This is a genomic window from Rhodococcus sp. NS-SX18 (genome assembly GCF_057367935.1).
Genome location: NZ_CM170633.1, coordinates 1532750 through 1589604 on the forward strand (window position 1 = coordinate 1532750; position 56855 = coordinate 1589604).

Consider the following 56855-nt stretch of genomic DNA (forward strand, 5'->3'; position numbering starts at 1 on the left):
CGCCCGGCCCGTCGGGGCGAGATGACGGGCGAATCCCGCCAGTACCGCGCCACGAGTGGAGGGCGCCAGGAAAGTCATCACGTTGCCCGCGCAGACGATGACGTCGAAATCCGCCGCGACACCGCGGGCCGGCAGATCCAGTTCGGCGAGGTCGCCGACGAGCCAGGTGGGGCCGGGATGGTCCTGTTCCGCAGCGGCGATCAGGATCGGATCGACGTCGACGCCGACCACCGCGTGACCGGCTCGGTGCAGATAGCCACCGATCCGTCCCGGGCCGCAGCCTGCGTCGAGGACTCGCCCGCCGCGGTCGAGCATGGCATCGACCAGTCGGGCTTCGCCGGCGATGTCCTTACCCTCGGCCGCCATCTTCCGGAACCGCTCGACGTACCAGGTGGAATGCGCGGGGTCGGCCGCGGTGATCTCTTCCCACTGGCTGGGGATGCGATCGCTCATCGTCGTTCCTCCTCGATTCGGCCGTGCGGCGGGCCGCGGTCCCCAGCGGCGCGGGTCGCAGTCACCGTATGCGGTCACCTTAGGCACCCGGGGTGCCGGGCTGTCGAGCGCACCTGCGGGCGTCCCGGCCGCGCAGGCCCGTCCGATGCCTGGTCTCCCGGTTGACATCCATGTGTCCGAAGGCGAACGTGCAGTGGACGAGTCCGGCGGCGCGGCGCGGGTGCGCGAGCCCGGCTCACCTGTCCTCCCCACAGAGGAGTGCGATGTGAAGTCCGACTCCGGGCCCGGCGAGCCTCGCCGATATCGCAGGGGCCGCACCCACCGCGTGGAGAACGTCGTGATGAGCGCCCTGGTGCGGGCCGGCATCGTTCCGCATTCGTACCTGCTGACCACCCGAGGCCGTCGCACCGGCCGCACGCGCGCCAACCCTGTCACTGTCGTCGAGCATGCAGACCGGCGCTGGCTGGTGGCGCCCTACGGTGTGGTGCCGTGGGTGCTCAACGCGCGCGCTGCCGGCCGCGTGGGCCTGACCCGCCGCTTCCGCACCCGCCACTACACGGTCCGGGAGGTGCCGGCGCACGAGGCCGCGCCGGTCCTGCGGAAGTACGTCGGCGTCGCGTCCGCCACCCGGGACTACTTCCGGGCCGGCAAGGATGCCTCGACGGAGGAATTCGAGGCGGAGGCCGACCGCCACCCGGTGTTCGAACTCACCCCCGATCGCACGCCCGGGAACTGAGTGCTCGGGTGCGGTGCGGCGGGTAGACGAGTCGGTCGGCGAGAAATCCGACGGGAACTCGGACTCCGCCCCCGGGCCTGTTATTCGTTCGTGACCGAATGTTGCCGTTCGGTGATCTGAGTGACGGTGGGAACGTCACCCGAAGGGGGAATGCTCGTGCACGGCAGGCTCACGAGCATCAGCAGCAACGGTCGGGTGAGGGCCGTGCGGTGCGCACGAGGTTGGGACGTGACCATGGCGAGCACACCGGCATCCCCCGAGATCTCCGGCGAACGGGCCGCGTCGCTCGTCGAGAGCCCGAAAGTCGGGTGGATCCTGCTCACGCTCTTCGGCGTCGGTGGGGGACTGGTAGCGGCGTCCATCGCCGGATCGCTTCTGATCGGGCTCTCGGTGGTGGTGCTCGTCGGCGGTCTGGCCGCGGTGCTCGTCGCCGCCGTCTGATCCCGGTCCCGGCTGGGGAAGGCCGGGACCGGTCCCTGGCCCGCCTTTGCGGAGCAGGACGGGCGTGCGACGCTGGGCTCATGGTGTTCGTCCTCGCCGACCCCACCCGGCCCGCGGTTCCCGAGACCGTCGGTTTGCAGGTGACGCCCTTCTACGCGCCGGTGCGCCGGCTCGACTCGGGCGCGCTGGCGGCGGTGGAGGTCCAGTTGCGTGGCCCCGCGGGAGGACCGCTCGCCACTGCAGAGTCGCTGCGGGCGGCGGCACGGACGATGAGCGAGAAGCGGCACCTCGACTGCCTCAAGTGGTCCGTCGCGCAGTCGAGACCGATCCGGAACGTTCCCGCGCTGGTGGCGATGGACCTCGAATCGGTCGAGACCCTGGACGTCCCCGACGCGGAAGGTTTGCGGCGCGACGTCGTGGTGATCACCGAGGAGTCCTTGATCGCCAATCCGTCGCGGACGTTGCGTGCGGTGGCCGACGCCCGTCGCAGCGGCAAGGTCGTCGCGGTCGACGACGTCGGGTCGCGTCCGCAGTCCCTGGCCCTGCTGCCGCTCGTCGAACCGGACGTGATCGTCCTGGCCCCGCGGCTGTCGGCTCGTCGCGCGGACGACGCCACGGCCCGTGCCGCGCACGCCGTGGCCGCGCAGGTCGAACGGACCGGTGCGCTCGTGATCGCGGACGGCGTCGACTCGGAACCGTGCCGGCGACGGGCCCTTGCGCTCGGGGCCACCTACGGGCTCGGGGCGCTCTATCCCGCAGTCGACGCCCCGGAACAGCTCGCGGAAGAGAAGGTCGATCCCTTCCCGTCCACCCCCGTCCGCAGCGACCTCGCCGCGGAGGCGAGCACACCCTTCGCGATCGCCACGGAAGGGCGCCGGCCTGTGCACAGCCTCAAGCGCCTCCTGGTCGCGATGAGCACCAGTCTCGAGCAGCAGGCCGGGGCCGCGGGGGCGGAGACCATCGTGCTCGGCACGTTCCAGTACGCGCGGAACTTCAGTGAGCGCACCCGTGCCCGCTGGCAGTACATGGCGGAGCGGATCGCGTACGCCGGCGTGTACGGCGTGGGCCTCGGCCCCTGTGCGGAGGCGGGCATCCACCACGCGTCGCTCGACCCGGACGACCCCCTGGTCGAGGAGTGGAACGTCGTCGTCCTCGGCCCGTACTTCGCGTGCGTCCTGTCGGCCGTGGACCTGCATCGGGGCACCGACGACCTCGATCGCGAGTTCGACTACGTCGTCTCGTACGACCGCGGCACCGTGGTGCGATGTGCCCGTTCGATCCTGGACCGGTTCACCTCGGCGTAGGACGGCTCGGCGCGGGATCGACGAGGACCCCCGGGTTCAGAATGCCCGCCGGGTCGAGAACGGACTTGGCCGCCTGCAGGACCGCGGCGAACGGGTCGGGACGTTGGCGGTCGTACCAGGGCCGGTGATCCCGGCCGATCGCGTGGTGGTGGGTGATCGTGCCGCCGGCGGTCAGCAGCGCCTCCGACACGGCGGCCTTGATGTCGTCCCACTGCGCCACCGTGCTGCCCCACCGGCCCGCGGCGTAGATGCCGAAGTAGGGGGCGGGGCCGTCCGGGTACACGTGGCTGAACCTGCATGCGACCACCCCCGTCGCGCCCGCCCGCCGCAGTGCCTCCTTCGCGGCGTCGTGCACCGCCTCCCGCAGGGTGTCGAATACGTCCCAGGTACAGGAGGTTTCGAAGGTCTCGACGATCATCGACCGGGCGGCCAGGGCGTCGCGCAGGTACGGCATGCGCAGGAACGACGACCGCCACCGCCCCGCGGCGTCCGTGTCGGTCCCGTCCCCGGACGAATGCCGCGGCGGTTCCGGCAGCGTGCCGCCGTGCTCGCGGCACAGTTCGACTGCGCGGTCCGACCACGCGTCCACGGGGTGATCGGCGGACTCGAAGGCGAGCAGGAGGACACCGCCGGGGGACGCCGTGCCCGCGTTGACGAACGCCTCGACGGGGTCCAGCAGCCGGCAGTTGGCGGGCTGCAGCCCCGACTGGGCGACGGCGCGCGTCGCGGCCACCGCCGCGCCGTAGTCGGCGAAGTGCACCGAGGCGTCGGCTCGCCACCGGGGGCGAGGCTGCAGCCGCATCCAGGCCTCGGTCACGATTCCGAGCGTCCCCTCGGAGCCGAGGAACAGGCGATCCGGTGACGGACCCGCTCCCGAGCCGGGCAGGCGCCGCGACTCGCACGGGCCCGCGGGGGTGACGATCCGCATCGACTCGACCAGATCGTCGATGTGGGTGTACCCGGTCGCGAAGTGACCTCCCGAACGCGTCGCCAGCCAGCCACCCAGGGTGGAGAACTCGAAGGACTGCGGGAAGTGGCGCAGCGTCAGACCGGACGGGCGCAGGCCGTCCTCGAGCGCCGGGCCCAGGGTGCCCGCCCCGATGCGGGCCGCCCGGCTCGTGGGGTCGATCTCCCGAACCCCCTCGAGGCCGGTGAGATCCAGGCTCACCACACCGGCGAAGTCGCCGTCCAGTCGCGGCTCGACACCGCCGACGACGGAGCTGCCGCCGCCGAACGGGATCACCGCGACGCGCGCCCGGGCACACCAGTCCAGCACGTCCACGATCTCGGTTTCGCTGCTCGGTCGCACGACGAGGTCGGGCGGATGGCGCAGGTCGCCGAGCAGGTTCCGGACCACGTCCCGGAACGCGCGGCCGTGGGTATGGGCAGCCCGGTCCACCGGGTCGGAGGAACACAGCGGTGCAAGGGAATCGGGCGCGGCGATGCGCGCGGGCGGCAGTCCGAGCGACCGGACGTCGGGTGGTGGGTGGTCCGTCAGGTCGGCGCCGGGCAACAGGGCCGAGGCACGTGCGATCAGCTCCTGCAGTTCCGCGCCGCGTACCGCGTCCTCGACGGTGCCCCAGCCCCACCACGAACGCGTCCGCGTCATGACGCCCGCATCGCGGTACGCGGTCTCACGACGTGGCCTCGGGCGCCGACAGCACGAGGTCGGCGGTGGTGGTGAAGCCCACGGGTCCGCGCGGAGCCCGTCCGGAACGTTCCAGCATCAGATGCGCGGCCCGGCCGGCCAGGCGCAGCGTCGCGATCTGATTGCCGAAGAACGGGCCGGTCGCGCGGGTCCACTCGACCGGCACCGGGGGCACCTCCGACACCCGACCGAGCACGAAGCGCACAGCCCGTTCCATCGCCCGGCTCCACGAGATGCGGAACACCACCCGGACCGCGGCGGGCACATAGTTGTGCAAGGGCGAGCAGGTCAGCTGGTACACCCGGGTCGACATCGGATCCGGGAACCACGCCTGCGCGACGTAGGCGTGGTGCACGTCGCCCGAGAGCACGCAGATCGTGGCGGGCGGACGGCCGGACGGTCCGGTGCAACGGCCCCGGCCGATATCCGCGAAGAGCCGGCCGAGCCGGTCGAACGAGTCGCGGAAGGCCGCCCAGTGTTCGAGGTCCGCGCCGCGGCGGACGATCTCCGCCCAGCGGGCGACCCGTTTTCCGCGCACTCCCGCGGCGAGCCGTTCGTCCCAGGACTCGAGGTCGTGCAGCGCCCGCGGCAGCAGCCACGGCAGTGACGTCCCGACGAGCAGGTGGTCGTAGTCGCCCTGCGTCTGCCGCTCGATCCAGGAGAACTCCGGCTCCGAGACCATCTCGCGACGGCCACCGGCCAGGATCCGGCCGCAGCGCGAGTCGATCACCAGCAACCGGACGTTTCCGAGGTCGCGCCGGAAGGACCACTGGGTGCCCTTCGCGCCGTCGGCCTCCTCGTCCGCGGCCGACGCGAACTCCCGCAGCAGCGGCTCGGCATCCCCGTCGCACTTGCGGACGCGCTGGTACAGCTCGTTGCCCGCGAGTTCGGCGGGGTCGAGGTTGCCGAGGTGCTGGTACACCCAGTACGACGCGAGCGCGCCGACGATGCGTTCCTCCCACCACGAGGTGGCTTCGACCTGGTCGCGCCAGGACTGCGAGGTGTTCCAGTCGTCGTGCACGTCGTGGTCGTCGAAGATCATCGAGGTGGGGACGGTGGACAGCAGCCAGCGCACGTGGGGATCGGACCACGACTCGGCGTAGAGCCAGGTGTACTCCTCGTAGTTGCGGACCTGCGGGCCGGGAGGCTCGTCCAGGTCGTGGTGCTCGCGGAGCCGCGCGAGGGTCTGCTCGGACAGTTCGTCGGCGTAGACCTGGTCGCCGAGGAGCAGCAGCGCGTCGGGCCAGCGGTCCGGTGCCCGGGTCGTCATGCGCTGCGCGTACGCGTCGAGCGCGTCGGCGCCGAGCTTGTCGTCGTTCTCGGTGGCGGCCGTGGTGGCGAACCGGCACGAACCGAAGATCAGTTCGAGGGGGCGGCCGGTGCCGAGGGTGCGGACGACGGACGCCGGGAAGTCGGGAGGCGGCCAGACCGGATGTCCGTCGAGGCGGACCTCGTACGGAGTGGTCGAGCCGGGCTCGAGGTCGTCGATCACCACCAGTGCGTAGTGATGACCGGCAACGGTCCAGGTGTGCTCCCGGTGGCCGAGGATCTCGACGGTGCACGGTCCGGACGTCTCGACCCACACGGTGGCGTCGTGACGACCGACGTGCCGCAGGACCGGACCCAGGACGAGTTCTGTCATGGCGCCACCTACATCGGAATTCGGCTCGGCGTTACAGCCATGCGCACGAGCCTACTGGTGCATGGGTCTGCGCGGTCCGGCTCGGCCGATTCGTCGTGGGGGGTGGTGCCGGGTGCCGATGCGGAGGATCGTGTGGGATGCCGGGTGACCGGCGGACGAGAGCACCGCAAGGGGAACGGAGCGAAGCAGTTGAGTACTCAGCGCAGGTCCGAGGACCCACTGGAGAACATCGACGAGGATACGAAGCGTCGGGCGTCGGAGCAGGCGGAGGAGATGCAGCGCCGGTACGAGCCGGGCGCGCGCCCCACGGTGACGCTGCCCGGAACCGGGGGAACGGTGTCGGGCACGGCGTTCGCCGACCTCGTCGAGTCGGGGACCGACGAGGTCGACGAGGAGGGCGACACCGCCTCCGGTCGTTGAGCCCGCGCCGCGGGCGCCGAGCCCGGTCACGTCCGGGCGAGCAGGGCGTCCAGTGCCGCGTAACTCTGGCCGAGACCCTCGGCCATGCCGGAGTTCAGCATGCCGTCGCGTTCCTCGGAGGTGTGGAACTGCGAGACGGTGACCACGCGGGTGCGGCCGTCGTCGAGGTCTTCGAACGTCGCGGTGTCGATGGCGACGTACGCCGGCATGCCGTCCCACTCGAAGGACTGGACGATGCGGTCCTTGGGGGTGATCTCCCGGAATCGTCCTTCGAATCCGTGGGTTTCGCCGTCGCTGTGCTCGACGAACCGCCAGTGTCCACCCCGTTCGAACTCGAAGCGTTCGACGTCGAGGCGGTTGCCCCGGCCCCACCATTGGGCGAGTAGCTCGGGGTCGGTGTAGGCGGCCCAGACGCGGTCGCGGTCGGCGTCGAAGACGCGCTCGACCCGGATCTCCCGCTCGTGAGGAGTCGTGACGGTAAGCGGGGCAGAGGGATTCGTGGTTGTCATGACTTTCCTTTCGTTCGGTCGAGGAACTCCGCAAGGCGGTCCATGCGGCCCTCGATCATCTGCTGGTGGTCGCGGATCCAGTCCGCTTCGTGCTCGAGCCGGTTGGTGCCGAGCCGGCAGTGGCGCACGCGGCCCTTCTTCTCGGTGACGACGAGACCTGCCTCCTCGAGAAGCCGGACGTGTTTGGTGATCCCGGTCGGTGTCATCCGGTACCGGGCGGCCAGGTCGCTGATCGAGGCCGGTCCGGCGCGCAGGTCCTGGAGGATCCCGCGCCGGGTCGGGTCCGACAGCGCCGCGAACGTGGCATCGAGACTCGAATACTGAACCATCAGGTTCAGTGTTGCAGGGCGGCGGAGCCCTGTCAACGGTCCCGGCGGGCCGATACTGTGCAGTTCATGCCGAAGTCCTTCGCGTTCACAACCGAACTGGACCACCACGTCCGGGACGTGCACGCGGTCCTGACCGACGAGCGGTACTGGCTCGACCGGGTGGCGGACCGGGCGAGCGCCACCGCGATCGTCGAGGAACCGCACGGTCCGGGCAGCGTGCGGGTGACTGTCACGGACCGGTCCGAACCGTCGGAGCTGCCATCGATCGTGCGCGGCATGCTCCGCGGGCCGCTGATCGTCGAGCGCACCGACGAATGGGGTCCGCTGGTCGACGACGTGGCCGAGGGGCTGCTGTCCGGAGGAGCCACCGGCCTGCCCGTCGCCCTCGAAGGACGATCCCGGCTGCGGACGAGCCGGACCGGTGGGACGTACGTCGACGTGCAGGGGCAGGTCGTCGTCCGGATCCCGCTCCTCGGCGGCCGGATCGAGTCGATGGTGCACGGGATGGTCCGGCAGATCGTCGAGCACGATCGGATCGCGATCGCGGCGTGGCTGTCGCGCTGACCTGCCCCGACCCGTCCGGCAGCGCGTGACGCGCAGCCGCCGCGGCGAGCGCTGTCGGCGGGGTGTGATAAGCCGGTGCAGGACCGGAACACATCGAGCGACGAGGGGACCCGCGTGCTGACGCTGCACCGCGCCGAGCGCGCCGACACCCTGGCCGCCGCGCTCGCCCAACTGCTCGTCGTGCCGCTCCCCGACCCGTTCGCCCGCGAGATCGTCGCCGTCCCCGCCAAGGGGGTCGAGCGGTGGTTGACGCAGCGACTGTCGACGGTGCTCGGTGGCACCTGCGGTGACGGTGTCGCCGCCAACATCGACCACCCGTCGCCGGCACGGCTGGTGGACGAGGCGCTGGCCGCCGCCACCGGCCGGACGGCGGCGGACGACCCGTGGCACCCCGACCGGATGCTGTGGACGCTGCTCGACGTCGTCGACGACTGCCTCGACGAGCCGTGGTGCACCGTCCTCGCCCGGCATCTCGGCCGCGACGGCGTCGATCACCGCACCGGCCGTCGCTACGCCACCGCCGCCCACCTGGCCGGCCTGTTCCGCAGCTACGCGACGCAACGCCCGGAGATGCTCGTCGACTGGGCCGCCGGCCGCGACACGGACGGCACCGGCCACGGGCTCGCCGAACACCTCCTGTGGCAGGCCCAGCTGTGGCGGCGGCTGCGCGCGCGCCTCGGTGACGACAGCCCGGCGGAGCGGCTCACCGCCGCCTGCACGCGACTGCGCGCCGAGCCGGAGCTCGTGGACTGGCCGGCACGGCTGTCGCTGTTCGGCCTCACCCGGCTCACCGCGGCCCAGTGCGCGGTGCTGTCCGCGGTCGCCGCGAACCGCGATGTGCACCTGTGGATTCCGCATCCGAGTCCGGCCATGTGGGAGGGACAGGCGACCGCGGCGCCGGTTCGTCGTCGCGCCGACGACCGCAGTGCCCTCGCCGTGCAGCACCCCCTCTTGGCGAGCCTGGCCCGGGACGTGCGCGAACTACGCGCGCACCTGGCCGGTCCCGGAGTCGCCGACGTGCACCACCCCGGCGGGACCGGCCCGGACACGCTCCTGGGCCGCCTGCAGGACGACCTCCGAGCCGACCGCCCCCCGGCCCCTTCCGCGGCCGCCGACGGCACGATTCGCATCCACGCCTGTCACGGTCCGGCGCGGCAGGTGGAGGTGCTGCGCGAGTGCCTGCTGCACCTGTTCGCGGACGATCCGAGTCTCGAACCCCGCGACGTGCTCGTCATGTGCCCGGACGTGGAGACCTACGCGCCGCTCGTGCAGGCCGCGTTCGGCCAGGGCGCCGCCGCCCGGCTCGACACCTCCGGGCACCCGGGACACCGGCTGCGGGTGCGCCTCGCCGACCGCGGCCTGCGCCGCACCAACCCGGTGCTGGCGGTCGTGGCGACGCTCGTGGGTCTCGCCGACGCGCGGGTGACCGCCAGCGAGGTCCTCGACCTCGCCGGCGCCGCGCCGGTGCGCCGGCGGTTCGGCTTCGTCGACGACGACCTCGAACGGCTGCAGGAATGGACCGCCGCCGCCGGGGCCAGATGGGGCATCGGCAGAGGACAGCGAAACACTTTCGGCCTCGGGGACTTCCCGCAGAACACGTTCGGCACGGCCCTGGACCGGATCCTCCTCGGCGCGGCCGCCGACGAGTCGCAGAGCGAGTGGCTCGGACTCACGCTCCCGCTCGACGACGTCGAGAGCAACGACATCGACCTGACGGGACGGTTCGCCGAGTACATCGACCGGCTCACGGTGGCACTGCACGGCCTGCGCGGTCCCCAGCCGGCCGCGCAGTGGGCCGACGCCCTCACCCGCGCACTGGATCTGCTGACCGATGTCGATCCCGCCGACGCCTGGCAGCTCGCCCAGGCCCACCGGGAACTCGCGGCCGCCGTCGAGCACGCCGGGCCGGCGCCGCTGCGGCTGGCCGATGTGCGGGCCATGCTGACGGCCCGGCTCGCGGCCCGCCCGACGCGCGCGAACTTCCGGACCGGCGAGCTGACCGTGTGCACGATGGTGCCGATGCGGTCGGTGCCGCACCGGGTCGTGGTCCTGCTCGGCCTCGACGACGACAACTTCCCCCGCTCCGCGCACATCGACGGTGACGACGTGCTGGCAGTGAATCCGTGCCTGGGGGAACGTGATCCGCGCAGCGAGGATCGACAGTTGCTGCTCGACGCCGTCATGTCGGCGGGGGAGACGCTGCTGCTGTTCTACACCGGTGCGGACCCGGTCACCGGTGCCCGCCGCCCCCCGGCGATCCCGCTCAGCGAACTGCGCGACGTGGTCGAGACGATGGTCGGTCCCGACGGCATGGCCGACGTCCTCACCCGGCATCCGTTGCAGCCGTTCGATCCGCGTAACTTCCGGCCCGATCGCCCGCTGAGCTTCGACCGGGCCGCACTCGCGGGAGCGCGTGCCGCGCAGCATCCGGCGAAGCAGCGTCCCGGCGTGCTGCAGCGGCCGCTCGCGCCCGCCGCACGCACCGACGTCGACCTCGCCGACCTCGTCGCGTTCGTCACCCACCCCACCCAGGCGTTCCTGCGGCAGCGCCTCGGGGTGCGGGTGCCCGACCGCGACGAGGACATCGCCGACGCCCTCGATGTCGGCCTCGACCCGCTCGCCCGGTGGGATCTCGGCGACCGCATGCTCGAGGCGCTGCTCGCGGGCACGGACCCCGCGGACTTCCGGGCCGCCGAATGGCGGCGCGGCACCCTGCCGCCGTACCGGCTCGGTGAACTCGCGCTCGACGACGTCGCCGCCACCGTGGACACCCTGGTGGCGGTGTGCCGGCCGATCTACACCGGACCGGCCGACACCGTCGACGTGAACGTCGACCTCGGCGACGGCCGGCGCCTGACCGGTACGGTCGGCGGCGTCCACGGCGCCGTCGTCGCCCGCAGCACCTTCTCCCGCCTGGCGCCGAAACACCGCCTCATCGCCTGGGTGCACCTGCTCGCCGTCGCCGCGTCGGACCGGCCGGGACAGTGGCAGGCGATCACCACCGGCCGGGGGCGGTTCCGCAGCACCCCGGCCTGGCGGTCCACGATCAACGCCCCGGCCGACGCCGTGGAGCAGCTCGCCCGGCTCGTGGACCTGCGCGACCGCGGGTTGCACGAACCGCTGCCGATCGCCACCGCCGCCGCCGCGGAGTACGCCGAGCGCCGCCACCGCGGCGACTCCGTCGAGATGGGACTCGACGCCGCCGCCCAGGAGTTCGGCTCCACCTACGGCGAACGCACCGACCGCCACCTCACCTACCTGCACGGCCCCGGGGTGGCGCTGCGGGACCTGACGGCCGTCGCCGCCCGCGACGACGAGCAGACGTGGCACGGCGAGCCGACCCGTTTCGGCGCTCTCGCGCGCCGCCTCTGGGAGCCCTTGCTGTCCAACGAGATCCAGGGGCGCCCGTGACCCGAACCGTGTCCGAGTTCGACCTGCTGGGAACGCTCCCCACGGGCACCACCGTGCTCGAGGCCAGCGCGGGAACCGGCAAGACCTACGCCCTCGTCGGCCTGGCCACCCGGTTCGTCGCCGAGGGCACAGCGGAGTTGTCGCAGCTGCTGCTGGTGACGTTCAGCCGCGCCGCTACGCAGGAACTGCGCGAACGCACCCGGGACCGGTTCGCCGCCGCCGCGCGGGCGCTGGCCGACCCGGACTCCGCCCGCCGCCATCCCGACGAGCTGATCCGGCACCTCGCCGACGGCGACGTGACCACGCACCGGCGCCGGCTGCTGCGCGCCCTGTCCGACTTCGATGCCGCCACCATCGCCACCACGCACGGATTCTGCCAGCGCATGCTCGACGAGCTCGGCATCGCCGGCGAACGCGATTCCGCCGCGGTACTCGTCGAGGACGTCGAAGACCTGACCGCCGAGGTCGTCGCAGACCTGTACCTGCGCCGGTACGGCCGCGCGGACGCGGCACCGATCTCGCACGCGGAGGCCGCGGAAGCCGCGCGTGCCGCAATCTTCGACCCGCAGGCCACGCTCGCCCCCGAGGGTGCCGACGGCACGCCCGCGGGTGAACGCGTCGAGTTCGCCCGGGCCGTGCGGGCCGAAGTCGACCGCCGCAAACGCCTCGCGGGTCTGCGGGACTACGACGACCAGCTCTCGCTGCTGCACGCGGTGCTGACCGATCCCGAGCACGGCGAGGCCGCGTGCCACCGCATCGGCTCCCGGTTCCGGGTCGTGCTCGTCGACGAATTCCAGGACACCGACCCGTTGCAGTGGGAGATCCTGCGCAGCGCCTTCCACCGCCGCACGACCCTCGTCCTCGTCGGCGACCCGAAACAGGCCATCTACGCGTTCCGCGGCGCCGAGGTGCTCAGTTACCTCGGCGCAATGGAGTTCGCCGACGAGCACCAGGAACTGGTCCGCAACTGGCGCAGCGACGGGAACCTGCTCGCGGCCCTCGATCACCTGTACGGCGGTGCGGCCCTGGGGGACCCGCGGATCGTCGCGCATCGGGTCGAGGCTGCGCAGCCGCCGTCCCGGATCGCCGGCGCAGTGCCGCTGCGGCTGCGGCACCTGCCGCGTGCCGGGGCCGGCCCGTGCGGCGCCTCCGGTTTCCCGAAGGCCCCGGCGTTGCAGGCACGGGTGGCACGCGACGTCGCGGCCGACATCGCGGCGCTGCTCGGGGGTGAGGTCACGGTCGACCTCGGCGTCGGCCGGCGATCCGTCGAACCCGGCGACGTCGCAGTCCTGGTCCGGACCAACGCGCAGGTCGCCCTCGTGCACCGTGCCCTCACCGGCGCCGGGATCCCGGCCGTGCTCGCGGGAGGAACCAGCGTCTTCGCGACCCCCGCCGCGCAGGAATGGCTGCGGGTGCTGCAGGCGCTCGAGCAGCCGCACCGCCCCGACCGGGTACGTCTGGCCGCCCTGACCTCCCTGATGGGGCACACCGCCGTGGATGTCGACACCCGGGGCGACGAGCTCGTGGCCGCGCTCGGCACCCTGCTGCGCGAGCTGGACCTCGTGTTCGAGCGATCCGGCTTCGCCGCCCTCTTCGAGCGCCTCGCCGCGTCCTGCGCCCTCGAGCCGCGGCTGCTGGGCTGGCCGGGCGGTGAACGGGAACTGACCGATCTGCGGCACCTGGCGCAGCTGCTCGACGAGACCGCGGCGGCCGGGGCGCTCGGTGTCACCGCCCTGACCCGCTGGCTGACCGAACGGATCGCCGAGGCGGGCACGGCCCGCGCCGACCGCAGCCGCCGGCTCGACAGCGACGCCGCCGCGGTACAGGTGCTGACCGTCCACGCCAGCAAGGGACTCGAATTTCCCGTGGTCTACGTGCCGTTCGCGTGGGAGTCGGGCGTGCGGCCGAAACCCGACCGGCTCCTGCTCCACGACGACTCCGGGCGCCGGATCCTCGACGTCGGCGGGGAGGGCAGCCCCGGGTACGGCGACCGTCGCCGGCGCCACGACGACGAGGTGGCCGGGGAGGAACTGCGGCTGCTGTACGTCGCGCTGACCCGCGCACGCTGTCACCTGGTGCTGTGGTGGGCGCCCGGGTACGGCACCCCCGGCGCCCCGCTGCACCGCCTGCTGTTCGGCCGGGCACCCGGCACGTCCGACATCGCTCCCAAGGCACGCGTGCCCGAGGACCCGATCGTGGCGCAGCAACTCGACGCGTGGGCCGACCGCGCTGCCGGATCGGTGTCCGTCGAGGCCGTCGGATCGGCGCCGATCCCCACCGTCACGTGGGTGCGTCCGCGTGAGACCGTCGTGGACCTCGAGGCGGCACGCTTCGACCGCGAGCTCGACGACGCCTGGCGGCGCACCTCGTACACCGCCCTCACCGCCGCCGCCCACGACGAACCCCAGGTGCGTGCGGAGACGGAGCAGCCGGTGCCCGTCGACGAACCGGAGGAACCGCCGCTGCTGCCGGCCGACGTGCCGAGTGACGGCATCGTGTCCCCGATGAACGCCCTGCCCGGCGGGGCGGTGTTCGGCACACTCGTGCACGCGGTGCTCGAAGTCGTCGACACCGCTGCCGCCGACCTCGGCGCGGAACTGCTGCGCTGTTGCCGCGACACCGTCGCCGAACAGTTCTCCGACGTCGACCCCGAGGAGCTGGCGACGGCACTGCTGCCGGTCCTGCGTACCCCGCTCGGCGGGGACGCGGGCACTCTCGCCGACATCGCCCCGGCCGACCGCCTCGCCGAACTCGACTTCGAGCTGCCCCTCGCCGGTGGGGACGATCCGGTCGCCACCACCGTCACCCTCGACGGTGTCGCCCGGTTGCTGCGTGCGCACCTGCCCGCCGACGACCCGTTCGTCTCCTACGCCGATCTCGTCGCAACTCTCGAGCCCACCCCGCTGCGCGGCTATCTCACCGGCAGCATCGATTCGGTGCTGCGGATCCACGGCACCGAGCCGCGGTTCGTGATCGTCGACTACAAGACGAACCGCCTCGGACCGGAGGAACTCACCACCGCCCACTACACCCGGGACCGGATGGCGCAGGAGATGCTGCGCGCCCACTATCCGATGCAGGCGCTGCTGTACGCCGCCGCCCTGCACCGGTACCTGCGGTGGCGGCTGCCCGGCTACGACCCGGCCGTGCATCTCGGCGGCGTGCAGTACCTGTTCGTGCGCGGCATGGTCGGTCCGGAGACCCCGGCGGGCTGCGGCGTGTTCGACTGGACGCCGCCGCCCGCTCTCGTCGTCGCACTGTCCGATCTGTTGGCAGGCAAGGAGATTCCGTGACCGACGCCCAGGTGGCCCAGCGCGGCAAGGGTGCTCTGCGGGCCTTCAACGAGGCCGGGGTGCTCGCGGCCGCCGACGTGCACGTCGCGCTGCGGCTCGCTCAGCTGGCGGGGGAGACCGCCGAGGAGGTACACCTCGCCACCGCGCTGGCCGTGCGCGCCGTGCGCGCCGGTTCGGTGTGCCTGGACCTGACCCGGCTGCGGGAGATCACCGTCGACGAGTCCGCCGAGGTGGATCTCGCGGCGCTGCCGTGGCCGGACGACGACGCCGTCGTCGCCGGCCTGCGGCGCAGCCCACTCGTCGTCGGCGGCGACCGCGGCCCGCTGCGTCCGCTGTGCCTGGTCGAGACCGCCGACGGTCCGCTGCTGTACCTCGACCGCTATTTCCGTCAGGAGGAAACGGTCCGGCGGATCCTCGACGCCCGTGGGCTCGGTCATCCCGTCGTCGACGAGGCGGCGCTCGAGCGGGGACTGCGCGAGCTGTTCCGCGACCAGCACGATCCCGGTCGCCCGTCCGCCGCCCCGGACCGGCAGCGCATCGCCGCGGCGCTGGCCGCCACCGGGTGGACTACGGTCATCGCGGGTGGGCCGGGCACCGGCAAGACCCACACCGTCGCCCGGATACTCGCGCTGCTGACCGCGCTGCACGGCCCCGCCCTGCGGATCGGGTTGGCCGCGCCCACCGGCAAGGCCGCGGCCCGGCTGCAGGAATCCGTCCGCGAGCAGGCCGGGCCGCTGGGGCTGCGCGCCGATCTGTCCGCGATGACCCTGCACCGCATGCTCGGTTGGCAGCGCGGCCGCACCAGGTACCGCTACCACGCCGGCAACCACCTGCCCTACGACGTCGTGGTCGTCGACGAGACGTCGATGGTGTCGCTGACCATGATGTGCCGGCTGCTCGAGGCCGTCCGTTCCGGGACCCGGCTGATCCTGGTGGGCGATCCGGACCAGCTGACGTCGGTCGATGCCGGCGCCGTCCTGGCCGACCTCGTCGCCCGTCCCGTGACCGCGGCGGGAAACCCGGTCCTCGGGCGCGTCGTCGGACCCGACCTCGACGCCGGCGACGACCCCGCCGAGGCGTCGCTCTCACCGGGGGAGCGGAACCGGCTGCGCGGCGGCGTGATCCGGCTCAGCCGCGGCCGGCGGTTCGGCGGCGACATCGCGCACCTGGCCGTCGCCGTGCGGGAAGGTGACGCCGACGCGGTCATGCGGATCCTCGACGGCGGTGGCGCCGAGGTGTCCTTCCACGCCCCGGACGACCTCGGGGCCCTGCGCCGCGACGTCGTCTCCACCGCCGCGACGGTCACCGCCGCCGCCGTCGCGGGCGACGACGTGACCGCCCTCGAGAAGTTCGAGACGCACCGCCTGCTGTGCGCACACCGCGAGGGTCCCTACGGTGTGCAGTGGTGGGCGCGCCGGGCGATGGAGTGGATCGCCGCCGACACCGGCCGGCGGCTCGACACCGAGCGCTGGTATCCGGGTCAGCCGCTGCTCGTCACCGCCAATGATCACGAGACGCGCATCTACAACGGCGACACGGGCGTCGTGGTCGTCGACGCGGACGGTGAACCCGTTGCGGCGTTCGCCCGCGGCAAGGAACCGTTCCGGCTCCACCCCAGTCGGCTGTCGGCCGTGCAGACCGTGTACGCCATGACGATCCACCGCAGCCAGGGCAGCCAGTACGGCACGGTCTCGGTGATCCTGCCCCCGCCCGAATCCTCGTTGCTGACCCGCGAATTGCTGTACACCGCGATCACGCGGGCGCGTGGTCACGTGCGCCTGATCGGCACCGAGGAGGCGGTCCGTGCCGGGGTCGAGCGGCGGGTGCTGCGAGCCAGCGGACTGCGCCGGCAGCCGCGCGCCTGACCCCCGCACGGCGTGGCCGAATGTCACATCGGTTCGATCGGATCGAAGCGATGTGACATCGGGTCGACGGGTGCGCGGTGGCCGACGAGGTGCCGGACGACGTACCCGGCGTCCGCGCCGGCCCCGCCGACGAGCATCGACCGGAACGACGACTGGAAGCACAGCCCGGTGAAGTACAGGCCGGGGACGGTGGTCACCACCCCGCGCTCCTCGAGCGGCCAGCCGTCCGGGCCGAGCGCAGGCAGGTCGATCCAGTCGTAGACCTGCCGGAAGCCGGTGCACCACAACACGTTCGTCACATCGAGGACGCGCCCGCCGGCGAGGACCAGACGCCCGTCGACGACCCCGGTGACCCGTTCGGTGATGCGTTCGACGCCGAGCTCCGCGAGATCCTCCCGCTTGACCCGCAGCAGGGGTGCGCCGTGCCGGCGTTCGTGCTCCCGCACCTTCCGGCCGAGGGGGGTGCGTACGGAGAGCACGTGGCCCCACACGAACCACAGGACCGGGAACAGCACCCGCATCCGGCGGCTCTCGATCCGCACCGGGAGCTGCCCGGTGTCGCGGCCGCACAGGATCGTCGGATGGGACGTCGCCACCTCGTATGCGAGGTCGCCGCCGGAGTGGGAGGCGCCCACCACGAGCACCGGGCCGTCGGTCAGCTGCGTCGGATTGCGGTACTCGCTCGAGTGCAGCTGCACGATCCGTGGGTCCAGTTCGGCTGCGAACTCCGGGATGCTCGGGGTGCGGCCGAACGTGCCGGTCGCGACGACGACGTTGCCGGCCTCGATCCGCGTGTCCCCGCAGTCGAGGAGGAAGCGGTCGCCGTCGCGCGACAACCGCCGCACCCGGGTGCCGCCCGCCACGGGCAGATCGAACCGCGCGGCGTACGCCTCGAGGTAGTCGGCGACGTCGTCCTTCGTCGGGAACCGGTGCGGATCGCCGGGGAACGGCATGCCGGGCAGGCCGTCGTATCCGGCGGGACTGTACAGGCGCAGCGAATCCCAGTGGCTGCGCCAGTTGTCGCCGATCCGACGGTTCGCGTCGACGATCAAAAAGGGGCGGCCGTGCCGGGCGAGGTGGTAGCCGACGGACAGACCCGCCTGGCCTGCGCCGATCACGACGGTGTCGATCTGTCGGGGTGCGCTGTCGGTGGTCATCGGAAACTCCGGGGCTCGAGGGGGCTGTGCGGACGACGCTAGGCGCCGGCGCCGCCGGCCGCGTCGGGCGAAGTGTGTAGCCGGCCGCGCATCCGGATGGGTAGTTCTGTGCAGCTCAGAGCAGGTGGTGCTCGTACGCGTAGGCCGTCGCGGCCGCCCGGGACTGCACGTCGAGCTTGGTGAAGATGTTGCTCAGGTGCCGCGCCACGGTCTTCTCGCTCAGCACCAGATCCCGGGCCACGGCCCGGTTGGTCTTCCCCGTCGCGACCGCCCGCAGCACCTCGACCTCGCGCGGGGTCAGCCGGCCCCGCCCGACCGGCCGCGCCGGAATTCGTGCGAGGTCCCGCAGGTCCGGCTCGGCGTGCAGGTCCCGGAACGTCGCCGCCGCGGCCTCGTACTCGAGCCGCGCCGTCTCGGCGTCACCGAGCGCGTCACAGCAGCGGCCCTGCAGCACCCGCACCCGAGCGCATTCGTAGGGCGCCTCGAACTCGCGCCAGAGTCCGCACGAGCGGCGCAGCCGCTCGAGTGCGGCACGCGGTGCCCCCTCGGCGAGCAGGACGGCGCCGGTGACCTGCTCGGCCATCGCGCTCAACGCCGGAGCGGCCTGGTCGCGGGCCAGCGCCGCGAGTTCGTCGGCGCTGCGGCGCGCGGCCGCGACGTCGCCGACGGTGAGAGCGATCTCCACGTGACCGGCGAGCATCCGCGGGCGGTGGAGGGGTGAGGATTCGCCGAGCGCCCGCCGGATCCCGGCGAGCGCCGCGTCGGTGTCACCCTGGCGCAGACGCAACAGCGCCATACCCGGCTGGATCTCGCGGCCCAGCCGGCCGGCATGGCGGTAGGCCTCCTCGGCCTCGTCGAACTCGCCGCGCAACCGGTGCAGTTCACCCTGCTCGTACCGGGCCATGCCGACGGCCGGTTGCCCCGGCGGGTCCGACAGCCGCCGGAACGCGAGCCGGGCCAGCTCCATGGCCTCCGCCCAGGCGCCCTCGAGTTGCAGGATCTCCGCGCGGTGCACGAGACACTGTCCACGGAAGGGGACGAGGCCGGGCTGGGCGTCGCACCAGCGGCCGAGTGCCCGCGTCCATTCCCGGGCCCGTTGCAGCTGGTAGGTACCCTGGCAGGCCTCGATCGCCGCGCAGTACACCAGACCGGCGACGACCGGGGAGACCTCGTCGAGGGTCACGCCGACCATCACCTCGTCCAGCGCGGCGAGACCGCCGGTGACATCGCCGAGCAGGATGCGGCACTGCCCGAGGCCGAGGGTGCCCAACGCGACGAGGTCGGCGTCGCAGCAGGACCGGCCGATCTCCTGGGCGGCGGTGAATGCGGGCAGCGCGTCGGCCGGACGATTCGCATGCATGTCCTGCACCGCCGCCGGCAGCATCAGGAACCCGCGCGTTGCGCAGTCCGGGCGGCCGGGCTCGGTCAGGTGCTGCGCGCGGGCGAGCCAACCGCCGGCGCGCGCCACTTCGCCACGGTTCATCAGCAGGAAGCAGAGCCAGAACGCGCTGCGTCCGGCGCGTTCGGGGTCGTCGGCCTCGACGTGCGCCCGGAACGCCCGTTCGTACAGCGTCACGCAGTCGTCGTCCCGGCCGACGAGGTACGCGGACCGGGCGAACAGATCGAGATCGTCGGCGGTGAGGGGCTCGTGCGCGTCGGCGGCGCGGAACCTGTCGAACGCCCGCGTCCAGTCGCGCGCGTGGAACGCTGCCCGCGCGTGGCCGAGCACCGTCGTCGGGCCCATCCTCGCTCCCTGCGGCGACCGAGCGTGCACCGAGTGGTTGCCTGCGATCCTACGCCCACCGGCCCCCGATTCCGGGTGCGCAGCGAGAGATCAGTCCGGCAGGCGGGGCCGGGTACGGACCGGTGCCAGGCCGGAGACGAGGACGACGGCGGTGATCGTGCCGGCGGCCATGATCGCGGCGAGGACGACGATCTGGAAGCGTCCTGCCTCGAGCGGCGAGACACCGCCGAAGATCGCGCCGACGAAGGCGCCCGGCAGCGTCACCAGCCCGGTGGTCTTGGTCTGGTCGGTCGACGGGATCAACGCCGAGTGGACGGCGAGGCGCGTGAGCTCGCGGGTGGACTGCCGCGGCGTCGCACCGAGCGCCAGCCAGCCCTCGACGGTGTCCCAGTTGTCCCCGGTCAGCTCTGTGAAGCGACGCCCGGTGAGGGTCGCGACGGTCATCGCGTTGCCGACGACGATGCCGCCGATGGCCAGCACGTACCGAGGGGAGAACTCGATGGTGCCGGTGACGAAGACGATCGTGAGGGTCACGGCGATCCCGAGTGCCATCGCACCGGACACCAGGGCCACGTGCTGCGGGCTCCAGCCGATCCGGCGCGAGGCGGTCAGAGCGGCCACCGTGAACATGACGAGCAGGGCGGCACCCACCCAGATCGGATTCGTGATCACCCCGGACAGGACCACGCTGATCAGGGCCAGCTGCACGGCGCCCCGCAGCACCGCGAGCGCCGGCGCGAAGTGGTGCGGGGCGCGGTAGCCCCACAGCACCGCGGTCGTCACCCCGACGAGCAGTGCCAGCCCCACGAGGGTCGGTGCCAGCTCGGACGACCAGGTCACCCTGCGGAGCGTATCCGCCCGGGGCGGGAGGTGACCGAATGTGACATGCGTTCGATCGAATCGAACCGATGTGACATTCGGCCCACCGCCAGCGGGTTCAGCGGATCAGATTCCCGAGGTCCACGGGGATCTGCGCGCCGGTGATGTACTTCGCCTCGTCGGAGCACACCCACGCGACGACGGCAGCGACGTCCTCGGGCTGCAGGATCTCGTAGGGCAGGGAGTTCATGTAGATCGGGCCGAGGGTGCTCGCGTACTTCGCGATGAGCGGATGCAGGTCGTCGACCTTCATGCCGGTCTCCACACCGGCCGGGTGCACGGTGTTGACCCGGATCCGGTGCTCGCCCAATTCGTTCGCCATCGTCTTCGCCAGGCCGGTGATGCCGTGCTTGGTGGCGACGTAGTGACCCGTGAAGGGGGTGCCCTTCAGGCCCGAGACGGAGCTGGTGAAGACGACCGCTCCGCCCTCGCCCTGCTCGATCAGATGGGGCACGGCCGCTTTCGCGGTGTGGAACACGCCGGTGAGGTTGACGTCGACGGTCTCCCGCCACTGCGCGAGGGTGATCTCCCAGGACAGTGCGCCCGAGCAGATGCCGGCGTTCGCGACCACCACGTCGAGGCGGCCGAGCTGCTCGACGCCGTCGGCCAGGGCCCGCGACAGTGCGTCGAAGTCCCGCACGTCCGCGGTCGTGGCGACGATGCGACGGCCCGTCTTCTCGACCAGACGCACCGTCTCCGCGAGATCCTCTTCCGTCGCGCCCGGGTAGGCGGTCGAGGCGAAGTCGGTGCACGCGTCGATCGCGATGATGTCGGCGCCCTCGCTGGCGAACTGCACGGCTTCGGCGCGGCCCTGACCGCGCGCCGCGCCGGTGACGAAGGCGACCTTCTTCTCGAAACGGCCGGCGGTCTCCATGTTTGCCTCCTCGGTGTCGGACGCGGATTCTCCCGGCTCGAAACGGGGACGGTACCGCGGTTTCCGCTCACCGGGACTGCGACCCGGGAAGGCGCACGGTGCCGCGCGCCCGAGCGGGCGCGGCGTTCGGTTACCCACTGGTAACAGAGCGAATGTTCTGTTACGGTCCCGCTGTGCCCCGTCCCCGCATCCACGACCTCGACGAGGTTCTCGACGTCACCGAGAACCTGGTGGTGGCCGGGGGTGCGAGCGCCGTGACGCTGCGCGCGGTCGCCGCGGCCACCGGGATGTCGAACGGGGCTCTGTACCACGCCTTCGGCTCACGTGGTGGTCTGGTCGGCCGGGCCTGGTTGCGCGCGGCCCACCGCTTCCTCGACCTGCAGCGCGCGGCGGTCGACGAGGTTCTCGGCTCCGCGTCGACGCCGGACCGGGGGATCGACGCCGTCGTCGCCGCCGCCGATGCCCCTGCGGCGTTCGCCGCCCGGTTCCCCGAGTCCTCATGTCTCCTGCTCACCGTCCGGCGCGAGGAGTTGCTCGGGTCCGACCCGCCGGCGGACGTCGCCGCGGAGCTGAGCCGGCTCGATTCGATTCTGGTCGCGCTGCTCGTCCGCCTGTCCCGGGCGTTGTGGGGCCGCGGCGACGCGCGTGCGGTCGCGGTCGTCGAGGACTGTGTCGTCGGTCTGCCCACCGGTCTGCTGCTCCGGCGCCGGCGTGTGCCCGACGCGGCCATGCGCCGCCGTCTCGAGGCCGCGGTCCGCGCGGTTCTCGCCCTCGATCCTCCGCCCGCGCCACCCGGGCGCGGCGGCCACACGAAAGGCCCGCGATGACCGCCACTCTGACCTACCGGGACAAGATCGCCGTCCTCGACCTCGGCGACGACGAGAATCGGTTCTCTCCCGACTGGCTCGACACCGTCGATCGGCTCCTCGACGAAGTGCAGCAGAACGCGCACGCACTCGTCACCACGGCGACGGGGAGGTTCTACTCGAACGGCCTGGACCTCGAATGGCTGACAGCGCACGGTGATCGGGCGCAGTGGTACGTCGGCCGGGTGCAGGCGCTCTTCGGCCGCATCCTCACCTTCCCGCTGCCGACGGTCGCCGCTGTGGTCGGGCACGCGTTCGGGGCGGGCGCCATGCTCGCCGTCGCGCACGACTACCGGGTGATGCGCGCCGACCGGGGCTACTACTGCTTCCCCGAAGTCGACATCCACATCCCGTTCACGCCGGGCATGGCCGCGCTGATCCAGGCCAAGCTGACCCCGCAGACCGCGGTCACGGCGATGACCACCGGTCACCGGTACGGCGGCCTCGAGGCCGAGGCCGCCGGCCTGGTCGACCGCACGGCCGGCGCGGGCGGCGTCCTGGACGCCGCCGTCGAACTCGTCACCCCGCTCGCGGGCAAGGACCCCGGCACCCTCGGCGCCATCAAGTCCACCATGTACGCGGCCGTGGTCGACGTGCTCGCCCAGGGCCGGGCGTGACCGGTCACGAACGTCCGTGATCGGACGGAATCGGTTGACGCGGAGCGGAATCCGGTCCCGGTAGCAGTGCGCGCACCGCGTCGACGGTGTCCGCCTCGGCGGCGGTCTTGTCGGGGCGGTAGCGCAGCACGCGGGCGAAGCGCAGCGCCACCCCGCCGGGGTAGCGGGGGCTGACCTGAACGCCGTCGAGTTCGATCTCCACGACCAGCTCCGGGCGCAGGTACACCGTGTGCGCGTCGCGGCTGCGTTCGTGCCGCGGGAACTCTTCGGTCTGCCATTGCAGCAGGGCGTCGGTCAGTCCCTTGAACGTCTTGCCCACCATGATCGGCTCGCCGCCGTCCGGATCCCGCGCGCCCAGATGGAGATTGGACAGGTAGCCGGTGCGACGGCCGTAACCCCATTCGGCGCCCAGCACCACCAGGTCCAGGGTGTGCTCCGGCTTGACCTTCTGCCAGGCGCGGCCGCGCCGGCCCGCCGCGTAGGGGGCGGTGAGATCCTTGACGACGACACCCTCGTGCCCGGCGGCGAGGGCCGCGTCGAACTGGGCATCCGCGGTGGCGTCGTCCGGCCGCAACACGCCCGGGATCCGGTGGTCCGGCGCGACCCGCTGCAGAGCGTCGAGGCGGTCGGCGAGCGGCGCGTCGAGCAGGTCGGTGCCGTCGAGGTGCAGGCAGTCGAAGAAGTACGGGTGCAATAACAGCTCGTGTGCGGATTCGGCGCCGAAGCGGCTCATCGTCTCCTGGAACGGCCGGGGCCGGCCCGCAGGGTCGAGTGCCAGGGTCTCGCCGTCGAGCACGACCGACGTGCAGGGCAGTGTGCCGACCAGCTCCACGAGTTCGGGGACGCTGCGGGTGATCTCCCGCAGCGTGCGGGTGAACACCCGCACCGTCTCACCCTGGCGGTGCACCTGGATGCGGGCGCCGTCGAGCTTGTACTCGACGCTGACCTCACCGCCGAACTCGTCGTATGCGCCGGCGAGGGACTGGGCCGGGGCGGCGAGCATCGGCCGGATCGGCCGGCCCACCTCCAGCCGGAAGGCGGCGAGCGCGTCCGCGCCGCCGCCGAGGCCGGCCGCAGCGGTCGCGGGCAGCCGGCCGGAGAGCATGAACGCCCGGCGCACGGTCTCTGCCGGCAGACCGGCCGCGGCGGCTACCGCGTCGGTCATCACCCCGTCGAGCGCACCCTGCCGCAGATCCCCGGTCAGCAGCCGCACCAGGAAATCCTGTTCCTCGGCGGTGGCCGCGCCGAGCAGGCCGGCGAGCAGTTCGCGTCGCCGCCCCGTCGAGCCGGCCCCGGACAGACCGGCGAGCTCGGTGAAGGCCCGGTCCACGTCGGAGACGGTCAGCGACGGCTCCTCGGACGGGTCGATGCGGGACCCGGCGAGGGTGCGCCAGCCCACGCCGATCCGGCCCTGACGGGGCTCACCCGCCAGCCACGACACCACGGGCTCGACCTCCCCGGGGTCGAGGACGGCGAGGAGGGTGCGCAGTTCCTCCACCTTGGCCCGCCGCGACCGGGTGGCGCCGACGGCCTGCGAGGTGGCGACGATCGTCGAGAAGAGCACGTTCCGACCGTACCGACCACCGCCGCTTCCGGCGCGGTTTCACCGCCGGTTCCGGCGCGGTTTCACTGCCGGTTCCGGCGCGGTTTCACTGCCGGTTCCGGCGCGGTTTCACCGGGTCAGTCGCCGACGCGTTCGCCGGTCTCCGGATGGAACAGGTGCACCGTGCCCTCCCGCTTGCGCAGCCGGATCGTGTCCGCCAGCCGGGCGGGGGTGCGGGTGAGCGAGCGCGCGACGAGGGGGGTGTTGCTGCGCGCGACGCGGGTGTACACGTACGACTCGCTGCCGAGCTCTTCGACGAGTTCGACGATGGTCTCGACGCCGTCACCCTCGGTGATCTCGAGCTGTTCGGGCCGGATCCCGACGGTGACGGTCTCGAGGCCGGCGCGGTGCAGCGAGGCGATGCGGTCGCGTTCGACCTCGACGACGGTGCTGCCGATCTGCACGCCGCCGTCGACGATCCGCGCGTCGAGCAGGTTCATCGCGGGCGAGCCGATGAACCCGGCGACGAATGCGTTGGCGGGCCGGTCGTACAGCTCGGTGGGGGAGGAGAACTGCTGCAGCTTGCCGCCGCGCAGCACCGCCACCCGGTCGCCCATGGTCATCGCCTCGACCTGATCGTGCGTGACGTACACGGTGGTGGTGCCGAGTCGCCTTTGCAGCGCGGCGATCTGGGTGCGGGTCTGCACGCGCAGCTTGGCGTCGAGGTTGGACAGCGGCTCGTCCATGCAGAACACCTGCGGTTCGCGGACGATCGCGCGGCCCATCGCGACGCGCTGGCGCTGGCCGCCGGAGAGCTTGGCGGGTTTGCGGTCCAGGTAGTCGGTGAGGTCGAGCAGCTTCGCCGCCTGTTCGACCTTGCGGCGCCGCTCGTCGGCGCCGACGCCGCGCATCTTCAGCGCGAAGCCCATGTTCTCGGCGACGGTCTTGTTCGGGTAGAGGGCGTAGTTCTGGAAGACCATCGCGATGTCACGATCCTTCGACGGCACGCCGACCATGTCGCGACCGCCGATGCTGATCGAGCCTTCGTCGATGTCCTCGAGACCGGCGAGCATCCGCAGGGCGGTGCTCTTGCCGGAGCCGGACGGCCCGACCAGGACGACGAATTCTCCGTCCTGGATGTCCAGGTTCAGGGAGTCGACGGCGAGGGTGTCGGAGTTCTCGTAGATGCACGACGCGTTGCGGTAGGTGATCTCGGCCATGACGGTTCCTTCGGAAAGTGTGTGGGGGAGTTACTTGATCGCGCCGAACGACAGGCCGCGCACGAGCTTGTTCTGGGCGAGCCAGCCGGCGAGGACGACAGGCAGCGCCGCCATCGTGGCGGCCGCGGACAGGCGGGCCCAGTACAGGCCTTCGCCGGTGATGAAGCCGACGAGGAACACGGGAATGGTCTGCGCCTGCACCGCCGTGAGGTTGACGGCGAAGAAGAACTCGTTCCAGGAGAAGATGACGCAGATCAGGGCGGTGGCGGCGATGCCGGGGGAGACGAGCGGCAGGATCACCTCCCGCACCGAGGTCCACAGGTTCGCGCCGTCCATGCTCGCGGCCTCGAGCAGCTCGCCCGGCACCTCGAGGAAGAACGAGCGCATCATCCACACCGCGATCGGCAGGTTCATCGCGGTGTAGAGGATGATCAAGGCCCAAATATTGTCGAGCAGACCGATGTTCGCGACGATCACGTACAGCGGGATGATCGCGGCGACGATCGGCAGCATCTTCGTGCTGATGAAGAAGAACAGCGCGTCCTTGGTCTTGCGTACCGGCCGCAGCGACAGGGCGAACGCGGCGGGCACGCCGAGCAGCAGGACGAGGATCGTCGACACGCCGGTGGCGAAGGCCGAGTTGAGCAGGCTGACACCGACGCCGGTGTCGAACACCGCGCGGAACTGGTCGAGGGTGGGCGTGAAGAAGAACTTCGGGGGATCCGAGTAGGCGTCGGCCTCCTGTTTGAAGGCGGTGAGCACCATCCAGAACACCGGGAAGAAGAATCCCAGGGCGGCGATCCAGGCGACGACACCCCACGGATTGGCCTTGCGGTGTTTGCGTTTCCGGGCTCGGGCCGGGACGGTCTCCGGTGTGGGAGCCTGCTGTGCGGTGGGGGCGGTGGTGCTCATCAGGCGGCCTCCTCCTTGCCGGTGAACGATGTGAAGATCAGCCGCAGTGCGACGGTGGCCACGACGATGGTGGCGACGACGACCACCACGCCCATGGCGGCGGCCTGGCCGATGTCGAAGCCGAGGAACGCACGCTGATAGATGTAGAAGGGCAGGTTGGAGCTCGCGGTGCCCGGTCCGCCCTGGGTCATCATGTAGATGGCGTCGAACGTGTTGACCAGGTGGATCGCGCCGAGCACGGCGCCGAGTTCGATGAACCGCCGCAGGTGTGGCAGCGTCAGCTCGCGGAACAGGGCGAAGGCGCCGGCCCCGTCGACCCGCCCGGCCTCGAGGATGTCCCGCGGCATCGACTGCAGCCCGGCCAGGATGAGCAGCATCATGAACGGGGTCCACTGCCACACCAGGTTCGCCATCACCGCGGCGAGTGGGTAGCGGCTGACCCAGTCGATCTGCCCCACGCCGAACGGGGAGAGCACGAAGTTGACGATGCCGAACACCGGATCGAACATCGCGGTCTTCCAGATCAGTGCGCCGGCGACGGGGGTGACGAGAAACGGGGTGATGAGCAGGGTGCGGACGATGCCGCGGCCGAGGAAGACCCGGTCGAGCAGCAGCGCGAGCAGCAGGCCCAGCACGACGGAGATCAGCACCGTGCCGACGATGAGGATCACCGTGTTGACCGCCACTTCGCGGAACTGACTGTCGCGGAAGACGTCCGCGTAGTTCTGCAGGCCCACGAAGCTGCGCGAGCCCGGCCGCACCAGGTTCCACGACTGCGTCGAGTAGTAGAGCGTGAACACGAACGGGATCTGGGTGACCACGATCATGAAGATCAGGGCCGGCAGCAGGGGTCCGCGTCGGCGCCAGCCCTCTGCGCGGGAGACCGCGTCGCTCTTGGCGTCGCGCACCCGGCGGATGCGCTCCGCGTCGTCGGCGGTGGAGGCGCCGACCGCCAGGGTTGTCATCGCTGATCCTCTCGGTAGGTGGCGCCGACCACGTCGGCGTATTCCTGCGCCTGTTCCAGTGCCTCGGTGACGGTCTTCTGGCCCGCGATCGCGGCGCTGATCTGCTGGCTCACCCGGGTTCCGAGGTCCTGGAACTCGGGGATGGCCAGGAACTGGACACCGGTGTAGGGCACCGGTTCGACCGTCGGGGCCTCCGGCGTCGCGCTCTCGATGGACTCGAGGGTGAGCGGACCGTATGCAGCTGCGGCCTCACGGTATTCGGGGATCTCGTAGGTCGACAGCCGGCTGCCGGGCGGTACCCGCTCCCAGCCGAGGGTCTCACCGACGGTGCGCAGGTACTCCTTGCTGGTCATCCACGCGACGAACCGCCACGCGGAGTCCGCATTGTCGCTGCCGACGGGGATGCCGAGCGACCAGCTGTAGAGCCAGCCCGCGTCGTCCTTGACCCGGATCGGTGCCGGGGCGTAGCCGATCTTTCCGACGACGTTGCTCGACGCCGGGTCCTCGAGGGTGGAGACCGCCGAGGTGGAGTCGTACCACATCGCGACCCGGCCCTGCGCGAGTTGCGTCGCGCATTCGCTGAAACCGCTTGTGGCGGCTCCGGGCTGACCGTGCTCGCGGACCAGGTCGACGTAGAACTGCACCGCCTCCACGACCTCGGGGCTGGTGAGCTGCGCGTTCCAGTTCTCGTCGTACCACCGGCCGCCGAAGGTGTTGATCACGGTGTTCAGCGGGGCGAGCACCTCACCCCAGCCGGGCTTGCCGCGCAGGCAGATCCCGGCGGTGTCGGGGGTGTCGAGCCGTGCGGCCGCGGCCGCGACCTCGTCCCAGGTGGGGGTCGGGGACAGGACGATCCCGGCCTGCTCGAAGAGGTCCTTGCGGTACATCAGGAAGGACGACTCGCCGTAGAACGGCACCGAGTACATGTCGCCCTCGTAGGACAGCGATTCGCGCAGGGTGGGAATGAAGTCGTCCTCGTCGTAGCCCTCCGTCCGGCGGGCGTACTCGGAGAGGTCGGTCAGCCACCCGTTCGCCGCCCACTGTGGCGTCTCGTAGTTGCTGATCATCACCACGTCGAATTCGCCGCCGCCCATGGCGGTGGAGGCCGTGATCTTCGCGCGGGCCTGGTTCTCCGAGAGGGTGACGAACCGCAGGTCGATATCCGGGTTCTCGGCCTCGAACTGTGCGGCGAGTTGCTGGGCGTCCTGCATCTGCGAGTTCGACACCATCGCGATGGTGACGGTCTGGTCGGAGGCGCCGATCGAGCCGGCGCCGGCGCAGCCGCTGAGGGTGAGGCTGAGCGCCCCGGCCCCGGCCGCAAGGATGCGGGTGGTTCTTCTGGATCTGTTCACCGATCGTCGCCTCTTCTCCGGTCTCTCCGGTGGTGTCATCGGTCGAGTAGCCAACGTGCGCACTCGATGTCGCATGCGAGCATGGTGGCCAGGCCGCCGCGCAGCGCCCCCAGTGCGGCCTGGTGTTTGGCGGCCCCGCCGGTGACGAGGACCGCACCCGGGCAGGCGCGGATGTCGTCGAGCGAGACCGACACGGCGCGACGGTCGAGATCCCCGCCCACGGCCGTGCCGTCGGCGTGGAAGAACCGTCCCGCGATCTCTCCGACCGCGCCGAGGTCGGTGAGGGTGTCGAGCATGGCGGTGTCGAGATAACTGCCCTCGAACAGGGTGGTCGACGTGGACACCGCGCCCACGCCGAACATCATCATGTCGGCGTGGCGGCCGACGTCGAGGGCGCGGGAGATCATGGAGTCGGCACGCAGGGACGCGACCGTCGCGGGGTCGGCGTACAGGGGGACCGGGAGCCGGACCATCCTGGCCTGCAACTGCTCCGCGCAACGCCCGAGCACGTACTCGGCGCCGGTCTGGTAGTCGGACGTGGTGACGGAGCCGTCGAGCTGGACGATCGTCGCGCACGTGGCCCCGCCCGGCGGCAGCGCCTGCGCGACGGCCACGGTCTCCGGTCCCCAGGTGAACCCGAGGGTGTCGGTCGCGCGGATCCGCCGGCTGATCAGGGCTGCGGCGGCCCGTCCGACCCCCGCGAAGCTGGCGGCCTCGTCGAGCGGGCCGGCCGTGTCCACCCCGTCGCCGACGACGACGGCCTCGAGCAGACCGAAACGCTCCTCGAGGGCGCGTTCCTCGTCGGCGTGCAGGTCGTCGCGCAGGTTGGCCGGCACGTTCACCTCGATGCGCACCAGGCCCTGGGCCCGGGCCCGGGCGACGAGCCGTCCCGCGGTCGGCCGGGAGACGCCCAGGCGCGTCGCGACCTCGGCCTGGGTGAGGCCGTCGAGGTAGTACAGCGTCGCCGCGCGCAGCGCCAGGCGCAGATCCTCCGGTGCCGCGGTGGCCGCGGGCGGGTTCGGGACGGTCACGTCATCTCCTGGGTGGGAGGACTCGGGTGGGGAGCCGGTGGTTCGTAGAGCGTGAGCAAATGCTCATGGGTGCGTTCATCTGCTCAGTACGCTAGCATCGGCAGTGTGACCCACACAACACCCCCGTCGATCCCGGATCGCATGCGCGCCGCCGTCCTGGTCGAACCCGGACGGATCGAGATGCGCGAGCGGCCGGTCCCCGAACCCGCACCCGGCGACGTGCTCGTCCGGGTCACCTCGGTCGGCGTGTGCGGATCGGACACGCACTACTACCGCGAGGGCCGCATCGGTGAATTCGTCGTCGAGGCGCCGCTCGTCCTCGGCCACGAGGCCTCCGGCACGATCGCCGCGGTCGGCGCCGGCGTCCCCGCGGACCGGATCGGGCAGCGCGTGTCGATCGAGCCGCAGCGACCCGACCCGAACACCGACGAAACCCGGCACGGGCGCTACAACCTCTGCCCGCACATGCGGTTCTACGCCACCCCGCCCGTCGACGGCGCCTTCTGCGACTACGTCACCATCGGGGCGGAATTCGCCCATCCCGTCCCCGACGCCGTCTCCGACGACGCGGCCGCCCTCTGCGAGCCGCTGTCCGTGGGCATCGCCGCCGTCCGCAAGGCGGGCGTCACCGCCGGATCCCGGGTACTGATTACCGGCGCCGGCCCCATCGGCATCGTCACCGCGCAGGTCGCCCGCGCCTTCGGCGCCACCGACATCGTCGTCACCGATCTCGACGCGGACCGCCGCGCGCTGGCCCGGAAGTTCGGGGCGACCGACGCCCTCGACCCTCGTACCGACGACGTCACCGACCTGCACGTCGACGCCTACATCGACGCCTCCGGCGCCCCCGCCGCGGTCGCCGGCGCGATGCGGGCAGTGCGGCCCGCCGGCACCGTCGTCCTCGTCGGCTCCGGCGCCGACACGATGGACCTGCCGGTCCAGCTGATCCAGAACCGTGAGCTGGTTCTCACCGGCGTCTTCCGGTACGCCCACACCTGGCCGACGGCCGTCGCCCTCGCCGCCGCCGGCCGCGTCGACCTCGACGCGATGGTCACCGCCCGCTTTCCGCTCGAGCGGGCAGCCGAAGCACTCGAATCCGACCGGACACCCGGCAACATCAAGACCGTCGTGCGGGTACACCCCGGCGACGACACGTAAGGAGCCCCGAAGTGGACCTGGGGGAGAACACCCTGACCGCCCTGCCCGTCCCCGGCCCGACGTACTCGCGGCGCGACATCGGTGTCGGCATCGTGCATTTCGGGGTCGGTGGTTTCCATCGTGCCCATCAGGCGATGTACGTCGACCGGCTGCTCGAACGCGGCGCCCGCAACTGGGGCATCTGCGGTGTCGGCGTCATGCCCGGCGACCGCCGCATGCGCCACGCCCTCGCGGCCCAGGACGGCCTCTACACCCTGATCCTGCGCCACGCCGACGGCAAGTGGGAACCGCGGGTGATCGGCTCGATCGTCGACTACCGTTACGCACCCGAGGATCCCGAGGCGGTGATCGAGCTGATCGCAGCGCCCACCACCCGCATCGTCTCGCTCACCGTCACCGAGGGCGGCTACAACATCCGCCACGACACCGGCGAGTTCGACGTCGACGACCCCGCCGTCCGCCGCGACGTCGAGCACCCCGACGCCCCCGCCACCGTCTTCGGGCTCGTCACCGCCGCCCTCGGGCGCCGACGCGAACGCGGGCTGCCGTCGCCGACGATCATGTCCTGCGACAACATCGAGGGCAACGGCACCGTCGCGCGGCGGGCCTTCACGACCTTCGCCGCGCTCGTCGACCCCGGTCTCGCCGACTGGATGCGCGAGCACACCCGGTTCCCCAACTCGATGGTCGACCGCATCACCCCGGTCACGACCGGCGACATCGCCCCCGAACTCGACGCCCGCTTCGGCGTCCGCGATCGCTGGCCCGTCGTCGCCGAGCCGTTCACCTCCTGGGTGCTCGAGGACGACTTCTCCTGCGGCCGGCCGGCATTCGACGAGGCGGGGGTGCAACTCGTCGACGACGTCGCCCCGTACGAACTGATGAAACTGCGCCTGCTCAACGCGAGTCACCAGGCGCTCGCGTACTTCGCGCACCTGTGCGGCTACCGCTACGTGCACGAGGCCGCGCAGGACCCGTTGTTCGCGGAGTTCCTGCTCGAGTACATGGACGCCGAGGCCACCCCCACCTTGCGGCCGGTGCCCGGCATCGATCTCGCGCAGTACAAGCGCACCTTGATCGAGCGCTTCGCCAACCCCGAGATCCGCGACACCGTCGCCCGGCTGTGCGCCGAATCCTCCGACCGCATCCCGAAATGGCTGCTGCCCGTGGCGCGGGAGAACCTCGCCACGGGCGGATCGGTGCGCCTGGCCGCCGCCGTCGTGGCCAGCTGGGCCCGCTACGCCGAGGGCACCGACGAGGCCGGCGAACCCATCGAGGTCGTCGACCGACTCGCCGGCACCCTCGGCCCCCTCGCCCGCAGCCAACGCGAGAACCCGACCGCATTCCTCGAAAACCGCTCCGTCTTCGGCGATCTCGTCGACGAGTCGCGGTTCGTGGACGCCTACCGATGGGCGCTCGACTCCCTGCACCGCGACGGTGCCCGCGCCACGCTCGAAGCCCTCCGCAGCAAGGTCGGATCGTGAACGGGCACGTCCTCGTCGTCGGCGAGGCCCTGATCGACATCGTCCGGCGCGGCACGGCCGGACCCGTCGAACACGTCGGCGGCAGCCCGCTCAACGTCGCCGTCGGCCTCGGCCGCCTGGGCCGCGACGTCGAATTCGTCACCCACATCGGCGACGACGACCGTGGCCGCCGTATCGTCCGCCACCTCGCCGATTCCTCGGTGCGGCTCGCCGCCGGCAGCAGCACCGCGCCGCGCACCCCCACGGCGACCGCCACCCTGGACGAGAACGGCGCCGCCACCTACGAGTTCGACCTCGAATGGCAACTGCCGGATCCGCGCCCGGAACCCGGTGCCGGACACGTACACACCGGGTCGATCGCGGCCCTGCTCGAACCCGGCTGCGAGGCCGTCGCCGCGCTGCTCGACCGGCACGTGCCCACCGCGACGATCAGCTACGACCCCAACGTCCGGCCCGCCCTCGTCGGCGACGACCCCCACGTCCGCGACCGCATCACCCGCTTCGTCGCGGGCGCCGACGTCGTCAAGGCCAGCGACGAGGACCTGCGCTGGTTCGCCCCCGGCCGCGACCCCCGCGACGTCGCGCAGGAGTGGCTCACCCTCGGGCCGGCGCTCGTCGCGGTGACCCTCGGCGCGGGCGGTGCCGTCGCGGTCGCGCGGTCCGGTGCCGTCGACGTCGCCGCGCACCCGGTCGAGGTCGTCGACACCGTCGGTGCCGGCGACGCATTCATGGCCGGTCTGCTCGACGCCCTGTGGACGCAGGACCTGCTCGGCGATCGCGAGGGCCTGCGCGGAATCGGACCGGACGCGGTGCGCGCGGCCCTGGACGTCGCCGCGCGCACCGCGGCACTCACCGTCGCGCGCCCGGGTGCGGACCTGCCGACCCGCGGGGAGCGGGACTCCGACTCGAAGGAGCAGTGGTGACGCTCGTCGCCGGGATCGATTCGTCCACCCAGTCCTGCAAGGTCCTCGTCTGCGACGCGCGCACCGGTCACGTCGTGCGGGAGGGCCGCGCCCCGCATCCCGACGGCACCGAGGTGGACCCGCGTGCCTGGGCGGATGCCCTCGGCCGTGCCGTCGCCGCCGCCGGCGGGCTCGACGACGTCGCCGCGGTGTCGGTCGGCGGTCAGCAGCACGGGCTGGTGACCCTCGACGAGACCGGGACGGTGGTGCGCCCCGCGCTGCTGTGGAACGACACCCGCTCGGCCGCGGCCGCCGCCGACCTCGTCGCCGACCTCGGCGGCGGGCAGGCGTGGGCCGACGCCGTGGGGGTGGTGCCGCTCGCCGCGATCACCGTCGCCAAGGCGCGCTGGCTCGCCGACCACGAACCGGGCCACGCCGATCGCGCCGCGGCACTGTGCCTGCCGCACGACTGGCTCACGTGGCAGCTCGCGGGAGCCTCCGACGTCGGCGCGCTCGTCACCGACCGCAGCGACGCCAGCGGCACCGGCTACTACAGCGCCGCCGACGGTTGCTACCGCACCGACCTGCTCGAACTCGCGCTGCGCGGCCGCCGGCCCGTGCTGCCCCGGGTGGCCGGACCGGCCGAACGGGTCGGGGAGACGGCCGCCGGCGCCGCACTCGGACCCGGTGCCGGGGACAACGCCGCCGCGGCTCTGGCCCTCGGTGCGCGCGAGGGCGACGTGATCGTCTCCGTCGGCACGTCGGGCGTGGTCTCGGCCGTCTCGGCCACCCCGAGCCGCGATCCGGCCGGGCTCGTCGCCGGTTTCGCCGACGCCACCGGCCGGCACCTGCCGCTCGTGTGCACCCTCAACGCGGCGCGGGTCCTCGACGCCACAGCCGCGCTGCTCGGGGTCGACCACGACGAACTGTCACGGCTCGCGTTGTCGGCCCCGCCCGGCGCCGGCGGACTGGTGATGGTGCCGTACCTCGAGGGCGAGCGCACCCCCAACCGGCCCGACGCCACGGGCGCGATCCACGGTCTGCGTCTGACGAATTCGACGCCGGAACACCTGGCACGCGCGGCCGTCGAGGGACTGCTGTGCTCGCTCGCGGACGGTCTCGATCACATCACCGTGCAGGGCGTGCCGGTGCGGCGGGTGCTCCTCGTCGGCGGCGGTGCCCGTTCCCGGGCGCTGCGCGAACTCGCACCGGGCGTTCTCGGGATTCCGGTCGAGGTGCCCGAGCCGGGGGAGTACGTCGCCGTCGGCGCGGCCCGGCAGGCGGCCTGGGTGCTGGCCGGCGGCACCGAACCACCGCGCTGGGAAGGTGGCGCCGTGCGGCGCTACGAGGCGGACCCGGTCCCGGCCGTGCGTGCCCGGTACGGGGAGGTCCGTGACCTGACCGAGGGCACGATCCGCTGTCGCTGACGCGGGGGGCCGGTTCAGGACAGGCCGAAGGCACTGGCCAGGAAGTCGATCAGCCAGGAGAAGATCTCGGCGGACCCGATCACGCTCGAGCCCTCGTCCGTGGTGTCGGCGAGGGCCGTGCCGGGCGCGAGCGCCGACAGGACTGTGGCGCCGAGAACTGCCGTGGTGATGCGAGCCGACGTCCGCACGAGCGTCTCCTTCCGACGGGTATCGAAACCAGTTCATGATCGCCCGTGTGTGCGCCGGTTCGCGACCGCGATGAGTTCCGGTTCCGTCTCGGGTCGATATCTGTGACACCGACGTCAGCGACACCGACGTCAGCGACGCCGACGGTAGTGACACCGACGGTAGTGACACCGACGGCAGTGCCGTCATCCACCCGAGCAAGGAGAAGACGATGCAGAAGATCACCCCGTTCCTGTGGTTCGACACCGAGGCCGAGGACGCGGCCAAGTTCTACACCAGCGTGTTTCCGCGCTCCCGGATCCTCGGCACCACCTACTACCAGGACACCGGGCCCAAGCCGGCCGGCACCGTCATGACCGTCGACTTCGAGCTCGACGGCCAGCGCTACGTCGCGCTCAACGGCGGCCCGGAGTTCTCGTTCACCGAGGCGGTGTCGTTCCAGATCGACTGCGCCGACCAGGACGAGGTCGACCACTACTGGAACGCCCTCACCGAGGGTGGGGAGGAGAGTCAGTGCGGCTGGCTGAAGGACCGCTTCGGGCTGTCCTGGCAGGTGGTGCCGCGGCGGCTCTTCGAGCTGCTCTCCGACACCGACCCCGAGGCCGGGCGGCGCGTCACCGAGGCGATGCTGCAGATGCGCAAGATCGAGGTAGCGCCGCTCGAGGACGCCGCCCGCGGCTGAACCGGCGAGCCCAGCGGGCACCGTGGCGGCGGTGATAGCTTTCGGGCGATGACCACGCGCACCGAGCGGCTCGACGAGCTGCCGCTGACCCGCAGACACGGCAAGCTGCTGCTCGGCTCCGGCGTGGGCTGGGCACTCGACGCCATGGATGTCGGGCTCATCTCCTTCGTGATGGCCGCCCTGGCCGTGCAGTGGAGTCTGAGCACGACTCAGCTGTCGTGGATCGGGTCGATCGGCTTCGTCGGAATGGCGGTCGGGGCGGCGGTCGGCGGGTTGCTCGCCGACCGGATCGGCCGGCGCCAGGTGTTCGCGGTGACGCTGCTGGTGTACGGCCTGGCCACCGGGGCCGCGGCGCTTGCCGGCTCCGTCGCGGTGCTGATCGTGCTGCGGTTCGTCGTCGGCCTGGGTCTCGGCGCCGAGCTTCCGGTGGCGTCGACCCTCGTCAGTGAGTACGCACCGCGCCGGCAGCGCGGCCGCATGGTCGTCGCGCTCGAGGCGTTCTGGGCGGCCGGATGGATCCTCGCTGCCCTCATCGGCTACTTCGTGATCCCCCTCGGCGACGACGGCTGGCGCTGGGCGCTGGCCGTGGGAATCGTCCCCACCCTGTACGCGGTAGTCGTCCGGTTCGGCCTACCCGAATCCGTGCGATACCTCGAGCGCCGGGGCCGCTACGCCGAGGCGGAGAAGGCCGTGCGGTCCTTCGAGATGTCCGCCGGCGTCGCGGCGCCCACGGACGTGGAAGAGACGTCGCGTCCGGTGCTCACGGAGACGAGCGCCGAGTCGATCTGGTCGCCGCGGCTGCGGCGGCGCACCGCCGCCCTGTGGACGGTGTGGTTCTGCATCAACCTCTCGTACTACGGTGCCTTCATCTGGCTGCCGAGCCTGCTGGTGAACCAGGGCTTCGATCTGGTGAAGTCCTTCCAGTACACCCTGATCATCACGCTCGCACAGTTGCCGGGATACGCCGTCGCGGCATGGCTGATCGAGGTGTGGGGGCGCCGTGCAACTCTGGCGAGCTTCCTCGCCGGCTCGGCCGCGGCCGCGGGCCTGTTCGGGCTGGCCGACACGCCCACCGAGATCGTCGCCGCCGGAATGGCGTTGTCGTTCTTCAACCTCGGCGCATGGGGCGCGCTGTACGCGATCGGACCGGAACTGTATCCGACGTCGGTGCGGGCCGCCGGGACCGGTGCGGCGGCCGCGTTCGGGCGCATCGCCTCGATCCTGGCGCCCCTGCTCGTGCCCTGGCTGCTCACCGGCGGTGGCAATGCTCTCGTGTTCGGGGTGTTCGCGGCGGCGTTCGTGCTCGCCGCCGTCGCCGCCTTCACGCTTCCGGAGCGCAAGGGGCACGTGCTCGAGGCCTGAGCCCTACGCCCGTGCGGGCGGCATCTGGCTGCAGGCCGTCGCCACGGCGAAGGCCCCGAGCGCCGTACCGGTGACGAGGCGCTGCGCCCGGCGCCGTGCGGGTCGTCAGCGTCGTCCGGCGCGCTGGTCAGGTCGACGACCCGACCCGCGCGCACGTCGTGTCGCACCTGCGGATGTCGTTGGGCGCGTAACCGCCGAGTGACACCTCTCGCGCCGAATTCCGAGGCAGCGTGACCGGATGTCCGCACTCGGTGCGCGTGGAGTCATCCTTCTGTGCATTCCCAGCCATGTTCCGTCGCGAGCCGGGAACCTAGTGTTCCAGGTCACAAGCATCCGGCGGCGATGGGGCGCACTCGACGTCACCGCCGTGACCCGAAAGGACGGACCTGGACGTGGCGTCACTGCAGACGGTGCAGAGGATCGGACCGGTGCTGGACCTGTTCACGGTGCAGCACCCCGAGTGGGGAGTCTCCGAGGTCGCGGCGGCGATCGACGTTCCCCGGTCGAGCGCGCACGCCCTGCTGTCGAGCCTGGTCGACACGGGGCTGCTCCAGTGCCGCGCGCGCGGACGCTACCGGCTCGGTTGGCGCGTCGTGGAGCTGGGAGAGACGCTGCGCGGCACCGTCGACGTCCGGTCCTGCGCTGCCCCGGTCCTCGAGCGCCTGGTGGAGAAGTGCGGCGAGACAACTCATCTCGCGGTCATGGATCGATGGAACGTCCTCTACGTGGACAAGATCCTCGGAAATCACAACATCACCGTGCAGGGTGCGCGGATCGGTACGCGCCTGGATGCGCATTCCACGGCGGTGGGCAAGGTGCTGCTCGCGCAACTCGAGGAGCTCGAGGTGCGCCGGTATCTGGCCCTGCGCCCGTTGCGGCGGCTGACACCGTCGACCACCACGAACCCCCAGGCTCTGCTGGACGCCCTGGCCGGTGTGCGCTCGGCCGGCTTCGCCGTGGACCTCGGGGAGACGGTCTCGGAGGTGCACTGCGTCGCCGCCCCGGTGCGCGACGACCTGGGCTCCGTCGTGGCGGCCGTGAGCGTGAGCGTGCCCGCGACGCGCTTCGTCCAGCGGCGCCCGCAGCTCGAGCGGGCCGTGGTCGGTGCCGCGCACGAGATCACCCGGGCGATCGCCGAAGCCCGCGACTGCAGTCCCGTGCTCCTGCGGGACGACCCGGGGGCCGCCGGCTTGACGGCGGCGAGCCCACGCGCCTCCTGACCACGAATCCGACCGCACGAACGAGACAAGCGAAAAAGAGGAGCCATGGACACCGCCGCCCACAAGGCCGCAGACCGACTGCTCGAGGTGTATCGCACGGGGGAACCGATCGATCCGCTCACCCCGGACCATCCCGACGCGTCGATCGAACTCGCCTACCGGATCCAACAGCTGCAGGTCGAGCAGTGGACGCTGGCCGGTGATGTCGTCAAGGGCCACAAGGTGGGCCTGGCCTCCCGCGCGATCCAGCGGCAGATGGGCGTCGATCAACCCGATTTCGGGCATCTGACCGCGAGCATGTTCCACCTCGAGCACCAGCCGATCCCCGCCGGCCGCTTCCTGCAGCCGCGGATCGAGCCCGAGGTGGCGTTCGTGCTCGGCCGGCCGCTGGCCGGTCCGGGCGTCACCGCCGCCGAGGCCGCGCGGGCCGTGGACTTCGTGCTGCCCGCACTCGAGATCGTCGACTCGCGGATCCGGAACTGGAAGATCGGCATCTTCGACACCATCGCGGACAATGCCTCCTCCGGCGGCGTGATCCTGGGCAGCCGGCCGGTCTCCCTCTCCGAGGTCGACCTGAGGCTGATCGGATGCACGTTGCACATCGGCGGTGAACTCACGGCGACGGGAGCAGGCGGAGCCGTGCTCGGGTCCCCGCTCAACGCGCTGGTGTGGCTGGCCAACACGGTCGGCCCGCTCGGCGTCACCCTCGAACCCGGTCATGTCGTCCTTCCCGGCTCGATGACCAGGGCATTTCCGGTGACTGCAGGCGACTGCATCGTGGCGAACATCAGCGGGCTCGGCAGCGTCACCGCCGTGCTCGGCGGAAAGGACGAGAAATGAGCGACCAGTTGTGGAGCGCGGCCCGCGTCGCCGACGTGCTGCTGCGTGCGGAGGACACCGCGACCCCGCAGACGTCGATCCTCGCGGAATGGGACGGACTGGACCTGGGGACCGCGTACGCCGCGCAGGACATCGCGTTGCGCATGCGGCTCGCCCGCGGCGAGCGGCTCACCGGCGTGAAGCTCGGGGTCACGTCGAAGGCGAAACAGCGGCAGGTGGGCGTGGACTCGCCGTCCACCGCGTGGCTCACGGACCGGATGATCCTGCCTATCGGGGAGCCGGTCCCGCACGGGAAGATGATCCATGCCCGCGCGGAGCCGGAGATCGCGTTCGTCATGGGCCGCAGGCTCGAGGGACCCGGCGTCTCGGCCGCGACCGCACTGGCCGCGGTGGAGCACGTGGTCGGTGCGATCGAGATCATCGACAGCCGGTTCTCCGGCTACCAGTTCTCGATGATGGATGCCGTCGCGGACAACAACTCCTCCGGACGGTACGTCACCGGCCCGATCACCCGCCGGCCCGAGGACCTGGATCTCGCGCTCGAGGCATGCCTGCTCGAAGTCGACGGCGAGGTGGTCGATTCGGCGACCGGCGCCGCGGTGCACGGGCATCCCGCGGAGGCGCTGGCCTTCGCCGCGAACACCCTGGCCGAGCGAGGACTCGCCATCGAGGCAGGGTGGGTGGTGCTCACCGGCGGCATGACCGACGCCGTGCCGGTGCAGCCGGGGGCGCGCATCGCCGCGCACTTCACCACCCTCGGCACCGTCACCGTGGCGGGAGGCTGACGATGCCGTTCATCGACGTGACGATCGCGGAGGGGCGCAGCCCGGACGAGCTCCGGAAGCTGATCCACGAACTGACCCAGGCGGCGCACCGGGCCCTGGACGCGCCGCTACCCAACATCCGGGTGGTGCTGCGGGAGACGCCGAAGACACACTTCGCTGCGGGGGATGTGACGATCGCCGAGCGCGAGACGAGGACCTGAGCGGTCCGGGTATCCCGGACTGCGGCAGCGCCGCCCGGCAACGGAGTCGTGGGCTCGACCGGGCCGGGTGGAGACGCGATACAGAGCCGACGACACCGAAGGCCCGGTCGAGACGATCTCCCGGCGCAGCAGGATCAGCGAGATTCCAAGGGTGCCATCGAGATCCAGAAGTGGGTGCGCGCACGGCAGATCTTCGGCCGCGACCACACCGGACAGGTTCGGCAGTTCTGCGGGGACCGGTCGGCGCTCGTGCGGGCGCGGGCGGCCGGCTGTCGCCGGTGACGACTACCCGCGCACGACGGGGTCCAGCCGGAAATGCGCAGGGCTGGAGCCGAACCGGCGACGAAACGCGCGGCTGAAATGCGACACGTCCCGGAACCCGACGTGGACACTGATCGCAGTGACGGTGAGATCGGTTTCCAGCAGCATCGTTCGGGCACGGCCGAGCCGCACCTCGTACAGCCACGTGCGGGGCGTCGTTCCCGCCGCGCTGAACAGTTTGTGGATGTAGCGCAGCGACATTCCCAGTTCCGTTCCGATCTCGGCGAGCGTGTGATCGGGATCGTGCAGGTACCGGATCATGCTGGCCTGGACCTTGCGCAGGTCGTCCGCGTGTGTCCGCATCGTGGCACTCAGCGGAGTCGCCCGGTCGCTGATCGCGGTGACGAGCAGATCCAGCGCCGCGGCGGCCACCGAATCCGAGGTGCCGCCGGACAACGGGGTCTCGGTGGCGGCCACGTCGACCAGAAAGCGCGACACCAGCCGTCCGATGCCGGACTGTCCCGAAATACCGTGGCCCGTCACGCTCTCCACCACGTCGAGCGGCAGTCGGGACGTGAGTTGCCGGCGCGGCGCCCGCAGTACGATCTGCTCGAATTCGGTTGTGCCGTCTACGACGAACGGTGTCGACGAGTCGACGATCCCGAAGGCGCCGTTCTCGAGAATTGCCGTCCGCGGCCCCTGGGTCAGGATGGCGGAGCCCTGCGTGATCAAGCACAGCAGGAAGTCGTCGTTGGGGTCCGAATCGATCATTGCGGGGGTCCGCATCACCGTGTGCGGATCGGCGCGCACCACGCTCACGATCAGCTCGCCGATCGGGCGAGCGATCAGATCGGCGGCAAACCGGTCGCTCGACCGGGACCAGTCGACGTCCATCTCACAGTAGGTCCGGTCCAGCGTATCCGCCCACCGCGCACGGCCTTCGGCGGATTCGAGTTCACGAACGCTCAGCGCCACCGGTCGGCCGGGCTCCGCGGTGCGCGGCGAGTCATCCTTCGGTGCACTGTCGGTCATGTTCCTGCTCACCTCCGCCTCCTAGTGTTCCAGATCACAGGAACTCGGCGGGCGGACGATACCGCGACACGCACCGTCTGCGCGACCCCCGACCGTGTCCGCCGCGCGAGCCGACGACAGGAGAACGACATCATGACCACCACCCATACCTGGATCGACGAGATCACCATGGAGGAACTCGATCGCGACCCGAATCCGATCTACGAACGCCTCCGCCGTGAAGCCCCGGTCGCGTACGTGCCGGCCGTCGGCATGCATGTCGTGGCGACCCGCGAGCTGTGCCTGCAGATCACGCAGGACCCGCAGGCGTGGTCCACCGTGATCGCCCCCTCTGGCGGACGGACGTTCGGCAAGGGAACGGTCCTCGACTCCAACGGCGAGCAGCACCGCAGGATCCGGGAGTGGATCGATCCGCAGCTGCGCCCCACCGCCGTCGACACCTACGTCGAGGCCCTGGTCCGGCCGCAGGCTCGGCGGATCCTCGAGGGCATCGAAGACCTCGGAGCCGTCGACATCCAGGAGGCATACTTCGCGCCGGTCAGCGTCCGCGCCGTCGGCGACCTCATGGGCCTGACCGACGTCCCGTCCGAGACGCTCGTGCGCTGGTTCCAGACGCTCGCGCTGTCCTACGGCAACGCCGCGGTCGACGAGCACGGGAACTTCGCTGATCCGGCACCTTTCGAGGCCGGCGACCGCGTCAAGGAGGAGATCGTCGCGACAGTCGACCCCATGCTCGACCACTGGACCAGCCACCCCGACCACACCCTCATCTCCCACTGGCTGCACGACGGGATGCCCGAGGGGCAAGTGCGCGATCGCGCCGAGATCTACCCGAACATCTACGTGTTCCTACTCGGCGCTCTCCAGGAGCCGGGACACGTCATGACGACCACCCTGGCAGGATTGCTGCAGCACCCCGACCAGCTCGAACGGGTCGTCGACGATCCGGCCCTCGTGCCGCGCGCGATCAACGAGGGCGCGCGGTGGGTGGCGCCGATCTGGAGCGCCGCGGTGAAGGTCGCGAACCACGACGTCACGATCGGCGGCGTCGACCTGCCCGCCGGCACACCCGTGATACTTGCCTACGGTTCGGCGAACCGGGACGAGACCGCATGGGAGAACCCGGAAGCCTACGACGTGGATCGCCCGGTCGTGCCGCACCTCGCGTTCGGCTCCGGCAACCATGCCTGTGCCGGAACCTACCTCGGCACCGCGATCGTCCGCATCGCACTCGAGGAGCTGTTCGAGGCGATCCCGAACATCGAGCCCGATCCCGACCACGCGCCGGACTTCTGGGGCTGGACCTTCCGCGGCCCGCAGGGATTGCGTGTGCGGTGGGAGGTGTGACGATGGAACATTCGGTGACCGTCTCGGACGGCGAACAGCCCTTTCGTGCCGCAGCGAACCGTTCCGTCCTCGAATCCGCGCTGCGGGAGAACCGGTGGCTCCCGCATGCCTGCTCGCAGGGCACGTGCGGCACCTGCAAGATCCGCGTGCTGTGTGGGGAGGTCGACCACGGGCGGGTGGACGACGCGGTCCTTTCCGAGGCGGAACGTGCGAGCGGGCTCGCGCTGGCCTGCCAGGCGAGCCCGCGCACCGATCTGACCGTCGCGCCGTTGAACGAGGCCGCGCCGGTCGGCCCGAGGCATCCGTTACGCGACCACACCGGCACCGTGCTCGAACTGGCCGACATCGCCCGGCGCACCCGCCGGCTCGTCGTGGAGCTGGACGAGCCGATGGAGTTCTCCGCCGGCCAGTACGCCGAGCTGATCGTGCCGGGGTCCGGTGTGGTGCGTCAGTATTCGATGGCCAATCCGCCCTTCGAGTCGCGCCGGCTCGAGTTCCACGTCAGGAAGGTCGACGGCGGACTCGCGACGGAGGGGTGGATATTCGGCTCGCTTCGACCGGGAGACCGGATCGAGCTGCGCGGGCCACTGGGGCAGTTCGCGCTCGTTCGCCCGCAGGGAGAACCGGCCATCCTGATCGGCGGTGGGACGGGGCTCGCCCCGCTGAAGTCCATTGTCCGCCATGCCCTCTCCGAGGATCTCGTCCCGAGCATCGACCTGTACCACGGTGGGCGGGGACAGGAGGACCTGTACGACGTCGACTTCTTCCGGGCACTCGAGGCCGCCGATTCCCGATTCCGCTACCACCCCGTGCTCAGCGAAGAGCAGTGGGACGGCGCCACCGGTATGGTCACCGACGTCGTGCTCGACGACTTCGCCAGTTGCCGGGGGCGCAGCGCGTACCTGTGCGGACCACCCGCCATGGTCACCGCGGCGGTCAAGGCGCTCAAACGCCGACGCATGGCGCCCCGCTCGATATTCAAGGAAGAGTTCACCGTCGGCGCCGCGCCGCCGGCGATGTCGCCGGCGTGACCGCGGCCGGGTGTTCGGGTTCGTCCCGGGCACCCGGCCGTTCGCCGGTCAGTGCCGGTGGCCCGGTGGGCGGTCGGTGTTTCCCTTCCGGTACTGACCGGGGCTGGAGCCGAATGCGGCGCGGAACGTCCTACTGAAGTGCGAGACGTCCCGGAAGCCCGCGCATTCGCTGACCTCCGCGACGGACATCTCGGTCGTCAGCAGGTGCTTCCGTGCGCGTTCGAGGCGCGCCTGGTACAGCCACGCCCGCGGGGTGGTCCCGGCCGCGCTGAACAGTTTCTGCACGTTGCGCAACGACATCCCGGCGTCGGCTGCGACGTCCGACAGCGTGAGCTCGGGATCGTGCAGCTTCTGTTCGATCACCCGCTGGACGCGGGTGAGATCCTCGGTGCGATGCAGTTGCGCGGCGCTGGTCGCGAGCGGACCCTCCGCGAGGGCGGTGGCCAGCATGTCGACGGCCGACGAGGCGAACGACACCGCGGCCCCCGGCGAGATCGGAGCCGTCGTGGTCGAGAGGTCGACGAAGAATCGGCCGACCAGTTCGCCGGCCCCGGTGTCGCCGCCCATCGACCGGGCGGTGCCGTGTTCGACGATCCTGCCGGGTAGACGTGAGGTGAGCAGCTCGGCGGGGGACCGCACCACGATCTGCCGGAACGGAGCGGGGGAGTGGAAGACGAACGGTGCGGAGCAGTCCAGCAGCGCGAATCCCCCGCGCTCGAGAACGGTGGCTCGACCGGACTGCTGCACCTCGACGTGACCCTCGGTCACGATGCACACGAGGTAGCCCGTCCAGGTGTCGGAGGCGATCATCTCGGGTGACCGCACCACGGTGTGGGCGTCGGCGCGGATCGTGCTGATGTGCAGGTCCCCGAAAGGCCGTCCACCCCATTCGGCGTCGAAGTGCTGCCGCGGATCGGGCCACGCCACGTCCATCTCGCCGTAGAGCCGCTCGAGGGTGCTCGCCCACTGCGTGCGGCCCTCGCGCGTGTCGAGTTCCCGCGTGCGCAGTGAGACGAGGGCGGGCGCCGCTCCGTTGCGCGCAGAGTCACCCGATTGTTCGCGCTCAGCCATGTTCCAGCACACCTCCACCTTCTAGTGTTCCAGATCACAGGGACTTGGCGTCCGGAACGATATACCGACATCGCGCCGAAAGCGACATCCGAGAGCGGATCCCCAATCCGGGCAACGCAATCGGTGTCGACCGCGTCGCAGCACGGTGCCGGTCGATCCCGCCGGTCTCCGATACGACTCTCCACCGCCCGAGACCAGGAGTGAACACCATGACGACCTCAGCGATCATCGGCGCCGCAGTCGGAGCGCCCAACACCGTCCGGCCTATGACAGGCGACGAGTACATCGAGTCGCTCCGCGACGGTCGCGAGGTGTACTTCCGTGGTGAGCGGGTCGACGACGTCACCACGCACCCGGCCTTCCGTAATTCGGTCCGGTCGGTGGCACGGATGTACGACGCGATGCACAAGCCGGAGGCCAAGGGCATCCTCACGGTGCCGACCGACACCGGCAACGGTGGCTTCACCCATCCGTTCTTCAAGACGGCACGCAGCGCCGACGACCTGCTCCTCGCCCGCGACGCGATCGCCACGTGGCAGCGCGAGGTGTACGGCTGGCTGGGACGCTCGCCCGACTACAAGGCGTCGTTCCTCGGCACCCTCGGAGCCAACGCCGACTTCTACGGCGAGTACAAGCAGAACGCCCTCGACTGGTACAAGAAGTCCCAGGAGCGGGTGCTCTACCTCAACCATGCGATCGTCAACCCGCCGATCGACCGCGACAAGCCCGCCGACGAGACCGCCGACATCTGCGTGCACGTGGTCGAGGAAACCGACGCGGGCCTGATCGTGTCGGGCGCGAAGGTGGTGGCGACCGGTTCGGCGATCACGAATGCCAACTTCATCGCGCACTACGGCCTGCCGCTCCGCAAGAAAGAGTTCGGCCTGATCTTCACCGTCCCGATGGATTCACCGGGGCTGAAGTTGTTCTGCCGTACGTCCTACGAGATGAACGCCGCCGTCATGGGTACGCCGTTCGACTACCCGCTGTCGAGCCGATTCGACGAGAACGACGCGATCATGGTGTTCGACCGGGTCCTGGTTCCGTGGGAGAACGTCTTCGCCTACGACGCCGAGACGACCAACGGGTTCGTCATGAAATCCGGGTTCATGTCGCGCTTCATGTTCCACGGCTGCGCCCGTCTCGCCGTGAAACTCGACTTCATCGCCGGTTGCGTGATGAAGGCGGTGGAAATGACGGGCTCGGCCGGATTCCGCGGGGTGCAGATGCAGATCGGCGAGATCCTCAACTGGCGCGACATGTTCTGGGGACTGTCCGACGCGATGGCGAAGACGCCCGATCCGTGGGTCGGCGGGGCCGTGCAGCCGAACCTGAACTACGGACTGGCCTACCGCACCTTCATGGGTGTGGGCTATCCGCGGATCAAGGAGATCATCCAGCAAACTCTCGGCAGCGGTCTGATCTACCTGAATTCCCATGCGAGCGACTGGGGCAACCCCGACATCCGGCCGTACCTCGACCAGTACGTACGCGGGTCGAACGGCATCGCGGCCATCGACCGCGTCAAGCTGCTCAAACTGCTCTGGGATGCCGTCGGCACCGAGTTCGGCGGCCGGCACGAGCTGTACGAGCGCAACTACGGTGGCGACCACGAGGCCGTGCGGTTCCAAACGCTGTTCGCCTACCAGGCTCAGGGCCTGGACAACCAGCTCAAGGGCTTCGCCGAGCAGTGCATGTCCGAATACGACATCGACGGCTGGACGCGCCCGGACCTGATCGGGAACGACGATCTGAAGATCGTCCGTAGCTGAACGGAGCGAGACGATGAGGAGCACTGCCGTGGCCGATCTCGAGGTCACTCCACTGCACATGCGGAAAGCGCTGGGGCGGTTCGCGAGTGGCGTCACCATCGTCACCACCGCCGAGTGCGAGGACGAGGCTTCGGTGCACGGGATGACCGCCAACGCCTTCACCTCGGTGTCGCTCGATCCGCCGCTCGTGCTCGTGTCGATCGCCAACCGCGCCAGAATGAACGAGCGGATCCGGGAGACCGGGCGGTACGGCGTCTCGATCCTCGCCGGGGACCAGGAACCGTTGTCCCTGCACTTCGCCGGGGCGGCGCACCAGCCGGATCTCGTCCGGTTCGTGTGGCGCAAGGGCGTGCCCCTGCTGGAGGGCGCACTGGTGCACCTGGCGTGCACCGTGGTCGACTCCCATCCCGCGGGGGATCACACCCTGCACGTGGGCCGGGTGGAACGGCTCTGGTACGACGACGGGCACCCGCTGGTGTTCTACACCGGCACCTTCCGGTCACTCGAACTGCAGGGCAGGGACGACCCCTGGGGCTTCTGAGCGGAGCAGGACAGGGTGGCCGCGGCGGATGTCGCGGCCACCCCGCCCGCCTGTGCGGCGGCATCGATCAGCGCCCTGTCGGCGCGGCCGGATATCTGGTTCGCTGGAGGGACGCGACGGCAGGTGGGCGCATGGAACGGTTGAGCGCACAGGACGTGATGACCCTGTGGCCCGACGAGGCGGGATGGCAGCAGGACATCGGTCTCGTCGCGGTCCTCGACGCGGGGGACGGCGACGATCCGGACGGACGGATGCTGCTCCGATCCGTCCGGGAGATCGTCGAAGGTCGGTTGCCGCTGGTGCCGCGCCTGCGTCAGGTGGTGCATATTCCCCGGTGGGGGCAGGGGAGACCGTTGTGGGCGGACGCAGCGGACTTCGACCTGCACCACCACATCCGTGCGGTGGCGGCGGGACAGGGCGGGGAGTTGTTCCCGGTCGTCGAATCGATCCGGCGGAGCCCGCTCGACCGGTCCCGGCCGTTGTGGGAGCTGTGGGTGATCCCGGGATCCGGGGCGCATGCACCCGCGGTCTATCTGCGGATTCATCATGTGATCGCCGACGGTCCGGCGGGGGTGGCGATGCTGGGGCTGCTCCTCGACGCTGCTCCGGACGTGCCGCTGTCGCCCGCGCCGCCGTGGCGACCCGCGCCGGTTCCCCGTGCGCGCACGCTGGTCGTCGACAACCTGCGCGGACGCTCGGCCGCGGCGTTCCGGGCCGTGGCGGCCCGGGCGCACCCGGGAACGCCCGTGCCCCACCTCCGGGACTCCTGGTCCGCGCTGCGACGGACCCGGCGCGAAGGGCGAGCGCCGCGCACCAGCCTGAACCGGCGGATCGGGTCGGAGCGCCGCTACGCAGTGGTGCACACCGACGTCGAGGTGGTCCGCGCGATCGCACATCGGCACGGCGCGAAGATCGACGACGTGCTGCTCTCGGTCTTCGCCGGGGGCTTGCGTGAACTGCTCTGTCGTCGAGGGGAACCGGTCGACGGCGTCGTGCTGCGGGCGGTGGTGCCCGTCTCGCTGCACGGGTCGCGGCCGGGGCCGGCTCGTGGAAACCTGCTCGGGCAGATGATTGTTCGGCTCCCGCTCGGTGTCGCCGATCCGCTGCGCCGGTTGACGTCGATCGCCGCGGACACAGCCGTTCGGAAGCGGCATGTCCGTCCGAGGGCAGGCGCGGTGGTGACCGGCCGGGTCGTCCGGCGGATCGCCCTGCCGATGCTCGCCCGGCAACGGATGACGAACACGTACGTCGCCGACGTGGTCGGTCCGCCCACCCCGCTCTACCTTGCCGGGGCGCGGGTGCGCGAGATCGTGCCGGTGGTGGCGCTCATGGGCAACATCGGCGTCGGTGCGTGTGCTTTCTCGTACGCCGAGCGGTTCGTGATCACCGTCGTCGGCGACGGTGTCGTGTGTCCCGAGGTGGACGTGGTGGCTCGCGGAATGGAGGAAGAACTGCGGGCGCTTCGCGGTGAAGGCGAATGAGGGATGGCGTCGAACAGGCCGACGTGCCGGCACATTCGCTCAGGCGCCGGCGATCACCGCGCTGACTGTGCGGCTGCCGCCCGTGCCGCGACCTCGTCGGCGCGGGCGGCAGCGGCCGGGTTGCCTGCGATGGACCAGTTCACCGGATCGACTTCGACGATCTGTCCGCGCACCAGATCCCGCTGCGCCCCCAGGATCTCGACGATCAGATCGGTGAATCGCGCCGCCAGCTCCTGGCGCTGCTCGATCGGGCGTCCGGCGAGGACGATCGCGGTGAAGTAGGGGGCCGGGGTGCCGCCGTCGGCGATCACCGTTCCGGCCGTCGCGGCGTCGTCGGGGCCGTACCGGACGACGAACGCCCGCACTCGCTCGATCGGGGAGCCGAGGACCTCCGCGTAGCAGCGACTCGCGTCGGCGAGCAGCCGACGTCGTTGCCCGGCGGTGTAGGCGCCGTCGACGAGGTGGAAGTGTGCAACGGGCATTGGCGCTCCTTCGTGACATGTCGGGGGTACGGACTTATTGGACTCCGTGCCGGGTTCCGCCGTCGACGGTGAGGACGCTTCCGTGCAGCACGGCGGCCTCCGGAGCGAGGAGCATCTCCAGAGTCCAGCCGATCTCGTCGAGCGTCGGTAGCCGGCCGAGCGTGGTCTTGGCACGATAGCGATCCCAGATCTCGCCGGGGTCGCGTCCGGTCTCGGCGGCCTCGGTCTCGACGAACTTCCGCAGCCGTGGCGTGTCGACCGGTCCCGGCGCAATGGTGTGGGTGGTGACGCCCCTCGGGCCGTACAGCGCGCTGAGCTGACGCATGAGATTGAAGACTGCGGCGTTCACCGTCCCCGGCCCGGCGTCGAGCGGGCCGGGTTCGAGTCCGAGCGACCCGGCGATCGTCACGAAACGCGATCCCGGTACGAGGTGGTCCCGGACGGCGTGCAGCAGCCGCACCAGTCCGCCGACCTTGATGTTCGCGCCGACCGCGAAGTCCCCCGGCGCGATGGTGTCGGCCGAGCCGCGCACCGGAAGCCCGGCCGCGAACACGGCCAGGCGCACCGGCGCGTCGAGACGGGCGGTGATCGTGCCGATGGCGCTGTCGTCGGCGATGTCGGCGACACACGGAACGATCAGATCGTCCTCGGTCGCGAGCTTGTCGAGGTCCTCGGCGTTTCGGGCGACCGCGACGACGCGCAGCCCGCGTCGGACCAGGCGACGGGTGAACTCGGTGCCCATCGCGCCGGTCGCACCGACGACGACGCACAGTGAGGGTGAGGCCATGTCTGTGCTCCTTGATTCGCGGGTGTAACCGCCATGGAGACGCGAGATCGGAATTCGCCCACGCATCGTCGTGGGCGAATTCCGATCCGGCGTGCATATCCGTTGGTCCTGGACTTTTCAGCCGCGCAGTCGGAGGGTGACTGCCCGCGGCTCGGTGAAGAAGTCGCGGGAGTACTGCCCGCCCTCGCGTCCGAGGCCGCTGGCGCCCTCGCCGCCGAAGGGCAGGCGCAGGTCGCGTTCGAAGAACGTGTTGATCCACACGGTGCCGGCCTTCCAGCGGGCGGCCATCCGGTGGGCCCGGTCCAGGTTCTGGGTGAACAGCATCCCGGCCAGGCCGTAGGGGGAGTCGTTGGCGATGCGCAGGGCCTCCTCCTCGGTGTCGAATCCGAGGACGGTCTCGACGGGGCCGAAGATCTCCTCGCGCGCGGTGCGGGAGTCGTTGGTCAGGCCGGTGATGACCGTGGGCGGGTAGTAGAACCCGGCGGCGCGGGCGTCGTCGGTGAGGCGGGCACCACCGGTGACGACCTTGCCGCCCTCCTCTTGGGCGAGTTCGACGTAGCCGTGCACCTTGTCGAGGTGGCGCTGCTCGATGAGCGGACCGAGGAAGTTGGCCGGGTCCTTCGGGTCGCCGACGGTGAGCCTGTTCGCCTCCTCGGTGAACCGGGCGAGGAACTCGTCCATGATGCTGTTGTGCACCAGCAGGCGGGACCCGGCCAGGCACACCTGCCCGTTGCCGCCGAAGATCGCGCGGATCGCCATCGGCACGGCGACGTCGAGGTCGGCATCGGCGAAGACGATGTTCGCGGACTTGCCACCCATCTCGGCGGACACCGGGGTGTGGTTGGGCGCGGCGGCCTGCAGGATCTTCACGCCCGTGGCACTCGAGCCGGTGAAGGTGATCCGATCCACGCGCGGGTCGGAGGTGAGTGGCCCGGCGACGGCCTCGCCTCCGAAACCGTGTACGACGTTGAGCACACCCTCGGGCAGTCCCGCCTCGAGGGCGAGTTCGGCGAAGCGGTGCGCGGTCAGCGGGGTCTGCGGCGCCGGCTTGAGGACGGCGGTGTTGCCGAATGCCAAGGCGGGAGCGATCTTCCACGTGGCGAGCATCAGTGGCGCGTTCCACGGGCTGATCGCCGAGACGACACCGGCCGGCGGGTAGAGCACGTAGGACAGCAGGTCCCCGTCCGGGTACGCCTCGTTCGCAGCCATCGCGACGTAGTCGGCGAAGAACCGCAGATTGTGTGCCACCCGCGGGATCTCGGCGTGCAGGGACTGATTGATGCTCTTGCCACCGTCGCGGGTCTCGAGCTGGGCGAGTTCCTCGCGGTGGGCGTCGACCTTGTCGGCGACGGCGTGCAGGATCTTCGCGCGTTCCTTCGGGGACAGCAGCGGCCACGGGCCGTCGTCGAAGGCGTTGCGGGCGGCGGTGATCGCCGCGGCACCGTCGTCGGCCGTGCCCTGGGGCACGATCCCGAGCAGCGCACCGTCGTGGGGGTCCCGGGACTCGAAAGTGGCCCCGTCCGACGCCTGCCTCCATTCGCCGCCGATGAGGTGACGGACCTGCGTGACCGGTGGCGGGTTCTGGGTCTGTGTCATGGCAGTCTCCCTGGGTCAGACTCCGGCGCGGGCCGGGAGCTCGTAGGTGCGGCCGGCCAGTTCGGAGGCGACGTCGACGATCATGTCCTCCTGGCCGCCGATGACACCGCGGCGCCCGAGTTCGAGCAGGATCTCGCGGGTGGAGATGCCGAACTTCTTCGCGGCCCGCTTGGTGGGGTGGAAGAAGGTCGAGTACACCCCGGCGTACCCGAGGATCAGGGCGGTCTCGTCGACGATCTGCGGTTCGGTCATCAGTGGGGCGACGACGTGCTCGGCGGTGTCGACCAGCGGAAACAGGTCGACCCCGGTGTCCCAGCCGGCCCGCTCGAACGCGGCGGCGAGCACCTCGGTCTGGGCGTTGCCGGCGCTCGCGCCGAGTCCACGCAGCGACCCGTCGATGAACGTCGCCCCGTTCTCGGCGGCGGTGAGCGCGTTGGCGATGCCGACCCCGAGATTGTTGTGGGCGTGGAATCCGATGTCGGCGGAGACGGCCTGGCGCAGGGCCGCGACGCGCTCCCCGGCGTGCCGGGGCACCATCGCCCCGGCGGAGTCGACCACGTACACGACGTCGGCGCCGTACGAGTCGAGCTTGGCGGCCTGCTCGGCGAGCGGCGCGGGCTCGAGCTTGTGGCTCATCATCAGGAACGTCATCACGTTCAGGCCCTTGTCCTTGGCCCACTCGACGGGCTGCTGGGCGCAGTCGGCCTCGGTGCAGTGCACCGCGACGCGCACCGTTGTGATGCCGGCGTCGATCGCGCCCTGCAGTTCGGCGAGGGTGGCGATGCCCGGGACGTACAGCACCGCGATGTCCGCATTGTCGACGGCGTCGACCGCGGCGCGCACATATTCGGGGTCGGTGGCGGCGGCGAAGCCGTACTGGATCGAGGAGGCGCCGAGCCCGATGCCGTGCGCGACCTCGATGGTGGGGATCCCGGCCCGGTCGAGACCGCGGGCGATGTCGGCGACATTGCCGGGGGTGAACTGGTGCGAGACCGACGACATGCCGTCGCGCAGGGTGGTGTCGACGAGGGTGACCTTGCGGCGCCCGCCGGCGGTGTGGGTGGTGTCGGTGGTGCTCACTGGGCTGCTCCCTGGACGAGGTTGCGCTGCGCCAGGACGTCGGCGACCTGTACGGCGGCGGCGGTGATGATGTCGAGGTTTCCGGCATAGGTCGGCAGGAAGTCGCCGGCGCCCACGACCTCGAGCATGACGGTGACCAGGTCGCCGTCCACGTCGACGAGCCGCAGGGTGTAACCGGGAACGTACTGCTGCACCCTGGCGACCATGTCGATCACGGCGCGTTCGATCGCGTCCGGGTCGGGGTTGCGGACCTTGGCGTAGACGGTGTCGCGCATGTTCATCGGTGGCTCGGCCGGGTTGATCACCGAGATGGCCTTGGCGCGGTCCGCGCCGGCGACCTGCGCGAGTGCCCTGCCGGTCTTCTCGCTGAATTCGCTGAGGTTCTGGCGGGTGCCCGGGCCTGCGCTGTGCGAGGCGATCGCGGCGACTATCTCCCCGTAGTAGGCGTCCGCGGCCTGGTTGATCGCGTACAGGATCGGGATGGTGGCCTGCCCGGCGCAGCTGACCATGTTCAGATTCGGCGCGTCCAGGTGCTCGGTGAGGTTGACGGCCGGCACGACATACGGTCCCACCGACGCCGGAGTCAGATCGATGGCCGTGATCCCTGCCTCCGCGTAGCGGGGCGCCGCTGTGGCGTGCACCTTGGCCGAGGTCGCCTCGAACACGACGTCGGGCAGTTCGGGGCGGCTCAGCAGCCAGTCCACCCCGTCGGCGGACGTCTCCAGGCCCTGCCGGCGGGCCCGTTCGAGGCCTTCGCTGGCAGGGTCGATGCCCACCATGTACACCGGCTCGACGTGCTCCGACCGCAGCAGCTTGTACATCAGATCCGTGCCGATGTTCCCGGAACCGACGATCGCGGCTTTCAAACGACTCATCTGTGGGGCCTTCCCTCAACTCGGGGGTGATGCGGACCACGCTAGGGCGGAAGGTCTCCTCGTCGGCCACTCGTCCGGAGGTCTCGAACGCGGGACCGATGTCCCGAGTGGCGATTCGGCTATTGCGAACGGCGTGCACAGCGGGCCCGAGGTGCGCGCACGCTCGTGACGGAGAGCACAGCCGGCATCCTCGCCGGCCGGCGCAGATCAGGAGAGATCATGACGGACACGACCGCTCGTTTCGACATCGCGCACCTCGCCCGCGCGGAGCTGTTCACCCCGAGGCCGCAGGAAACCCTCGACTTCTTCACGAAGTTCCTCGGCATGTACGTCACGCACCGGGAAGGGCAATCCGTCTACCTGCGTGGGTACGAGGATCCCTACCAGTGGAGCCTGAAGGTCACCGAGGCTCCGGAGCCCGGCATGGGCCATGCTGCGCTACGCGCCAGCTCGTCGGAAGCCCTCGAACGTCGCGTCGCGTCCCTGAAGCAGGGCAACGTGGAAGGGAAGTGGAGCGAGGATCAGTTCGGCTACGGAAAGACCTTCGAATTCCAGTCCCCGGACGGCCACAACCTGCAATTGCTGTGGGAGGTCGAGAAGTACGTCGCGCCGAAGGAACTGGAGAGCAAGATCCTCTCGCGTCCGTCGAAGAAGCCGCTGCAGGGTATCCCGGTCAAGCGGATCGACCACCTGAATCTCATGTCCTCCGACGTGACCGCGGTGAAGGACTCCTTCGAGCGGCACCTCGGATTCCGCACGACCGAACGCGTGGTCGACGGCGGCGTGGAGATCGGCGCCTGGATGAGTTCGAACCTGCTCGGCCACGAAGTCGCCTGTATGCGTGACATGACCGGCGGACACGGCAAGCTCCACCATCTCGCGTTCTACTACGGCACCGGCCAGCACCTCGCCGATGCGGTCGAGATGTTCCGCGACTACGACATCCGGATCGAGGCAGGTCCCGACAAGCATGGCATCACGCAGGGGCAGTTCCTCTACGTGTTCGAGCCCGGCGGCAACCGGATCGAACTGTTCGGCGAGGCCGGCTACCTGCATCTCGATCCGGACGCCGAGACCAAGACATGGCAGATGGCCGACATCGACACCGGCCTCGCGGTCGGTGGGGCGAAGCTGCCGTGGGAAACCTACTTCACCTACGGCACCCCGAACCCGCTCGCACTCGATCAGCACATCGAGAAGTTCTCGCACTTCGGCCCGGGCGCTCCTGTCGAGGATCCCGAGGTGATCGCCGCGGAACAGGCGATCCCGGACGACATCGATCACTCCCGCGCGGTGTCCGGCTCCCCGGTGTGAGTCCTGGCGGGTGCGCACCTCTCGCGCCGGTTTCCGGCGCGCCGCGACGAGAGGTGCGCGCCTGCGTGTCAGCCGGCGTCCGGGAACGTCACCCCGAGCGCCGCGAGCTGCTCGGGATCCGACACCACCTCGATCTCGACCATCGCGTCGTCCTCGATCGTGAAGGCGAACGCCGTGCGCGGACGGCCGCCCGGCGCCCATGCGGCGCCGGGTATTCCGTCGACGAGGACCGCCCGGGCGGCGTGGGCGCGGCCGTCGAAAACCGCTGCGACGCGGCGCCCGCCACTGCGACGAGCCGCAACTGGCGGCGCTGATCGTGCAGATCCCGCTCATCAACGTGTGGAACCGGCTCGACGCAGCGGTCGAGCAGGTGGCCGGCGCGCAGGACAACCGGCGTTGCCCTCCGGCAGATATTCTGGAATGATTCCAGATAAAGCGCCGGTGGGTCGTGTTGCGGCGGCCCGGAACGAAAGGAAGTGCGCTCATGTATGCCGTCGATTCGCGTGCCGTCACGCTTCCGTCGATGGTCCTCGGCGGGTTGCGGCCGCTGTACCGGCAGATGGCCCGCGCGAACGTGCGTGGCGTGGGCTTCGTACACACCGCGGGCGCGAACCGGTTCGAGGTCCGTCTGATCGCGGCCGTGGGTGGGCCGACGCTCGAAATCCGTTCGGAGGACCGGACGGTCGTGTTCACGGTTGCGCTCACGGCGCAGTTCCGGGCGCAGCCGGAACTCGACCCGGGCAGCTACCGGCGGCTGTGCGCGATGCTGACGCCGGACGCCGCTCCGTCGTCCGGGACCGTCGTCCGGTTCCTGCAGGGTCTCGTCGCTCAGGCGCCCGCCGTCCTCTCGCGCACCGACGCCCACGCGGCCTGAGGACGCCCCGCTACGGTGTTCGGCTGCCGGGACGCTCCCCGGGGTGCATGATCGGATCGGGACCGAATCGTAGTGATGCCGGAGAAGAGGTAACGATGGCGGAGGACGGCGAGACGCGTCGATTCGGACTGCTCGGGTCCGCGATGGAGGAGTTGCTCGAGAGAACGCGCGCCGTGGCCGACGAGGTCGCGTCGCTCGGGAGCGGGGCCCTCGGGTCGATTCCCGATCCGCTGTCCAGGCCTGCCGATCGGATGCTCGCGTCGCTCCGGCAGGTGATGGAGCTGGCCCCACCGGTCTTCACCGAGTTCGACGCCCTCGTCGAGCAGCTGCACGCGCAGCGGAAGTCGGTGCAGGCGCTGCAGGCGCAACTGTCGGCGTTCGACCGTCAGTTGGAGGTCGTCGAGAAGTCGCTGGCGCCCCTGCAGGGGCTGGCTCACCAGTGGGCCCGGCTGCAGCAGACACTGCTTCGATATCCCTCCACCGGCGAACCGGAATCCGGCCCGCCGAAGTCCTGACGGACCGCGTCAGAAGTCGCCCTCGGCCACCTGGAAACACACCAGTCCCATCCGCCGCCACATCCGCACGACCTGGTCACGATCGTCGAGGACGGCGACGACCCGGTACCGGTGCCGGACGAACCGGTCGAACAGCTCGGCCTTGACGATGGAGTCCTTGCGGTTGTCGCCGGGCGCGCGCATGTGCAGTTCGGTGTAGGGCACCCGATGCTCGGCCAGCCACTGCTCGGTCTCGGGGCGGCACACCCCGTCGCGACCGGAGACGAGCACGATCGCCGGCTTCTCCGGCGATGCGGCGAACGCCGTCACCGCAGCCATCACGGCCGGGGAGAGCGAATCCTCGCCCACCCGGTGCCAGTGGTAGGGGCTGCGGTCGCTCATGTGGGCGAGCGTGCCGTCGATGTCGACGATCCACGCCGGGGGCAGCGTCGGATCCGGCACGTACGGCGCCGGGTAGGGAACCGGCTCGGCCGGCGGCCGGTGCCGCCCCTGTCGCCTCGCCCCGGTGCGTCCTTTGGGCTGCTTGGACCGCCCAAAGGACGCACCGGCGGCGCAGCCGCCTACAGCCCGGGGCGCTTGCCGATCGTCAGCGTGACCTCGCCGGTGCCGGCGAAGAAGTCGTTGCCCTTGTCGTCGACGACGATGAACGCCGGGAAGTCCTCGACCTCGATCTTCCACACTGCTTCCATACCCAGTTCCGGGTACTCGAGAACCTCGACCTTCTTGATGCAGTCCAGGGCGAGGCGCGCGGCCGGCCCGCCGATGGAGCCGAGAT

Annotated in this window: 54 protein-coding genes and 1 pseudogene (2 of these 55 running past the window's edge); 30 read left to right on the plus strand and 25 right to left on the minus strand. The window is 70.9% G+C overall.

What is annotated here, in order from left to right; translation table 11 throughout:
* On the minus strand, positions 1–453 hold the 5' portion of the coding sequence (locus AC2IPW_RS07195) for a class I SAM-dependent methyltransferase (RefSeq protein WP_486376571.1). Its footprint begins 162 nt before the window's first position; 453 of the gene's 615 nt are visible here — the first part of the coding sequence; it begins with the start codon at positions 451–453; its stop codon lies beyond the left edge, outside the window.
* A 265-nt stretch (positions 454–718) separates the two neighbouring features.
* On the opposite strand from AC2IPW_RS07195, the gene AC2IPW_RS07200 reads away from it, so the two are divergent.
* From AC2IPW_RS07200 to AC2IPW_RS07210, 3 genes are all read left to right on the plus strand, one after another.
* Positions 719–1189 carry a nitroreductase family deazaflavin-dependent oxidoreductase gene (locus AC2IPW_RS07200; protein WP_054373424.1) on the plus strand — a complete coding sequence of 157 codons (471 nt, stop codon included), beginning with the start codon at positions 719–721 and terminating at the stop codon, positions 1187–1189.
* 234 nt (positions 1190–1423) lie between these two features.
* Positions 1424–1630, plus strand: coding sequence for a hypothetical protein (locus tag AC2IPW_RS07205; RefSeq protein WP_003935043.1), 207 nt, complete (start codon positions 1424–1426; stop codon positions 1628–1630).
* A gap of 80 nt (positions 1631–1710) precedes the next feature.
* On the plus strand, positions 1711–2934 hold the full coding sequence (locus tag AC2IPW_RS07210) for an EAL domain-containing protein (protein WP_053085911.1): 1224 nt from the start codon (positions 1711–1713) through the stop codon (positions 2932–2934).
* Here AC2IPW_RS07210 and AC2IPW_RS07215 read toward each other — a convergent pair.
* Together AC2IPW_RS07215 and AC2IPW_RS07220 are read right to left on the minus strand one after the other, a co-directional pair.
* Positions 2921–4543 carry an FAD-binding oxidoreductase gene (locus AC2IPW_RS07215; protein WP_486376572.1) on the minus strand — a complete coding sequence of 541 codons (1623 nt, stop codon included), beginning with the start codon at positions 4541–4543 and terminating at the stop codon, positions 2921–2923. The genes AC2IPW_RS07210 and AC2IPW_RS07215 overlap by 14 nt on opposite strands.
* Positions 4544–4568: 25 nt before the next feature.
* Complete coding sequence (locus AC2IPW_RS07220; RefSeq protein ID WP_003935040.1) at positions 4569–6224, minus strand: alkaline phosphatase D family protein; 1656 nt, start codon at positions 6222–6224, stop codon at positions 4569–4571.
* Positions 6225–6443: 219 nt separating this feature from the next.
* On the opposite strand from AC2IPW_RS07220, the gene AC2IPW_RS07225 reads away from it, so the two are divergent.
* Positions 6444–6644 carry a hypothetical protein gene (locus AC2IPW_RS07225; protein ID WP_371384496.1) on the plus strand — a complete coding sequence of 67 codons (201 nt, stop codon included), beginning with the start codon at positions 6444–6446 and terminating at the stop codon, positions 6642–6644.
* 26 nt (positions 6645–6670) lie between these two features.
* Here AC2IPW_RS07225 and AC2IPW_RS07230 read toward each other — a convergent pair whose 3' ends face one another.
* Entirely contained in the window at positions 6671–7153 is a 483-nt protein-coding gene (locus AC2IPW_RS07230; RefSeq protein ID WP_003935038.1) for an SRPBCC family protein, read from the minus strand.
* Positions 7150–7482 (minus strand): ArsR/SmtB family transcription factor, encoded by a 333-nt coding sequence (locus AC2IPW_RS07235; RefSeq protein WP_003935037.1) that lies wholly within the window; start codon positions 7480–7482, stop codon positions 7150–7152. Before AC2IPW_RS07235 ends, AC2IPW_RS07230 begins: the two co-directional genes overlap by 4 nt.
* Positions 7483–7548: 66 nt before the next feature.
* Between AC2IPW_RS07235 and AC2IPW_RS07240 the strand changes: the two genes are divergently transcribed.
* From AC2IPW_RS07240 to recD, 4 genes are all read left to right on the plus strand, one after another.
* Positions 7549–8046 (plus strand): DUF2505 domain-containing protein, encoded by a 498-nt coding sequence (locus AC2IPW_RS07240; protein ID WP_040781399.1) that lies wholly within the window; start codon positions 7549–7551, stop codon positions 8044–8046.
* A gap of 114 nt (positions 8047–8160) precedes the next feature.
* Positions 8161–11457: an exodeoxyribonuclease V subunit gamma gene (gene recC, locus AC2IPW_RS07245; RefSeq protein ID WP_486376573.1), complete on the plus strand. Its 3297-nt coding sequence runs from the start codon at positions 8161–8163 to the stop codon at positions 11455–11457.
* Positions 11454–14750: a UvrD-helicase domain-containing protein gene (locus AC2IPW_RS07250; protein ID WP_486376574.1), complete on the plus strand. Its 3297-nt coding sequence runs from the start codon at positions 11454–11456 to the stop codon at positions 14748–14750. The genes recC and AC2IPW_RS07250 overlap by 4 nt, the downstream gene beginning before the upstream one ends.
* Positions 14747–16615 (plus strand): exodeoxyribonuclease V subunit alpha, encoded by a 1869-nt coding sequence (gene recD, locus AC2IPW_RS07255; protein WP_486376575.1) that lies wholly within the window; start codon positions 14747–14749, stop codon positions 16613–16615. The genes AC2IPW_RS07250 and recD overlap by 4 nt, the downstream gene beginning before the upstream one ends.
* A gap of 23 nt (positions 16616–16638) precedes the next feature.
* Here recD and AC2IPW_RS07260 read toward each other — a convergent pair whose 3' ends face one another.
* From AC2IPW_RS07260 to AC2IPW_RS07275, 4 genes are all read right to left on the minus strand, one after another.
* Positions 16639–17772: a flavin-containing monooxygenase gene (locus AC2IPW_RS07260; protein ID WP_486376576.1), complete on the minus strand. Its 1134-nt coding sequence runs from the start codon at positions 17770–17772 to the stop codon at positions 16639–16641.
* A 115-nt stretch (positions 17773–17887) separates the two neighbouring features.
* On the minus strand, positions 17888–19516 hold the full coding sequence (locus AC2IPW_RS07265) for a LuxR C-terminal-related transcriptional regulator (protein ID WP_486376577.1): 1629 nt from the start codon (positions 19514–19516) through the stop codon (positions 17888–17890).
* Between the two features lie 90 nt (positions 19517–19606).
* Positions 19607–20356 (minus strand): ABC transporter permease, encoded by a 750-nt coding sequence (locus AC2IPW_RS07270; RefSeq protein ID WP_289378270.1) that lies wholly within the window; start codon positions 20354–20356, stop codon positions 19607–19609.
* A 97-nt stretch (positions 20357–20453) separates the two neighbouring features.
* Positions 20454–21269, minus strand: coding sequence for a mycofactocin-coupled SDR family oxidoreductase (locus tag AC2IPW_RS07275; RefSeq protein WP_486376578.1), 816 nt, complete (start codon positions 21267–21269; stop codon positions 20454–20456).
* 173 nt (positions 21270–21442) lie between these two features.
* On the opposite strand from AC2IPW_RS07275, the gene AC2IPW_RS07280 reads away from it, so the two are divergent.
* Positions 21443–22096, plus strand: a complete 654-nt coding sequence (locus AC2IPW_RS07280) for a TetR family transcriptional regulator (protein ID WP_486376579.1) — start codon at positions 21443–21445, stop codon at positions 22094–22096.
* Positions 22093–22752, plus strand: coding sequence for an enoyl-CoA hydratase-related protein (locus AC2IPW_RS07285; protein ID WP_203011522.1), 660 nt, complete (start codon positions 22093–22095; stop codon positions 22750–22752). The genes AC2IPW_RS07280 and AC2IPW_RS07285 overlap by 4 nt, the downstream gene beginning before the upstream one ends.
* A gap of 4 nt (positions 22753–22756) precedes the next feature.
* Here the strand turns inward: AC2IPW_RS07285 and AC2IPW_RS07290 are convergent, their stop codons facing one another.
* The 6 genes from AC2IPW_RS07290 to AC2IPW_RS07315 all read right to left on the minus strand — a co-directional run bounded on the left by AC2IPW_RS07290 (position 22757) and on the right by AC2IPW_RS07315 (position 29775).
* Positions 22757–24316 (minus strand): ATP-dependent DNA ligase, encoded by a 1560-nt coding sequence (locus tag AC2IPW_RS07290; protein ID WP_486376580.1) that lies wholly within the window; start codon positions 24314–24316, stop codon positions 22757–22759.
* Positions 24317–24432: 116 nt separating this feature from the next.
* The gene (locus AC2IPW_RS07295; protein WP_450121787.1) at positions 24433–25515 is read right to left on the minus strand and encodes an ABC transporter ATP-binding protein; all 1083 of its coding nucleotides are present in this window, start codon (positions 25513–25515) and stop codon (positions 24433–24435) included.
* Positions 25516–25545: 30 nt separating this feature from the next.
* Entirely contained in the window at positions 25546–26427 is an 882-nt protein-coding gene (locus AC2IPW_RS07300) for a carbohydrate ABC transporter permease (protein ID WP_003936010.1), read from the minus strand.
* Positions 26427–27392, minus strand: a complete 966-nt coding sequence (locus tag AC2IPW_RS07305) for a carbohydrate ABC transporter permease (protein ID WP_003936011.1) — start codon at positions 27390–27392, stop codon at positions 26427–26429. The genes AC2IPW_RS07300 and AC2IPW_RS07305 overlap by 1 nt, the downstream gene beginning before the upstream one ends.
* Entirely contained in the window at positions 27389–28744 is a 1356-nt protein-coding gene (locus AC2IPW_RS07310; RefSeq protein ID WP_450121785.1) for an ABC transporter substrate-binding protein, read from the minus strand. Before AC2IPW_RS07310 ends, AC2IPW_RS07305 begins: the two co-directional genes overlap by 4 nt.
* A gap of 35 nt (positions 28745–28779) precedes the next feature.
* Positions 28780–29775: a sugar-binding transcriptional regulator gene (locus AC2IPW_RS07315; protein WP_203011524.1), complete on the minus strand. Its 996-nt coding sequence runs from the start codon at positions 29773–29775 to the stop codon at positions 28780–28782.
* A gap of 141 nt (positions 29776–29916) precedes the next feature.
* On the opposite strand from AC2IPW_RS07315, the gene AC2IPW_RS07320 reads away from it, so the two are divergent.
* The 4 genes from AC2IPW_RS07320 to xylB are packed head-to-tail and all read left to right on the plus strand — an operon-like array spanning position 29917 to position 34746.
* Positions 29917–30933 (plus strand): NAD(P)-dependent alcohol dehydrogenase, encoded by a 1017-nt coding sequence (locus AC2IPW_RS07320; RefSeq protein WP_486376979.1) that lies wholly within the window; start codon positions 29917–29919, stop codon positions 30931–30933.
* 11 nt (positions 30934–30944) lie between these two features.
* The gene (locus AC2IPW_RS07325; RefSeq protein WP_486376581.1) at positions 30945–32417 is read left to right on the plus strand and encodes a mannitol dehydrogenase family protein; all 1473 of its coding nucleotides are present in this window, start codon (positions 30945–30947) and stop codon (positions 32415–32417) included.
* Complete coding sequence (locus tag AC2IPW_RS07330; RefSeq protein ID WP_416063055.1) at positions 32414–33340, plus strand: carbohydrate kinase family protein; 927 nt, start codon at positions 32414–32416, stop codon at positions 33338–33340. The genes AC2IPW_RS07325 and AC2IPW_RS07330 overlap by 4 nt, the downstream gene beginning before the upstream one ends.
* On the plus strand, positions 33337–34746 hold the full coding sequence (xylB, locus tag AC2IPW_RS07335; RefSeq protein WP_486376582.1) for a xylulokinase: 1410 nt from the start codon (positions 33337–33339) through the stop codon (positions 34744–34746). Before AC2IPW_RS07330 ends, xylB begins: the two co-directional genes overlap by 4 nt.
* 14 nt (positions 34747–34760) lie before the next feature.
* On the opposite strand, the gene AC2IPW_RS07340 is transcribed toward xylB, so the two are convergent.
* Positions 34761–34934 (minus strand): hypothetical protein, encoded by a 174-nt coding sequence (locus AC2IPW_RS07340; RefSeq protein WP_161996180.1) that lies wholly within the window; start codon positions 34932–34934, stop codon positions 34761–34763.
* Between the two features lie 209 nt (positions 34935–35143).
* On the opposite strand from AC2IPW_RS07340, the gene AC2IPW_RS07345 reads away from it, so the two are divergent.
* From AC2IPW_RS07345 to AC2IPW_RS07375, 7 genes and pseudogenes are all read left to right on the plus strand, one after another.
* On the plus strand, positions 35144–35614 hold the full coding sequence (locus AC2IPW_RS07345; protein ID WP_486376583.1) for a VOC family protein: 471 nt from the start codon (positions 35144–35146) through the stop codon (positions 35612–35614).
* A 48-nt stretch (positions 35615–35662) separates the two neighbouring features.
* Positions 35663–36976, plus strand: coding sequence for an MFS transporter (locus AC2IPW_RS07350; RefSeq protein ID WP_486376584.1), 1314 nt, complete (start codon positions 35663–35665; stop codon positions 36974–36976).
* Between the two features lie 392 nt (positions 36977–37368).
* Positions 37369–38196: an IclR family transcriptional regulator gene (locus AC2IPW_RS07355; RefSeq protein ID WP_054372381.1), complete on the plus strand. Its 828-nt coding sequence runs from the start codon at positions 37369–37371 to the stop codon at positions 38194–38196.
* A gap of 45 nt (positions 38197–38241) precedes the next feature.
* Positions 38242–39036 carry a 2-keto-4-pentenoate hydratase gene (locus AC2IPW_RS07360; RefSeq protein ID WP_486376585.1) on the plus strand — a complete coding sequence of 265 codons (795 nt, stop codon included), beginning with the start codon at positions 38242–38244 and terminating at the stop codon, positions 39034–39036.
* Positions 39033–39821: a 2-keto-4-pentenoate hydratase gene (locus AC2IPW_RS07365; RefSeq protein ID WP_486376586.1), complete on the plus strand. Its 789-nt coding sequence runs from the start codon at positions 39033–39035 to the stop codon at positions 39819–39821. The genes AC2IPW_RS07360 and AC2IPW_RS07365 overlap by 4 nt, the downstream gene beginning before the upstream one ends.
* A 2-nt stretch (positions 39822–39823) precedes the next feature.
* Positions 39824–40021, plus strand: coding sequence for a tautomerase family protein (locus AC2IPW_RS07370; RefSeq protein WP_003936023.1), 198 nt, complete (start codon positions 39824–39826; stop codon positions 40019–40021).
* Between the two features lie 82 nt (positions 40022–40103).
* Positions 40104–40234, plus strand: a pseudogene (locus AC2IPW_RS07375) (acyl-CoA dehydrogenase family protein); the annotation flags it as partial.
* Between the two features lie 72 nt (positions 40235–40306).
* Here AC2IPW_RS07375 and AC2IPW_RS07380 read toward each other — a convergent pair.
* A complete protein-coding gene (locus AC2IPW_RS07380; RefSeq protein ID WP_486376587.1) occupies positions 40307–41314 on the minus strand; it encodes an AraC family transcriptional regulator in 1008 nt (335 codons plus the stop codon).
* A gap of 132 nt (positions 41315–41446) precedes the next feature.
* On the opposite strand from AC2IPW_RS07380, the gene AC2IPW_RS07385 reads away from it, so the two are divergent.
* Both AC2IPW_RS07385 and AC2IPW_RS07390 read left to right on the plus strand, forming a co-directional pair.
* On the plus strand, positions 41447–42661 hold the full coding sequence (locus tag AC2IPW_RS07385) for a cytochrome P450 (protein ID WP_486376588.1): 1215 nt from the start codon (positions 41447–41449) through the stop codon (positions 42659–42661).
* A gap of 2 nt (positions 42662–42663) precedes the next feature.
* Positions 42664–43692 (plus strand): 2Fe-2S iron-sulfur cluster-binding protein, encoded by a 1029-nt coding sequence (locus tag AC2IPW_RS07390; RefSeq protein WP_486376589.1) that lies wholly within the window; start codon positions 42664–42666, stop codon positions 43690–43692.
* Positions 43693–43740: 48 nt separating this feature from the next.
* Here the strand turns inward: AC2IPW_RS07390 and AC2IPW_RS07395 are convergent, their stop codons facing one another.
* A complete protein-coding gene (locus tag AC2IPW_RS07395; RefSeq protein WP_486376590.1) occupies positions 43741–44763 on the minus strand; it encodes an AraC-like ligand-binding domain-containing protein in 1023 nt (340 codons plus the stop codon).
* Between the two features lie 209 nt (positions 44764–44972).
* On the opposite strand from AC2IPW_RS07395, the gene AC2IPW_RS07400 reads away from it, so the two are divergent.
* The 3 genes from AC2IPW_RS07400 (at position 44973) to AC2IPW_RS07410 (ending at position 48557) form a co-directional block, all read left to right on the plus strand.
* Positions 44973–46535 carry a 4-hydroxyphenylacetate 3-hydroxylase family protein gene (locus AC2IPW_RS07400; protein WP_486376591.1) on the plus strand — a complete coding sequence of 521 codons (1563 nt, stop codon included), beginning with the start codon at positions 44973–44975 and terminating at the stop codon, positions 46533–46535.
* Positions 46536–46548: 13 nt separating this feature from the next.
* Positions 46549–47076, plus strand: coding sequence for an NADH-dependent flavin reductase (nphA, locus tag AC2IPW_RS07405; protein WP_193788743.1), 528 nt, complete (start codon positions 46549–46551; stop codon positions 47074–47076).
* A 131-nt stretch (positions 47077–47207) separates the two neighbouring features.
* Positions 47208–48557, plus strand: coding sequence for a wax ester/triacylglycerol synthase domain-containing protein (locus AC2IPW_RS07410; RefSeq protein ID WP_486376592.1), 1350 nt, complete (start codon positions 47208–47210; stop codon positions 48555–48557).
* 53 nt (positions 48558–48610) lie between these two features.
* Here the strand turns inward: AC2IPW_RS07410 and AC2IPW_RS07415 are convergent, their stop codons facing one another.
* From AC2IPW_RS07415 to AC2IPW_RS07435, 5 genes are all read right to left on the minus strand, one after another.
* Positions 48611–49039, minus strand: a complete 429-nt coding sequence (locus AC2IPW_RS07415) for a tautomerase family protein (protein WP_486376593.1) — start codon at positions 49037–49039, stop codon at positions 48611–48613.
* 34 nt (positions 49040–49073) lie between these two features.
* Positions 49074–49826: an SDR family NAD(P)-dependent oxidoreductase gene (locus AC2IPW_RS07420; RefSeq protein WP_054372373.1), complete on the minus strand. Its 753-nt coding sequence runs from the start codon at positions 49824–49826 to the stop codon at positions 49074–49076.
* Between the two features lie 117 nt (positions 49827–49943).
* Complete coding sequence (locus AC2IPW_RS07425) at positions 49944–51422, minus strand: aldehyde dehydrogenase (RefSeq protein WP_416063067.1); 1479 nt, start codon at positions 51420–51422, stop codon at positions 49944–49946.
* Positions 51423–51437: 15 nt separating this feature from the next.
* The gene (dmpG, locus tag AC2IPW_RS07430; protein ID WP_371384318.1) at positions 51438–52502 is read right to left on the minus strand and encodes a 4-hydroxy-2-oxovalerate aldolase; all 1065 of its coding nucleotides are present in this window, start codon (positions 52500–52502) and stop codon (positions 51438–51440) included.
* Positions 52499–53377 (minus strand): acetaldehyde dehydrogenase (acetylating), encoded by an 879-nt coding sequence (locus AC2IPW_RS07435; RefSeq protein WP_416063069.1) that lies wholly within the window; start codon positions 53375–53377, stop codon positions 52499–52501. Before AC2IPW_RS07435 ends, dmpG begins: the two co-directional genes overlap by 4 nt.
* A 219-nt stretch (positions 53378–53596) precedes the next feature.
* Between AC2IPW_RS07435 and AC2IPW_RS07440 the strand changes: the two genes are divergently transcribed.
* From AC2IPW_RS07440 to AC2IPW_RS07455, 4 genes are all read left to right on the plus strand, one after another.
* The gene (locus AC2IPW_RS07440; protein WP_054372370.1) at positions 53597–54691 is read left to right on the plus strand and encodes a VOC family protein; all 1095 of its coding nucleotides are present in this window, start codon (positions 53597–53599) and stop codon (positions 54689–54691) included.
* 65 nt (positions 54692–54756) lie between these two features.
* The gene (locus tag AC2IPW_RS07445; protein ID WP_450119858.1) at positions 54757–55005 is read left to right on the plus strand and encodes a hypothetical protein; all 249 of its coding nucleotides are present in this window, start codon (positions 54757–54759) and stop codon (positions 55003–55005) included.
* Positions 55006–55175: 170 nt separating this feature from the next.
* Positions 55176–55565, plus strand: a complete 390-nt coding sequence (locus tag AC2IPW_RS07450) for a hypothetical protein (RefSeq protein ID WP_450119857.1) — start codon at positions 55176–55178, stop codon at positions 55563–55565.
* Between the two features lie 95 nt (positions 55566–55660).
* Positions 55661–56080 carry a hypothetical protein gene (locus AC2IPW_RS07455; RefSeq protein WP_450119856.1) on the plus strand — a complete coding sequence of 140 codons (420 nt, stop codon included), beginning with the start codon at positions 55661–55663 and terminating at the stop codon, positions 56078–56080.
* 9 nt (positions 56081–56089) lie between these two features.
* On the opposite strand, the gene AC2IPW_RS07460 is transcribed toward AC2IPW_RS07455, so the two are convergent.
* Both AC2IPW_RS07460 and AC2IPW_RS07465 read right to left on the minus strand, forming a co-directional pair.
* On the minus strand, positions 56090–56521 hold the full coding sequence (locus AC2IPW_RS07460; protein ID WP_003936039.1) for a phosphatase domain-containing protein: 432 nt from the start codon (positions 56519–56521) through the stop codon (positions 56090–56092).
* Positions 56522–56640: 119 nt separating this feature from the next.
* On the minus strand, positions 56641–56855 hold the final stretch of the coding sequence (locus tag AC2IPW_RS07465) for a fumarate hydratase (RefSeq protein WP_054372367.1). Its footprint extends 1483 nt past the window's final position; only the last 215 of its 1698 coding nucleotides appear in the window; its start codon lies beyond the right edge, outside the window; it ends in the stop codon at positions 56641–56643.

Bases quoted from the DNA above. Each gene is read 5' to 3' on its own strand.
- AC2IPW_RS07410 (WP_486376592.1), top strand. From the start codon at position 47,208: ATGGAACGGTTGAGCGCACAGGACGTGATGACCCTGTGGCCCGACGAG.
- AC2IPW_RS07215 (WP_486376572.1), bottom strand. From the start codon at position 4,543: ATGACGCGGACGCGTTCGTGGTGGGGCTGGGGCACCGTCGAGGACGCG.
- AC2IPW_RS07450 (WP_450119857.1), top strand. From the start codon at position 55,176: ATGTATGCCGTCGATTCGCGTGCCGTCACGCTTCCGTCGATGGTCCTC.
- AC2IPW_RS07305 (WP_003936011.1), bottom strand. From the start codon at position 27,392: ATGACAACCCTGGCGGTCGGCGCCTCCACCGCCGACGACGCGGAGCGC.
- AC2IPW_RS07380 (WP_486376587.1), bottom strand. From the start codon at position 41,314: ATGACCGACAGTGCACCGAAGGATGACTCGCCGCGCACCGCGGAGCCC.
- nphA (WP_193788743.1), top strand. From the start codon at position 46,549: ATGAGGAGCACTGCCGTGGCCGATCTCGAGGTCACTCCACTGCACATG.
- AC2IPW_RS07370 (WP_003936023.1), top strand. From the start codon at position 39,824: ATGCCGTTCATCGACGTGACGATCGCGGAGGGGCGCAGCCCGGACGAG.
- AC2IPW_RS07210 (WP_053085911.1), top strand. From the start codon at position 1,711: ATGGTGTTCGTCCTCGCCGACCCCACCCGGCCCGCGGTTCCCGAGACC.
- AC2IPW_RS07435 (WP_416063069.1), bottom strand. From the start codon at position 53,377: ATGAGTCGTTTGAAAGCCGCGATCGTCGGTTCCGGGAACATCGGCACG.
- AC2IPW_RS07420 (WP_054372373.1), bottom strand. From the start codon at position 49,826: ATGGCCTCACCCTCACTGTGCGTCGTCGTCGGTGCGACCGGCGCGATG.
- AC2IPW_RS07365 (WP_486376586.1), top strand. From the start codon at position 39,033: ATGAGCGACCAGTTGTGGAGCGCGGCCCGCGTCGCCGACGTGCTGCTG.
- AC2IPW_RS07425 (WP_416063067.1), bottom strand. From the start codon at position 51,422: ATGACACAGACCCAGAACCCGCCACCGGTCACGCAGGTCCGTCACCTC.
- AC2IPW_RS07240 (WP_040781399.1), top strand. From the start codon at position 7,549: ATGCCGAAGTCCTTCGCGTTCACAACCGAACTGGACCACCACGTCCGG.
- AC2IPW_RS07205 (WP_003935043.1), top strand. From the start codon at position 1,424: ATGGCGAGCACACCGGCATCCCCCGAGATCTCCGGCGAACGGGCCGCG.
- AC2IPW_RS07300 (WP_003936010.1), bottom strand. From the start codon at position 26,427: ATGAGCACCACCGCCCCCACCGCACAGCAGGCTCCCACACCGGAGACC.
- AC2IPW_RS07285 (WP_203011522.1), top strand. From the start codon at position 22,093: ATGACCGCCACTCTGACCTACCGGGACAAGATCGCCGTCCTCGACCTC.
- AC2IPW_RS07320 (WP_486376979.1), top strand. From the start codon at position 29,917: ATGCGCGCCGCCGTCCTGGTCGAACCCGGACGGATCGAGATGCGCGAG.
- AC2IPW_RS07260 (WP_486376576.1), bottom strand. From the start codon at position 17,772: ATGACCACCGACAGCGCACCCCGACAGATCGACACCGTCGTGATCGGC.
- AC2IPW_RS07275 (WP_486376578.1), bottom strand. From the start codon at position 21,269: ATGGAGACCGCCGGCCGTTTCGAGAAGAAGGTCGCCTTCGTCACCGGC.
- AC2IPW_RS07385 (WP_486376588.1), top strand. From the start codon at position 41,447: ATGACCACCACCCATACCTGGATCGACGAGATCACCATGGAGGAACTC.
- AC2IPW_RS07455 (WP_450119856.1), top strand. From the start codon at position 55,661: ATGGCGGAGGACGGCGAGACGCGTCGATTCGGACTGCTCGGGTCCGCG.
- AC2IPW_RS07395 (WP_486376590.1), bottom strand. From the start codon at position 44,763: ATGGCTGAGCGCGAACAATCGGGTGACTCTGCGCGCAACGGAGCGGCG.
- AC2IPW_RS07350 (WP_486376584.1), top strand. From the start codon at position 35,663: ATGACCACGCGCACCGAGCGGCTCGACGAGCTGCCGCTGACCCGCAGA.
- AC2IPW_RS07230 (WP_003935038.1), bottom strand. From the start codon at position 7,153: ATGACAACCACGAATCCCTCTGCCCCGCTTACCGTCACGACTCCTCAC.
- AC2IPW_RS07400 (WP_486376591.1), top strand. From the start codon at position 44,973: ATGACGACCTCAGCGATCATCGGCGCCGCAGTCGGAGCGCCCAACACC.
- AC2IPW_RS07295 (WP_450121787.1), bottom strand. From the start codon at position 25,515: ATGGCCGAGATCACCTACCGCAACGCGTCGTGCATCTACGAGAACTCC.
- AC2IPW_RS07390 (WP_486376589.1), top strand. From the start codon at position 42,664: ATGGAACATTCGGTGACCGTCTCGGACGGCGAACAGCCCTTTCGTGCC.
- AC2IPW_RS07345 (WP_486376583.1), top strand. From the start codon at position 35,144: ATGCAGAAGATCACCCCGTTCCTGTGGTTCGACACCGAGGCCGAGGAC.
- AC2IPW_RS07235 (WP_003935037.1), bottom strand. From the start codon at position 7,482: ATGGTTCAGTATTCGAGTCTCGATGCCACGTTCGCGGCGCTGTCGGAC.
- AC2IPW_RS07440 (WP_054372370.1), top strand. From the start codon at position 53,597: ATGACGGACACGACCGCTCGTTTCGACATCGCGCACCTCGCCCGCGCG.
- AC2IPW_RS07360 (WP_486376585.1), top strand. From the start codon at position 38,242: ATGGACACCGCCGCCCACAAGGCCGCAGACCGACTGCTCGAGGTGTAT.
- AC2IPW_RS07220 (WP_003935040.1), bottom strand. From the start codon at position 6,224: ATGACAGAACTCGTCCTGGGTCCGGTCCTGCGGCACGTCGGTCGTCAC.
- AC2IPW_RS07415 (WP_486376593.1), bottom strand. From the start codon at position 49,039: ATGCCCGTTGCACACTTCCACCTCGTCGACGGCGCCTACACCGCCGGG.
- AC2IPW_RS07265 (WP_486376577.1), bottom strand. From the start codon at position 19,516: ATGGGCCCGACGACGGTGCTCGGCCACGCGCGGGCAGCGTTCCACGCG.